This is a genomic window from Butyrivibrio sp. NC2002 (genome assembly GCF_000702265.1).
GTDB lineage: Bacteria > Bacillota > Clostridia > Lachnospirales > Lachnospiraceae > Butyrivibrio.
This window is the reverse complement of record NZ_KL370880.1, coordinates 674820-732490: the sequence shown is the minus strand read 5'-3', so window position 1 is coordinate 732490 and position 57671 is coordinate 674820. Positions and strand designations below refer to the sequence as shown.

The 57671-nt window shown below is 41.1% G+C and carries 42 protein-coding genes (2 of these 42 cut by a window edge); 2 read left to right on the top strand and 40 right to left on the bottom strand.

Features of this window, described 5'->3' with window-relative positions:
- Positions 1 to 747 carry the 3' portion of a carbohydrate ABC transporter permease gene (locus T543_RS10285; protein WP_035768097.1) on the top strand. Its footprint begins 309 nt before the window's first position, so the window shows 747 of its 1056 coding nt (coding positions 310-1056); its start codon lies beyond the left edge, outside the window; its stop codon occupies positions 745 to 747.
- Complete coding sequence (locus T543_RS10280; RefSeq protein ID WP_035768095.1) at positions 747 to 1616, top strand: carbohydrate ABC transporter permease; 870 nt, start codon at positions 747 to 749, stop codon at positions 1614 to 1616. Before T543_RS10285 ends, T543_RS10280 begins: the two co-directional genes overlap by 1 nt.
- A gap of 124 nt (positions 1617 to 1740) precedes the next feature.
- Here the strand turns inward: T543_RS10280 and T543_RS10275 are convergent, their stop codons facing one another.
- From T543_RS10275 to T543_RS10075, 40 genes are all read right to left on the bottom strand, one after another.
- Positions 1741 to 2685, bottom strand: a complete 945-nt coding sequence (locus T543_RS10275) for a hypothetical protein (protein WP_155843227.1) — start codon at positions 2683 to 2685, stop codon at positions 1741 to 1743.
- The gene (locus tag T543_RS10270) at positions 2682 to 3761 is read right to left on the bottom strand and encodes a hypothetical protein (RefSeq protein WP_035768091.1); all 1080 of its coding nucleotides are present in this window, start codon (positions 3759 to 3761) and stop codon (positions 2682 to 2684) included. Before T543_RS10270 ends, T543_RS10275 begins: the two co-directional genes overlap by 4 nt.
- A 139-nt stretch (positions 3762 to 3900) precedes the next feature.
- Positions 3901 to 4791 carry a carbohydrate ABC transporter permease gene (locus tag T543_RS10265; RefSeq protein WP_051638690.1) on the bottom strand — a complete coding sequence of 297 codons (891 nt, stop codon included), beginning with the start codon at positions 4789 to 4791 and terminating at the stop codon, positions 3901 to 3903.
- Between the two features lie 12 nt (positions 4792 to 4803).
- On the bottom strand, positions 4804 to 5721 hold the full coding sequence (locus tag T543_RS10260) for a carbohydrate ABC transporter permease (RefSeq protein ID WP_035768089.1): 918 nt from the start codon (positions 5719 to 5721) through the stop codon (positions 4804 to 4806).
- A gap of 101 nt (positions 5722 to 5822) precedes the next feature.
- On the bottom strand, positions 5823 to 7337 hold the full coding sequence (locus T543_RS10255; RefSeq protein ID WP_035768087.1) for an ABC transporter substrate-binding protein: 1515 nt from the start codon (positions 7335 to 7337) through the stop codon (positions 5823 to 5825).
- Positions 7338 to 7502: 165 nt separating this feature from the next.
- Positions 7503 to 9095, bottom strand: a complete 1593-nt coding sequence (locus T543_RS10250) for a glycoside hydrolase family 43 protein (protein WP_051638689.1) — start codon at positions 9093 to 9095, stop codon at positions 7503 to 7505.
- Between the two features lie 290 nt (positions 9096 to 9385).
- On the bottom strand, positions 9386 to 12184 hold the full coding sequence (locus T543_RS10245) for a glycoside hydrolase family 3 protein (protein ID WP_035768085.1): 2799 nt from the start codon (positions 12182 to 12184) through the stop codon (positions 9386 to 9388).
- A gap of 187 nt (positions 12185 to 12371) precedes the next feature.
- The gene (locus T543_RS10240) at positions 12372 to 13862 is read right to left on the bottom strand and encodes an Mbeg1-like protein (RefSeq protein WP_035768083.1); all 1491 of its coding nucleotides are present in this window, start codon (positions 13860 to 13862) and stop codon (positions 12372 to 12374) included.
- On the bottom strand, positions 13862 to 14533 hold the full coding sequence (locus T543_RS10235; RefSeq protein ID WP_035768081.1) for a hypothetical protein: 672 nt from the start codon (positions 14531 to 14533) through the stop codon (positions 13862 to 13864). Before T543_RS10235 ends, T543_RS10240 begins: the two co-directional genes overlap by 1 nt.
- Before the next feature lie 171 nt (positions 14534 to 14704).
- Positions 14705 to 15664, bottom strand: coding sequence for a family 43 glycosylhydrolase (locus T543_RS10230; RefSeq protein WP_035768079.1), 960 nt, complete (start codon positions 15662 to 15664; stop codon positions 14705 to 14707).
- A 167-nt stretch (positions 15665 to 15831) separates the two neighbouring features.
- Positions 15832 to 16677, bottom strand: coding sequence for an endo alpha-1,4 polygalactosaminidase (locus T543_RS10225; RefSeq protein ID WP_035768077.1), 846 nt, complete (start codon positions 16675 to 16677; stop codon positions 15832 to 15834).
- Positions 16670 to 18103, bottom strand: coding sequence for an adenylosuccinate lyase (gene purB, locus T543_RS10220; RefSeq protein WP_035768075.1), 1434 nt, complete (start codon positions 18101 to 18103; stop codon positions 16670 to 16672). Before purB ends, T543_RS10225 begins: the two co-directional genes overlap by 8 nt.
- A gap of 144 nt (positions 18104 to 18247) precedes the next feature.
- A complete protein-coding gene (locus T543_RS10215) occupies positions 18248 to 19444 on the bottom strand; it encodes a hypothetical protein (protein ID WP_035768067.1) in 1197 nt (398 codons plus the stop codon).
- Between the two features lie 42 nt (positions 19445 to 19486).
- Positions 19487 to 20317, bottom strand: a complete 831-nt coding sequence (locus tag T543_RS10210) for a hypothetical protein (protein ID WP_035768065.1) — start codon at positions 20315 to 20317, stop codon at positions 19487 to 19489.
- Positions 20314 to 21621, bottom strand: coding sequence for a DUF5716 family protein (locus T543_RS10205; protein ID WP_035768064.1), 1308 nt, complete (start codon positions 21619 to 21621; stop codon positions 20314 to 20316). The genes T543_RS10210 and T543_RS10205 overlap by 4 nt, the downstream gene beginning before the upstream one ends.
- Positions 21622 to 21634: 13 nt before the next feature.
- Positions 21635 to 25216: a DUF5717 family protein gene (locus T543_RS10200; protein ID WP_155843225.1), complete on the bottom strand. Its 3582-nt coding sequence runs from the start codon at positions 25214 to 25216 to the stop codon at positions 21635 to 21637.
- 99 nt (positions 25217 to 25315) lie between these two features.
- Entirely contained in the window at positions 25316 to 26530 is a 1215-nt protein-coding gene (locus T543_RS10195) for an ABC transporter permease (RefSeq protein WP_035768060.1), read from the bottom strand.
- Positions 26531 to 26533: 3 nt separating this feature from the next.
- The gene (locus T543_RS10190) at positions 26534 to 27745 is read right to left on the bottom strand and encodes an ABC transporter permease (RefSeq protein ID WP_035768057.1); all 1212 of its coding nucleotides are present in this window, start codon (positions 27743 to 27745) and stop codon (positions 26534 to 26536) included.
- Between the two features lie 6 nt (positions 27746 to 27751).
- Positions 27752 to 29224, bottom strand: coding sequence for an efflux RND transporter periplasmic adaptor subunit (locus T543_RS15300; protein WP_051638688.1), 1473 nt, complete (start codon positions 29222 to 29224; stop codon positions 27752 to 27754).
- Between the two features lie 37 nt (positions 29225 to 29261).
- Entirely contained in the window at positions 29262 to 29960 is a 699-nt protein-coding gene (locus T543_RS10180) for an ABC transporter ATP-binding protein (protein WP_035768054.1), read from the bottom strand.
- 181 nt (positions 29961 to 30141) lie between these two features.
- The gene (htpG, locus tag T543_RS10175) at positions 30142 to 32271 is read right to left on the bottom strand and encodes a molecular chaperone HtpG (protein WP_035768052.1); all 2130 of its coding nucleotides are present in this window, start codon (positions 32269 to 32271) and stop codon (positions 30142 to 30144) included.
- Positions 32272 to 32427: 156 nt separating this feature from the next.
- A complete protein-coding gene (locus T543_RS10170) occupies positions 32428 to 33495 on the bottom strand; it encodes a peptidylprolyl isomerase (RefSeq protein ID WP_035768050.1) in 1068 nt (355 codons plus the stop codon).
- Positions 33496 to 33501: 6 nt separating this feature from the next.
- The gene (locus tag T543_RS10165; RefSeq protein ID WP_035768047.1) at positions 33502 to 34911 is read right to left on the bottom strand and encodes an NAD(P)/FAD-dependent oxidoreductase; all 1410 of its coding nucleotides are present in this window, start codon (positions 34909 to 34911) and stop codon (positions 33502 to 33504) included.
- Positions 34912 to 35004: 93 nt separating this feature from the next.
- On the bottom strand, positions 35005 to 35445 hold the full coding sequence (locus T543_RS10160) for an SCP2 sterol-binding domain-containing protein (protein WP_035768045.1): 441 nt from the start codon (positions 35443 to 35445) through the stop codon (positions 35005 to 35007).
- Positions 35446 to 35502: 57 nt separating this feature from the next.
- The gene (locus tag T543_RS10155) at positions 35503 to 37497 is read right to left on the bottom strand and encodes a 2-isopropylmalate synthase (RefSeq protein ID WP_035768042.1); all 1995 of its coding nucleotides are present in this window, start codon (positions 37495 to 37497) and stop codon (positions 35503 to 35505) included.
- Between the two features lie 221 nt (positions 37498 to 37718).
- Entirely contained in the window at positions 37719 to 39521 is a 1803-nt protein-coding gene (locus T543_RS10150; RefSeq protein ID WP_035768038.1) for a hypothetical protein, read from the bottom strand.
- A 14-nt stretch (positions 39522 to 39535) separates the two neighbouring features.
- On the bottom strand, positions 39536 to 39910 hold the full coding sequence (locus tag T543_RS10145; protein ID WP_035768035.1) for a desulfoferrodoxin family protein: 375 nt from the start codon (positions 39908 to 39910) through the stop codon (positions 39536 to 39538).
- Positions 39911 to 39940: 30 nt separating this feature from the next.
- On the bottom strand, positions 39941 to 40507 hold the full coding sequence (rbr, locus tag T543_RS10140; protein ID WP_035768032.1) for a rubrerythrin: 567 nt from the start codon (positions 40505 to 40507) through the stop codon (positions 39941 to 39943).
- Between the two features lie 44 nt (positions 40508 to 40551).
- Positions 40552 to 43698 carry a cellulase family glycosylhydrolase gene (locus tag T543_RS10135; RefSeq protein ID WP_197023951.1) on the bottom strand — a complete coding sequence of 1049 codons (3147 nt, stop codon included), beginning with the start codon at positions 43696 to 43698 and terminating at the stop codon, positions 40552 to 40554.
- A gap of 105 nt (positions 43699 to 43803) precedes the next feature.
- Entirely contained in the window at positions 43804 to 44172 is a 369-nt protein-coding gene (locus tag T543_RS10130) for a response regulator (RefSeq protein WP_035768028.1), read from the bottom strand.
- A 153-nt stretch (positions 44173 to 44325) separates the two neighbouring features.
- Positions 44326 to 46707 carry a glycoside hydrolase family 31 protein gene (locus T543_RS10125; protein WP_051638687.1) on the bottom strand — a complete coding sequence of 794 codons (2382 nt, stop codon included), beginning with the start codon at positions 46705 to 46707 and terminating at the stop codon, positions 44326 to 44328.
- Between the two features lie 115 nt (positions 46708 to 46822).
- Complete coding sequence (locus tag T543_RS15295) at positions 46823 to 50662, bottom strand: starch-binding protein (RefSeq protein ID WP_051638686.1); 3840 nt, start codon at positions 50660 to 50662, stop codon at positions 46823 to 46825.
- A gap of 265 nt (positions 50663 to 50927) precedes the next feature.
- A complete protein-coding gene (locus T543_RS10110) occupies positions 50928 to 51395 on the bottom strand; it encodes a MarR family winged helix-turn-helix transcriptional regulator (RefSeq protein WP_035768026.1) in 468 nt (155 codons plus the stop codon).
- A 158-nt stretch (positions 51396 to 51553) separates the two neighbouring features.
- Positions 51554 to 52015, bottom strand: a complete 462-nt coding sequence (gene fabZ, locus T543_RS10105) for a 3-hydroxyacyl-ACP dehydratase FabZ (RefSeq protein ID WP_051638685.1) — start codon at positions 52013 to 52015, stop codon at positions 51554 to 51556.
- The gene (gene fabF / locus T543_RS10100) at positions 52016 to 53296 is read right to left on the bottom strand and encodes a beta-ketoacyl-ACP synthase II (protein ID WP_035768024.1); all 1281 of its coding nucleotides are present in this window, start codon (positions 53294 to 53296) and stop codon (positions 52016 to 52018) included. It lies immediately after the preceding gene.
- Between the two features lie 56 nt (positions 53297 to 53352).
- A complete protein-coding gene (fabG, locus tag T543_RS10095; RefSeq protein WP_035768022.1) occupies positions 53353 to 54102 on the bottom strand; it encodes a 3-oxoacyl-[acyl-carrier-protein] reductase in 750 nt (249 codons plus the stop codon).
- Positions 54092 to 55024, bottom strand: a complete 933-nt coding sequence (gene fabD, locus T543_RS10090; RefSeq protein ID WP_035768019.1) for an ACP S-malonyltransferase — start codon at positions 55022 to 55024, stop codon at positions 54092 to 54094. The genes fabG and fabD overlap by 11 nt, the downstream gene beginning before the upstream one ends.
- A complete protein-coding gene (locus tag T543_RS10085) occupies positions 55021 to 55920 on the bottom strand; it encodes a nitronate monooxygenase (RefSeq protein WP_334291519.1) in 900 nt (299 codons plus the stop codon). The genes fabD and T543_RS10085 overlap by 4 nt, the downstream gene beginning before the upstream one ends.
- Positions 55914 to 56864 (bottom strand): beta-ketoacyl-ACP synthase III, encoded by a 951-nt coding sequence (locus T543_RS10080; protein ID WP_035768015.1) that lies wholly within the window; start codon positions 56862 to 56864, stop codon positions 55914 to 55916. Before T543_RS10080 ends, T543_RS10085 begins: the two co-directional genes overlap by 7 nt.
- A 3-nt stretch (positions 56865 to 56867) precedes the next feature.
- A protein-coding gene (locus T543_RS10075) for an acetyl-CoA carboxylase carboxyltransferase subunit alpha (RefSeq protein ID WP_035768013.1) crosses the window boundary here: on the bottom strand, positions 56868 to 57671 show its 3' portion. The gene runs 201 nt beyond the window's last position; only the last 804 of its 1005 coding nucleotides appear in the window; its start codon lies beyond the right edge, outside the window — the gene reads right to left on this strand; the stop codon is at positions 56868 to 56870.

The window sequence follows — 57671 nt, the reverse complement described above, 5'->3', positions numbered from 1 at the left end:
AAAAACGTTGTTGGCTTTGCCAACTATATAAGAATGTTTAAGCAGCCAAGCTTTCTTTGGTCAATTCTTATCACATTCTTATTCGTAGTATTTAATATGATCCTCGTAAACCTTGTCGCTTTTCTTCTTGCACTTTTGTGCACATCAAGAATCAAGGGTCTTGGATTTTTCAGAGCAGCTTACTTTTTGCCGAACCTTATCGGCGGTATCGTACTTGGCTATATTTGGCAGTTCATTTTCAGTAATGTAATAACTAATCTTACAGGTGCCAAGTACTCTATGTTATCGGATACAAAGACAGCATTCATTGCTATCATTATCGTATATATCTGGCAGTATGCAGGTTACATAATGCTCATCTACATCACAGGTCTTAACACTATTCCCGGTGATGTCCTTGAAGCATCAGCAATTGACGGAGCTAATCCTCTACAGACTCTGTTTGAGATAAAGATCCCTATGATTGCTCCCACAATTACAATCTGCACATTCCTTACACTTACAAGTGCATTCAAGCAGTTTGATGTAAACCTTGCACTTACAAACGGTACCGGTTCTGTAGCAAGTTTCCTCGGTTCATACCTGACAAATGGTACAGAAATGCTTGCTCTTAACATCTACAGTACAGCAGTAGTTAACAACGAATATGCATTTGGTGAAGCAAAAGCCGTTCTGTTCTTTATCATTCTGGCTTGTGTTTCAATCCTGCAGGTTCGCATATCTAATAAGAAGGAGGTGGAATTATAATGCATACAAAAGAAAAAACATCCAATGTCGTTATAAGATTTATAATTGCAATTGTAATCGCCGCTTATGTATTATTCCCTTTCTTTATAGTACTTGTTAACTCATTTAAGGTTTCAAACGACATTACTTCCAATCCTATAGGTTTTAACGGAGCTTCATTCCCACAGCTCATCCAGAACCTTAAGGATGTTATCACAAATACACACTTCCTGTTCTGGCAGGCATTTGGCTATTCAGCACTTATAACCGTGCTTTCACTTGTACTTCTTGCACTGTTCGGATCCATGGCAGCATGGGTAATCTGCAGAAACAAGACAGTATGGTCAAATGTAATTTACTTTACATTCATCGCATCAATGATCATTCCTTTCCAGGTAGTTATGCTTCCTCTTATCTCTACCTTCAGAGATGTAGGAAAATTCATCGGAATACCGATGCTTCAGTCAGTACCCGGCATCGTATTTGCTTACCTCGGATTTGGTGGTGCTATGACAGTTTTCATTCTTGTTGGATTTATTAAGGGAATTCCTTATGACTTGGAAGAAGCAGCATCTATCGATGGTTGCACACCCGAGCAGGTATTCTTCAAGGTTATCTTCCCTCTCCTCACACCGGTTATCACAACTGTTACAATCCTTAATGGTATGTGGATTTGGAATGACTACCTTCTTCCTTCAATGATGCTTGGTCAGAATGGTGCAGTAAAGACACTTCCTGTCGCAGTTCAGGCTTTTGTAGGCTCTTATGTAAAGCAGTGGAACCTCATTCTTACAGCTGCACTGCTTGCTATAGTTCCTATGATCATCCTCTTCCTCATCGCTCAGAAGCAGATCATGGAAGGTATGATCGAGGGTGCTGTAAAGGGCTGATAAAAAGAAAATATTTAAAATGCCTTTCCATTAAACAGGCGCCGGATACAACAATCCGACGCCTGTTTTTTACTGTTCTATGAATTTAAATATTCAATCTTCACGCACATATTGTGAGAAGTAATTAATTAAGTTTCTGTACAAGTTCCTCATAAGTAAGATGCTCAGCACCGGGAGTTGAGTTCCAAGTAGTTTCTGATCTAAAGTCATACTCTCCATCTGCAAGCATGAGGTCATCTAAAAAGAAATTGTTGTAGTCATCTTCCCCGAGATATTCCTTGAATATATTTATGTATTCATCTCTGCTTATGTTTGCATCATTACTCTTGAACTTCTCATCTCCCAAAAGGCCTTTTGCTGTCCATGACAGGCTGTTTAAAAGTACCGGTTCTTTCGAATCAGTGTCAATGCTATAGAAATAACTCTCTGAGCTTTTGCCATCTTTTGCTATCTCATATCTTATAATCAGATTCTTATCCTTATATAATGCAGCATAAGAATTAATGTCCGTTGAATTATTGATATCATTTGAAGACTCGAATATAGTCTGTTTCTCTGTTACAGTGCCACCTGCAAAGCTTATGTAGTAAGCCGCTCTTCCGGCAATATCATGCATGATCAGTTCAGGTATCCCGTCCTTATCGACATCCATCATTGAAAATCTGGCAAGGTCTGAATTATATCCCGCAAAGATTTCAGCACACTCACTCTTATAGTTCTCTGCTGCTCCAAGCATTCCTTCCTTATAAGCTGAACTTGAAACAACCTCCTCGGGTGTCATATTCTGCACAGGTTCTGTAGGCTCTGCCTCAGAAGAATCATTGAGATTACTTGTATCATCCCCTCCAACCTCTGAATCAGATCCTACACTTGTTTCATCAGTTGCTTGTTCATAATTGCTTTCTAATGCTTCCCCTGTTTGTTCTACAGCTCCCTTTGTTTCACTCTCAGAAGGAGTCGCAGTCTTATTCTTTTTACTTGTCAAAAAGATTCCCACTGCCAGAAATAGTATGAGCAAACTCACAAAACATATTGTAATAAGCCTATTATTCTTTGATCTTTTCATCATCTATACTCCCAGCCTTCCTGCTCTACCATCGCTCTTATCTCTTCAACATGCGCATCCCATGACTCATAACCTGCCTGGCCTCTTCTGTCCGGAATAAGCTCATCACCATATCTGTTTTTCAGATCCTGTCCAAGATACGAGGCAAACTGAGTGCTGCCATAATAATTCAGGTGTGCACTTCCATCAGCAAAGTGAGTTCCTCCTTCAAAGTCGATTCCTGTATCTGCAAGATGCCTGAAAGTATAATCAAAAAAGACATTATTATTACCATTTGCATTTATTTGTGCTATGTACTGCTCAAGCCAGTTATATCTGACGTCTTCTTCCTGAGTAACACCGGGCTCTCTTACAGTATTCACTTTGTAGGGAATAACCGTAAGATACAGCTTTATGCCATGTTCACCGGTATAATCAATTATTTTATTTAGATACTCAACCGACTTATCAGAAGGCGGTACCGCCTCGGTCGAGCTTATTACCGGAGTTTCAAGGGCCGCTGCCTTAAAAGAGGGAGTATAGCCTTTATATGCACTGTAGTCTTTTTTCCAGCTTTCTTTAAGCTTTGTATTCAGATCATCATTAGAACCCGTAGCATAGGATGGCGCATATTTATTTATAAGATCTGCATTTCCATCAAATATCACGTTAACAAGCTCTCTCTTATTTAATGAAAACTTGAGTCCGCTTAATGCATCTTCTGCAAAATAATACTTATCGTTGTAATCATCGCCATAAGCTGCAGGCGCAAAAAAATCCAGAACCACAACCTTGGGATTCTGATATTTGCATATCTCCCTTAGATAATAATATGAAGTCCAGATTGCCTGTTCAGCAGTTGAGTAGTCATAAGCAGCAATGCCATAATCATTCCAAAGCTTTGCAGTATTTATTCCATAATTTACATGACTTGAGCCCAGCATAACAACATCAATAGTGTTTTCAGGCTGGCAGTACATATAAAGGCCCTGCCTTATTCCGCCATTTGGTCTGTCAAACATAAGGCTCGTATCAATGCTGACTGCATTAAATAAAGCAACAACAGACATTGTCATAGCAATAATATTTTTCAGAAACACGTTCATCTCCTCCTTAGAATATCTCCCTTTGTAATTATTAGATAAAAAAGTCAGACCGAATTTCCTATCAAACAAAAAACCACCCGGTGGATTCCTCCTGCCGGATGGTCACAGTTATATATTTTAGCAGATAAGCTTCTTATTTTATACCACTTATAGCAATAGACTCGATAATAACTCTCTGGAAAAGGAAGAACAAAACGAGAGTCGGGAGCATTGCAATTACAGATGCCGCCATGATAAGAGCATAATCGCTTTGGATTGCATAGTAGTGGTTGAAGGATCTGATGACAACCTGCAATGTCCAGAGCTTTTCACTTCTAAGGAAAATAGTGGGAGCAAGGTAATCATTCCAGATTCCCATAAACCACAGCATAAGCTGTGTTCCAAGTGCACCCTTCATAAGCGGAAGGAAGATCTTGTAATAAATTCTAAAGTAATTACATCCGTCTATTTTAGCAGCATCCATAAGGTCTGAAGGGATGCTGTAGAGGTTCTGTCTAAGGAAAAAGATCATGCCGACATTTCCAAAGCAGCCGGGGATAATAAGCGGCGCAAGTGAATTAGTCCATCCAAGCTTTGTGAAAAGAACATACTGAGGGATCATTACAACCGCGAAAGGAATCATGATCGTAGCAAGCAGCGCGAGGAAGAGAATATTCTTACCTCTGAAATTCATCTTTGCAAAAGCAAAGGCTGCAAGTGAAGATGTAAATCCACCTATTAATAGTACTGGTATTTCAACACATACAGTATTGATAACACCACTTATGAACTGGCCCTTTGCAAGCACCTGTGAGTACTTTCCTATAAGTATAGGATTGGGAAACAGTGTAAGTTTTCCTGAAAGGATCTGGTTTTTGGTCATGAATGAAGTAGCAACCATATAAACCAGCGGGAATACCATTGTTATAGCAAATAAGAAAAGAAGTATAAACACAATGACATTCATCACTTTCTCTTTTTGAGATGTGACACGGTCGTTTGTATAATCTTTACTATTTGATTTTGCCTTTATAGCAAGTTCCATTTTCACACCTCCTTAATCTATAGTTTTAACCCATTTATCCTGCCCCCAGAAATTGATAGCAGTGATAATGAATATAATGATCGCAAGAATTACAGCTACTGCACTACCATAGCCGAGCTGACCATTGGTAAATGCTTTTTCAAACAAGTAAAATACTACTGTTGCGGAGCTATAGTTTGGTCCGCCTGAAGGTGTCATAACCTGAACTTCTACAAACACCTGGAAACCGCCGATAAGCGACGTAATAAGTACATAGAATGTAACGGGTGAAAGAAGCGGCAATGTGATATTTCTGAATTTCTGCCATCCGTTTGCACCATCGATCATTGCAGCTTCATAATAATCTCTCGGGATATTCTGAAGACCTGCGAGATAGAGGATAACAGTTCCGCCAAGACCCTTCCATACCATAAATATGATCATGGATACTTTTACCATGGTCTCATCTCCCAGCCAGTTAGGACCGTGGAGACCTGTGATTGCTTTATAGATGCCGTTCAAAAGGCCGTAATCATAGTTGAAAACCCATGCCCACAAAATTGAAACAGCAACCAGCGAAGATACAACCGGAACATAGTACATGGTAGTCAAAACTCTTCTTCCCGGTATTTTACGATTAAGTCCCATTGCGATGAGCATTCCCAGGATCATTCCGATCGGAATACCTATCATATAGATAATTGTAGTTCCCATTGCCTTCCAGAACTTAGCATCTGCCAGAATCTTGGCATAGTTTCTAAGTCCAACAATGTTACCCCATAATGAATTGATTCCTGTCCATTTGCTTGTGCTGGCAATAAGAGCAAAAACTATAGGATATGCCATAAAAAGCATGAAACCTACAAATGGCGCTGCTATAAACAGCCATGCCCATCTCTCTTCTCTTTTTGCCATCGCAGACATACGAACCTTAACTTTTTTTGATGCCATAATACCTGCTCCCTGATTTATTGCGTATATAATAAGTAGCCTTTTTTAAAACAGGTCCCTCCGCGGGCGAAGGGACCTACGATAATAGTCTTTATTTCTGATTATTTTGTTGCAGAATTCTGAAGTTCTATAGCTTCATCAAGTGCTGCCTGCATCTCAGGCTCAACCTGCTGTAAGTACTCTTCTACAGTGATGTCGCCGTTCTTGATGTTGAATACACCAGACCAGAAAGGTGTGAACCACTCACCATTGTATGTGTAGTCTGTTTCCTGAAGAGCTGCCTCGTAATTGTCATTGCCATCGAAGTAACCAAAGATTACATCTACGTTTGAAGCATAAGGAACTGTGCCGTTATTTACTGCATCCTTAAATTCTCCATAAGCAAGGTCTACGATATTAGGAAGCTGTATAGACTCGCCTGTTGTGATACCTGAAACTGCTCTCTGACCATCTTCATCAGTTGAAAGCTTAGCAACAAGCTGTGCTGCAAGATCAGGATTCTCTGATGTAGCTGATACGCAGTAACCAACTGAACCCATCCATGTGTGTGATCTGCCGTCACCTGAAGGTCCTACAGGCCATCCACAAAGATCCCATTCATAAGGGAATGTAGCATCATCCATAAATGCTGCAACATCCCATGTACCGCAAGCATAGAATGCAACCTGGCCGTCAAGCCATCTCTGATATCCGCCAAGAGCTGTATCCTGCTCAACTGAAGGTGTAAGACCATTCTTTGTAAGGTCTGTGTAGAATGTAAGAGCTTCTTTAAGAGGCTCGTTGTTAGCAACATTAACCTTTGTCATATCATCGTTAAGGAATTTAACGCCATTGGAGTAAAGGAAAGGAGTCATACCAAACTGATCTGCATTTGCAACACCCCACTGATCGATCTCACCGTCGCCATCCTTATCGATTGTAAGCTTTTCGCATACTTCAACGAACTCATCGTATGTATAAGGCTTGTTAGGATCGGGATATTCAAGTCCTGCTGCATCAAAGAGATCCTTGTTGTATGCAAATGCGAAACATGAAAGATCCTTAGGCAGTGCGTAGATTGAACCTTCACCAACATTTGTTCCGTCATAGCGGTAGATTGTCTGTGTTGTTCCCCATACTTTGCTGATTGTGTCTGCATCAACATAATCATCAAGAGGAATGATATAACCGTTATCTACATAAGAACGAACTGCTGCAGGTCCTACATAAAATACATCAGGCATATCATTTGCAGTCATGTTAGCGATCATCTTCTGATTGTATTCATCCTGGGTTGTGATCTCGAATACAACCTCACCAACCTCAGACTTGTGCTCTTCTACGAATTCCTTAACGAGCTGTTCGTAGATTTTTTTCTCATGCTCCTGCATGTAAAGGAATACATGAAGGTTCTTATCGCCTTCTCCTGTAAGAGAAGTAGCTGAATTTCCGTCTGACTCTTCTGTAGCTTCAGCAGTCTCTTCTGTTGCAGCCTCGCCATCAGCTGTTTCCTCTGTAGCTACTTCTGTATCTGCAGTAGCCTCGCCTGCTTCTTCTACTGTAGTTGTTGCACAACCTGCTACAGTACTAAGACCCATTACGCTGGCCATTGCAATACCTAAAAATCTTTTTCTCATAGCAAATCCTCCTAAAAATTTGAATGAAATGATTGTTTATATAGCAATTTTAACAATGACATTTTAGTGCGTCAATAATTATTTTAGTTTTTTCTTAACTATTTTATATTTTTGTCATTTTTCATAAATTCTTAAATTACTTTTTGTTGAAGTGAACCAAAGGGATCAGTCAAGGTATCTTACAGCCCAAATTGTCTCATTATTTGAGCCTACAGTGGATATGCATCTTGTGTTATTGCCTGCTTCGTCCACCATGTCGACTATTACTCCGCTATAGGTATCACCATCGATTGTGATCGTTATATATGGTTTATCTGCAGAAAGTTCATAGGTTCCTTCCGCATCGCTTCCGGTAATCTTGCCGCCATCAAATGTAACTTCAGTATACTTTTGAACAACATTGCTCACATCACGTCCGTGGTTTAAAAGATAGTATGTGCCTGCAATCTCATCTTCAGTGTATGCACCATCCCTCAATTCCTCCCCGGACAGTTCAAATACAGAAGCTGTAAACCAGTCATCCTCAGTAAGGAAAAGCTTATGGACTCTGGGTTCGTGGAACTCAGCACCGTCATCAAATCTCTGATGGTAAGTAATATAGTATTCCCCGTTTTCGTCCTTAAACACAGACTGACCACCGGGAGCCATATATGTCACTGACAAGCTGGGAAGTGTATAATTCCCCATCATTTTAAGTCCGTAGCTCATATAGTCTTCCTCATCAGATAATGTCTGTCCTTTTGGATCAACGTAAGGACCTGTCGGATTCTTGCTCCTGTACTGTCTTATCTGATAACCTCCATCACTAGTAAGTCCGCCATAGGACACAAAGAGGTAGTAATATCCGTTTTCCTCACAATACTCGATAAAAGGGCCTTCAATTGCATGATGACCGCCTCCGATCAGCTTGTAGCCATAATACGGATCAACACCGTTTGCCTCGTCCGCCTCGGGGAAAATGGGAAGTCCTGTGGCAGGATCAAGCTCTAATAAAAATATTCCGCCTGACCATGATCCATATACCATCCACATTCTGTTGTCAGCAACTGTAAAAACAGCAGGATCAATGCAGTTAGGCCATTTTGTATTATCATAGCTTCCATATTTTAGATATCTTGAAATATCAGCATCCGCCCCAAGAACATCATAAATATTTGTCTCTTGAGCCGTGGTCTTGGTAAATCCCGAATATAAAATAGTATCCGTGTATGTATATTTGCCCTGCGGAGTGTCAGAAACAGCCATGCACAGATTTGACTTGATATAAGAGGATGTAGTGCAGAAATACATCACATACTTCTTCATTACCTCGTTGTAAAAAATATTTGAAGCCCATACAGAATAGCCGCCCTCTTCATTTTTTCCGACATAGGAAAAAGCAGGTAGATCCCCTGAAAACAAGTTGTCAAACATATTATTTCCGTTGGCAATATAGCTCCAATCAAGCAAATTGTCTGACTGCGCAAGCACCTGATGGCTGCCTGTCATGTAATATTTTCCATCTTCTGCCAAGATTATCTGCGGATCATGGCAGCAGACTTCATTCTTATACACACCTGTCTTTATATCCACTTTATCCTCCCCTGAAGCTGTTTTGTCAGCACTTTCATCCGACTCCTGAATGGTATCGGTTGTAATCTCCCCCTCATCTGCAATATTTCCTGCACTCTTGCCCTGTGCGCAGCCGGTCAGCAAGCATACCGCCACCGCAGTACAGAGCGCCTGTCCAAGCCGCCTCTCCAAATGTCTTTTTTTCATTGCTATACACCTTTCGTACCAATCTATTTTATTTATTGCTTAATTATTTTATTATCTTCTAAATTTTATATTATCCAAAAAGCCTTTGCAAGATTCTGCTAAGGGCAATTATTAACAAATTCAAGGCAATATTTTTGTGCAAACGTAAGAAAAGAATGTGTAAAGAATATCGCTATCAAAATAGCGGCTCAGCTCCCTATCACTTCTTGCTCTAAAAAAAGGAATATCTACAAAAAAAGGAGAACGTATCGGCAAATACGCTCTCCTTTAAATCCTGACTTATTCAATTATCATTCTCTTGCAAACATCTTTTCAAGGTCCTTGGTCTTTATAAGCTTTATTGACTTAAATACCATACCTGCCTGTCCAAAGTAGAACTTCACATAGAAGTTGAAGCTAAATGAAGGATTGAGTTCCACTTCTATGGTCTGATACTCGGTGTCCATACCTGTAAGAGTAACTGTGCGGATCAGGTTATTATCCTGGAAAATCGACATTGGTACCTGTGCCATTTTAGGCTGTCCCTCAGTCTTTACAACCATCTCAAGCTTGAGCTGGCATCTCTTTGGAGTAGTAAGTACAAAGTTAGTTGACTTACCCTTCTCACAGGAAAGAAGCGAAGGATCTATCTCGGTCACATCTTTTTCAACAACAAGTTCATTAAGATCAAGAAGATCTGCATCTTCAGAAGAAATTGCTTCCTTAAGCTCCTTATCAAGTTCTGACTCCTCGCCAAGCATATGCTTGTAAACAGGTGCTTTGAGCAGGAATCTGCAGATATTATCTGCACTTCTTACCAGTTCACCTCTGGTAAGATTCTTAAGTTTCAGCTGAGAATCCAGGTTATCGTTGTTGGAATTATCTGCAGCAGAGGCATTTACCATGTTAAGATCGTTCTGCGCACGTACCTGCGCTGCAACGTTGTGGTAGCTGCCCTTCTGGTCTGCAAAATCATTGCCCATTGCCCACCAGTCTGTCATTACAATTCCGTCGAATCCCCACTCGCCTCTAAGTATCGTGGTAAGAAGGTCATAACTGCTTGAAGTGTAAATGCCGTTTACAGGTCCATAGGTACTCATGATTGCACGGGCATTACCTTCTTTAACTGCAATTTCAAATCCTTTGAGATAGATTTCTCTAAGCGCTCTCTCTGATGCAACAGAGTTAACATGGTGACGGTTAAACTCCTGAGTATTTCCTGCAAAATGCTTGATAACACCGGTAACATCATATTTATGCATACCACGAAGCTGTGCGGAAACCATCTTACCTGTAAGGATGGGATCCTCAGAAAAGTACTCAAAATTTCTTCCGTTAAGAGGGCTTCTGTGAATGTTCATACCGGGTCCAAGAAGAGCATCTATGCGGTTTTTTCTGAGGTCAAGAGCTTCCCAGGTAAAGAGCTCTTCATTTATAGACTCATCAAAAGTACATGCAAGGCAGGTTCCGTTGGGAAGTGAAAAAGCATGTGTTCCACAGTCCATGCGAATTCCGCTAGGTCCGTCGGAGCAGCCGGCTACAGGAATTCCAAGTTTTACAAGATTATCTGTAACACCTCCAAATGCTCCTGCTACTCCGGGAGTAACCTTGGGAGAGCACATTCCCTCTCCTCGCATCATTGCACACAGATCAGCATCTGAAATCTGAGCAAGGAATTTGTCCATAGAAACCTTTTTATCGGCAACGTCCTTTAGCTTGTAGCCCTTATCTCCTGTGTATGCAAGCGCCTTGGGGAGATTCTTATCTCTCTTTTTATTCGGATCAAGAGTTCTTACAGGCACATCTTCATAAGTTGTTGCAAAAAGCCCGCAAGCTTCCTCAGGTCTTATTCTCTTAAACTTTCTGACAGGAGCAAGTGCTTCCTCGCACTTTGCGATAACTTCTGTTTTGGCAACTTCAAAAGTAAATACTTCCTTTGCCTCTCTAACATTTGCCCCTGCAAATACCTTGTATTCGCCCTTTTCAAGAACATAGGATGACTTATGTCCGGCAAGTCCGCTGTCATCATAAGATGAGAACCAGTACTTTGGAATATCAAAGTCAATTACCTGCTTTTCACCTGCCTTCAGAATATCTGTCTTGGCAAAACCTGCAAGAACTCTTAAGGGTTTACCAAGTTTTCCCTGCGGAGCCTGAACATAAACCTGTGCAACCTCTTTACCTGCTACAGATCCTGTGTTTTCAACCTCTATCTCAAGTTTAATTCCTGAGCTTTTGTCATAAGAAGCTGCGTTACAGGAAATATCAAAATCAGTATATGAAAGTCCAAATCCAAAGGGATAAAGAACCTTATCTTTAGCGAAGGTCTCGAAATATCTGTAGCCAACATAGATATCTTCGCACTGAAGATTTTCCTTGTCTGAGCCAAAATTCTCTGTTGAAGGATAGTCTTCAATTTTTTCAGCGATGGTATCTGAAAGTCTTCCAGACGGATTAACCTTTCCGGACAGCACATCAAGAACCGCATTTCCGCCTTCCTGTCCTCCCTGCCATACATATAGAACTGCAGAAGGATCAAGTTCCTTTACCCATCTCATATCTATGATATTTCCGACATTTAAAAGGACCACTGTTTTTTTGAACGCCCCCGTAAGCTTCTTTATCGCATCTTTCTCAGTGTCTGTAAGAAGGATACTGCCGGGCTCGTTCTTGCTGTCCTGATCCTCTCCGGCTGTTCTTCCGACTATAAAGATCGCAGTGTCGGATTCTTTTGCTGCATCCTTTACAAGCTTGTCAGTAAGGGGCATTTCCTTCTGGAACCAGGGTTCTGAAGCCCATCCCTCGCCCACATCAAAAGGATTCTCCTCTACAAACTTCTCATAAGCCTCTCTGACTTTTTTGTTTAGCTTATACTTTTTAGAATCAAGAAGTGCTTCATATATTCCTACTACATAATCAACGTTTACCATTCCGCCTGAACCGGTACCGCTCTTGTAGTAATTCATCTGACTTCTTCCGAAAACAGCAATAGATGACTTATCAGCAAGCGGAAGCGCATTGTTATCATTTTTCAGCATAACAATACCCTCTGCTGCAGCTCTTCTTGCCGTCTCCTTGAATTTCTCAATATTCCATACTTTAAAACCCATAAATAACCCTCCAGTTTTAAATACACGCACCTGTACATTTTTTTGCGTATTACTTATGAGTTTAGTATTAATACAAGTAATTATCAACTTAAAAACAGGGCGTTTTTTTAATCATAGAAAAACAATTTCTTAATATATAAAAATAAGCCTATGTTTTCACATAGACTTATCATTAAAAAATACATTATTATGCAGCTTTTATCTCACTGACAATGCGATCCTCAGTGTCAATATAATAATCAAGGATAGCATCAAGGGTTGTAGCCAAAGCCTTGGTCCTTCTTCTTTCGGAAATAAGATCCAGCCATATCTTATCAAGAACAAGCCTTATCAAAATATAAATAACCCCATCAAGATTGTCCTTTACCTGCTCAAGCTCTCTTATATTGGTATTTAGCTCTTTTGCAGCCTGCTCAAGCTGGCAGATACACTTTTTAAGGACGTCAGGATCAACCCAGAATCTGGTATGTCCTCCATCCGCAGAACCGTTTTCTTTTTTATTTCTATTCCTTTTCTTATTCCGCTCAGCCTTCTTTTTATCATAGTAATATACCGCAGCATTAAGAATAAGAAGTCCTATAAGCCTCTTCAGAGCATCCTTCTCCTCATCTGTAAGATTGCCATATCCCTCCATAGCCTTCTTTAAAATATCCTTTAATTCCTTGGAATCCATATTGGCTATATCGTCGGCAACGCCCATTTTAAGAAGAGCATTTACAGCATCTTCTCTTTCTTCAGGACTCATCCCTTCGAGGGTCTCATCGAGAATCGTATCAAAATCTGCTGAACCTTCAGACTGAGTTCCCGGCAAAAATGATTCTCCGTCTTCTCCTGTTTTCCATGAAAAAGGATCATGTTCTCCCAAAGGGCCCGCATTTTCAAAATCATGACCTGAAGGGTCTGCCTGTCCTATCTTGGTCTCTCCAGGATGCTCATCAAGAAGTTTACCTATGGCAGCATTTTCAGTCATATAATTTGTCTGCTTATCATCAAGTTCGGAATAACCTTCCGCGTAATTTTCCTTGAATTCATCATTATTACCCGGACCATCATAATTATCCACGCGATCAACCCTGTCTCTAACATCCTTATCAGACATGGCATAAGCAGATTCTGCATCATTTCCACCCTTTGAATGACCTGTCAGATATATATGGTCAGCATCTGTATTTTTTAGATAATCCCTTGCTGCCTCCTGTGCGGTTGTACCATCAGGGTCATAAGCAAGCTCAAGGTCTTCCTGCCAGCCAAGCTCTGTTCCATCAGTACCTCGAAAAGCGACAACCGATGTATCATCGCCTATATCTATAGTCATTCCGGCCCATTGTCCATCCTCAGACATCTTTGTTGTCTCATTTGCACTCCAGTAATCATTACCGTTTAACGCTTCCATATTGGTAATTGTAGCATCTGCATATCTATCGCTGCTCTGAAGTGCCTGGAAGAATTTTTCCTGATCAGTGCCTGCTTTCACCTGCCCTGATTCCAGCATCTTGGTAGCATATTCACTTACTGTTACACCATTTTTCAGTTCGTCTTCTGTCCATGTAACATTTTCAAATTTAGAATATGACAGCTCCGCAAAAACAAGACCGTCAACTTCATTATAGTTCCCGCTATCGATCGGAGTGTCGTTGTTTTCAATATATTTTGTTAAATCCCCGCCATCTCTTGCCATTATTCATCCCCCAACGCTGACAAAACTTTACTATGTATAGTATCCCTGTCTACTTTTTTATCTTTACCTACATTTATGATCCTTCTCTTTTTCCCTCCATCAATACATACCGAAAAGCTATACCCCATACTCTCCAGTTTCTGCATGTATGAATTTAATGAATCTGTAACAGCTTCAGGATCATTTCCGTCTAAATATACATCTATGTTTATGCTGACATTTCCCTGTTTAACATAGTCCTCGCAGCTTTTAGCAGCTTCATCTCCCGTGCCTTCATATAGAAAATGTATATCTTTCACCCTGACATCAGCACCATCAAAAGCTACAGAATTCACTTCGTTTTCTATCTGCTGGCTATACAGGGCTTTTTCGTGTGTATCAAAATAATCCTTACCTTTTAGCGAAACATATGCCTCAAAAGTGTCCCCATATTCCATAGATTTAACGGTTGCCTTAAATCTGTAATGCTTAAATTCCTGGCCTGTATTCTCTTTTTCAAGTGAAACAATTTCAAACTCTCCGCCGTACTTTGTTTCAAGAGCTGATACAATAAATTCCTTTATCACATCATCGGATAAAGCCTTCTCTCCACATCCGGTAGCCATGAACATAAGCGCAGAAAGCAGTAGTATTATTGACTTTTTTGTTCTCTTTTTCTTCCCCTGTGCCATACGTAACCCCAATCTCCTTTTTTCATATTTACGAAATCTTATCTGACTTTATTATCATACACCATGAATATAACTTTTTTATCATTTTGCGACGAAATGCATTAATTTAAGGACGAAATGCAATAATAAAAAACGCGCCGGATTGATCACATCATCGACGCGTTTTTTACATTAGTTATAATACGAAAATACAGGGTAGCCCTTTTCGTCATATTTAATTTTCATAAGCATTGCATGTCTGTTTGGATTGTACAGAGGATCTCCCTCGATCACTGACTCTTTTCTTGCATGATAAACCATGATATCATTGCCGTCTTCATCAACGGTGAAGGAATTGTGCCCGGGTCCATAGATTTCAAGCTTCTCATCAGTTTTAAGTACGGGATACCTCTCCTTATCCCAGGACTTGGGATCAAGAAGATCTGCATTCTCATCTGCTGTGAGCATTCCCACACAATAGCAGGCACCTGTCTCACTTGCAGAATATGTCATAAATATCTTGCCGTTTTTCTTAAGTATTCCGGGGCCCTCGTTTACCCAAAAGCCTACTCTTTCCCAGTCATAATCAGGAGTTGTCAGAAGTACCTGAACTGTCTTAAGTTCATAAGGCGACTTCATCTCTGCGATATAGAGGTTTGAAATCTGTCTTCCGACGCTCACCTTCTCAGCCCAGATATAGTACCACTTTCCCTTGTTCTCAAATACTGTAGCGTCAAGTGAAAATGCCCTGAAGGAAAACTCATCATCCTCAGCACAGTGCATTTTTCCCTTCTCAACCCACTCATCATTTATGGGATCGCTGCCCTGACATTCGATAACATAGGGTCTTATCATCCACTTATCTTCGGCTGATCCTGCTGCAAAATATATGTACCACTTTCCCATAACAAAGTGCAGCTCCGGTGCCCAGATGTGCTCTCCCATGATTCCGTGCTCATGCTTTAACCAAATTGTGTGTTCTGTAGCATCCGCCAGTTCTGCCAGACTCTTTGCTCTTCGTAAAACAATTCTGTCGTATGCCGGAACAGATGCAGTAAAATAATAAAAGCCGTCATCAGCCTTTACCACATAGGGATCGGCTCTCTGTAAAATCCACGGCTCATTGTACTTTAGTTGTTTTTCTGTATTCATTTGTCTGTCACCCCATATAAAATATTCAAACAATCATTTCTTCATTGGGTTTATATTGTATTGAACTAGTTTATTATTTTCTAAAGTATATTACATTTTACTAAACTTTTCAAGATGATTATAAACTAAAAAAACTGACACCCGCAAAGGATGTCAGTTCTTAAAAATCATGATAAATCCAGTTTTCCTGAAATATAGTAATTATATTTCTTCTTTTTACAGTATTTCCTTATTTTTTCCGCAAGTTTTTTGTCTTTTGTATATTCCAGAAGGTAACACTTTTTTCCTGCACTCTTAACCAGTTTCAGATATTTCTGAAAGAACTTTCTCTCTGACTTTCTGTTTTCCCCGAACTTATCATTATCATAATCAATGATCCTGGAAAAAACAGACTCCTGATTGACTGCATCAAGGACTTCATTCAGATTACCGTTCCTGTTGTAGTACTCAGTAACATAAGTATCACCGCCATTTATAATGACTTTTCCCCGGCTCTTTAGCCCCTTCAAAATGGTTGTAAGACCAAGGTATTTCTCTTCGCTCTGATACTTATAATACACATCGGTGTTATCTACGAAAAATCCATCAACGCCTGTATCACTTATCTTCTTGCCCAGTTCATTAACTATAAATTCCTGCCATTTGGAAGATGATACATCAACCCACTTTTCATCGGGCCAGTTCTCATAGGTATCAAGCATGATATCACTGAATCTGTTGTAGTAGTCTCTATAGTTCTCGATGGCTCCTACATTTATATAGCTGTATACCTTATGTCCCTGCTTCTTTAGCTTTTTTATGTCCTTGTAAGTAAAGCCGTTCTGGACATCCAGGATTATCGTTTTGTAATCTTTAAATTTCTTCATGTCCTTTTTGCCATTGTTTACGGATAGGAATACACCATAGCTATGCGTAAATTTATTTGCCTTGGCACTAGCATCAATCCCGGGTATGTTTCCCAAGATCAGGACAACAGCCATAAAGATTATAAGTTTTTTTATTATCTTATACATTTATTTCCGCCCTAAGGCCCAGATCTTCCTTATTTGCATCAAGGATAGGTTTAACAACTTCTGCAAGGAATTTCTCAACCTGGTGTGCACTGCATCCTGTGTATTTTTTTGGATCCATGCACTCTTTGATCTTCTCCTCAGTCATATGGAAAGCGGGATCTTTTACTATCATTTCAAGGAGGTCATTATCTTTGCCTTCCTTCTTAACGTGGTCACCTGCTATCATGGAAAGCTCTCTAATCTTCTCATGAAGTTCCTGTCGGTTACCGCCAAGCTTAACTGCATCCATCATGATATTCTCTGTAGCCATGAACGGAAGCTCTGACATAAGGCGCTTCTCGATAACCTTGGGATAAACTACAAGTCCGTCTGTAACATTCATGCACAGATCAAGGATACCGTCTATTGCAAGGAAGCCTTCAGGAATTGAAAGTCTCTTATTAGCTGAGTCATCAAGTGTTCTCTCAAACCACTGTGAAATCTCTGTGATTGCAGGATTAAGCGTATCAACGATCACATATCTTGAAAGAGAACAGATTCTCTCACTTCTCATGGGATTTCTCTTATAAGCCATAGCAGATGAACCGATTTGCTTTGCTTCATGAGGTTCCTCAACCTCTTTAAGATGCTGAAGAAGTCTGATATCCTGGGCCATCTTAGTTGCAGAAGAAGCTATGCCTGCAAGGACATTGACAACCTTCATATCAATCTTTCTGCTGTATGTCTGACCTGAAACCGCCATACATCCGGCAAATCCCATCTTCTTAGCAAGCATGGGATCAAGCTTATCAACCTTATCAAGGTCTCCGTCAAAGAGTTCAAGGAAGGAAGCCTGTGTTCCTGTTGTTCCCTTTGAGCCAAGAAGCTTCATATTATCAAGCACATAGTCAAGGTCCTCAAGATCGATCGTAAAGTCCTGAAGCCAGAGTGAAGCTCTTTTTCCTACTGTTGTAGGCTGAGCCGGCTGAAAATGAGTAAATCCAAGTGTGGGCAGATCCTTGTATTCGTCTGCAAAAGCAGCAAGTGATGCGATAACATTAATAAGCTTCTTTCTTACAAGCTTAAGAGCCTCAGTCATAATGATTATATCTGTGTTATCACCAACATAGCAGCTTGTGGCACCCAGATGGATGATTCCTGCTGCCTTGGGGCACTGCTGTCCATAAGCATAAACGTGACTCATAACATCATGACGAACTTCCTTTTCACGAGCCTTGGCAACATCATAATTGATATCTTCGCTGTGTGCCTTAAGCTCCTCAATCTGCTCATCAGTTATGTTTAGTCCCAGTTCCTTTTCAATCTCTGCAAGAGCGATCCACAGTTTTCTCCATGTTTTGAACTTCATGTCCTGTGAAAAGATATATTGCATCTCTTTGCTTGCATATCTCTCTGAAAGTGGGCTTGTGTAACGATCTGTACTCATTTTCTCCTCCTATGTTGCAACTAAACTAACTTAAGAGTTTTATTTTAAAACTCTATAAATGCCGCATAACATTATAACGTATGCGGCATATTATAACTATACATTATGAAAAAAAATTTTGTTTTTATGATGAAAACCGGGAATCTAAGCATCCGGATACCTGTTCTCATATCTTGAAACCATATCAAGGATTTCCTGTCTGTAAACAGGATACTGTTTTACAAGATCCTCCACTTCAGCCTTGGCATTGCCCGCAACCACTTCTCTGTTATAGTCCATCTGTTTTCTAAGTGACTGCCTCTGCGATACAAGTGCATGCCTTATCTCAACCTCTTCATTGTGATTGACCAGTGCTATTGCCTGATGGATCCATATTTCAGGATCCTTTATCCTGTATTTTCTTAATTCAAAAACAAGAGCTCTCTGATTTACATTAAGCTGTTTTGCAGCTTCTGCATATCTTTCTCTCTCTGCCTTTTCCTGCAGGTACTTGTTGTAGAGCTGAAAAAGCTGTTTTGAATTATCTACTCCGTATTTCAAGCACTCATAGTCTATAAGATTTCTATTGTTTACGTATCTTATCTTAACCGTATTCTGAAGCTGTATAATTCTTGCGATAGTATTAAGGACGACCTTCTTCTCCTTTCTTGACTCATGTATCTTCTGGTTGAGCGCCATAAAAGACAATGAAGCAACAAGGATTGCCACCATATATCCGTAGATAACATTAAGATCAAGCGCTATTGACAATGCAAGAAGTACTACTGTTATAACCCCAAGTGCCACAGCAACGACGATCATCAGCTTTTGCATATTGTCATTTGATATCTCTATTTCAGCCCTTCTGTATTCCTGAGCCTGCCTCTCTGAATCAAGACGCCTTAAGTCATTCTTTACCTTTTTCTGATATTCTTCCGCTTCCCTAAGACTCTCTACACCTTTTTTTACGCCACTTTCAAGGCGCTCCATCCTCTCGAACTCCGCATCTGACATTCTGCTTTTGCGCTTATTGAAATTCTTCTGCATGTCTTCGCTGTCAAGAATTCGCTCAGCACATCTGTTTACTTCAGCTCTCTGCTCCGGAGGAAGCGCATCTATCTCCTCCATATCTCTTAGATGTGAGGTTACGACACGATACTCAAACTGAAGAGATTCCAGGTCTTTGCTGGCCTCAGCCATCTGCTGAAGACAGTTTTCAACATACTCTCTTCTCTGAACCGGATCATCCATATCTATATCTTTTCTGGTATAGACGATGTCATTCCAGTTTTCTATCTCGTGTTGGTTAGATCTGTCTGCAACACGACTGTCTTTTTTTCTGAATAAATCAAAGAACCCCATCTAATCTCCCCAATTTTTTCATATAATCCGCTTAATGCGCATTTATTTCACAAGGTCTCTGTACTCTGCCTTCATGTCCTCGGTTATCTTATCTATTTCTTCATAATATTCGCTCATCTTGGAGCCGCTTCTGTATAGCTCTATGCTTCTGAGCTTGATATTTGCTCCGCTGGCATCATAGAGGTCACTTGCTTCATCCATTCTCTGCTCAAGCTTAAGAGACAGAGCATGTGCCTCTTTGTGCTCTGATACAAATGTCACATATTCACGTTCGTCAAGCGTCATCCTTTTACTTGCCAAAAATCCAAGATATGACTCATCATCCCCGCCATCTTCCCATGCTCTGTAGAAGAGTTCCCCGGCTCTCTCATACATAAAAAGATGTGCATACATGACCGCTTCATTGTGCTCAATCTTAGCCTTAACATTTTTATCCATCTCAGGCATGTGTCGCCACAGATATTCATACTCGTCAAAAGCCTGCTGGAGATGTCCTTCCTTCATAAGATACTCTGCTCTGGACATTCTCTTTTCATAGATGTCCATATCTGCATTTCCCCTAAGGACATCCTCAATCCTCTGTACTTCATCTTTGGGAAGATAACCGACATAATCCATTATCATGCCCACAAATGATGCTGCAGAGCAATTGTGAATAAGCATGGTCCTAAGCTCATCTGATAGCTTAACAAGCCCCAGCTCATTGCCGATCCAGTCAACCATATCCATCTCAAAAAAGTCTGTGTCTATCATGAAGGCGTTTTGGGCTATGCAATAGCACAGCTCCTCTATCGAGTAGATTCTTCGCCCTATTTTTTCAAGGTAGTAGGGTCTTTTCGCATACTGCCCTACGCACAGAATAATTCCGCTCATACCGATATTTCCTCTGTAAAGGTCTGACCTGATGATTCAAACAACTCACCAAATCCCATATCTTCAATGTGTAATACAACTGTCTTTGACGACTTCATAGTCAGATTCAGCCTAAGTCTTGTAGTTCTGGCAGGTCTCATCGGAAGAGAATCCATCTCTATCCTGTGAATTCTCTTTTCACCGCCTGTAAGAGGAGAAACGATTATCTCCAAAAAAGCTTCAAGTTCCAAAATTATATCAAGGCTCTTTTTGACGTCATACCAGTTTTCGCCTGCATCAAGAAGCGCATGATATACTTCTTTTCCCTGCTTTTTGACCATGAATCCCAGATTGGATTTAAGCTTATCCTCATCAAGAAGCACGTATTTATCCAGTCTTCCGGAAGGGCCGACCTTTTCTCTTGCAGCAATACTTGCACCTTTACTAAAGAGATTATTCCCCTGGAAAACACGTCTTGTTCTGCACAAAAACTCAAGAGACTGCTGCATCCACTGTTCCCTGAATCCCTCACCAAGGAGAAATACCGAGCTTACAATCCTGCCGTCCATATATCTTGAACAGAATTCAAGAAACTTTTCATCAAGCTTCTTTATCTGCTCTCCCTTTCTCTCTGGATTACTTGAAAAAGCTCCCTCGGGAAGTGCCATCCCGTCGTAAGATGTTTTCTCTATGGTAACAACTATGGGAGACGTTCTGTGATTTAGCTTCATGTCATATACAGTCATGCTGCCAAAATTAAAATCACAGGCGGTAGATGCATGAGTTATGAGATCCTCCGGCTGATAGAGCATATAGTTGTAAAGGCTGTCTTCATAGCTCTGATAAAAGATATTTTTAACCGGAAGCGCTAGTGCACCTGTCACCTCAGATAGAACCTCGATCATCCTTGCGTCCATGGTTCCTGTGGTAAACACTATTGCATCAACCATATCCATAGACATCTCCATGGATAAAAGAGACAGTGTTCTTTTTATGAAAAGAGTAAGCAGCGAAACAGGATCGTAGCCTGTTCCGTCAACATCCACTCTGTTTCCGGATCTGGCTCTTTCAATGAGATGGTCCACTCTGATTCCGGCTTCGTTTTCTATTTTGGAAAGCGCATCCTTTCCGTAGAACCACTGGTTAACCTCTGCTCTCTTGCATAAAACCGTAGGTATGTTATAGCTCTCAGCTCCTGCCAGAGTTGATAAAGTCTCCGGAAGGTCTGAATCCGAAGCAAGGAAACTGATCTGCGAAGTTTCCTCCCCCAGATCGTATCCAAGCACATATCTTCTTGCAGTTTTTCCCTCCCTAAGTAACGACATTACTTACACATCCTTATATCATTCTAAATAATTTGTTTGTAATAAATCTCTTCTTATAATACTCAGCCAGAAGCTTGTCTACTGTGTCATAATCCTGAAGAGTTTTTCCTATCATGATGTCATTGATAATAGAATATCTGCCTGTAATCATATCCTGAACGATATCGCTCTTTGATAGCATTCCACTCTCTGTCAGTTTCTCTCCGCGGCCGCCGTAGCTCTCCTCGGTAATGTAGTACTGAAGCTGCTCTCCAAAGAACAATACAAAAGAAACATCATAGATACCGGGGTACATCTCCTGCATCTGAACTGTATGATATTCTCCGTCGTCCTCTGCGCCGCCCAGGTAGTGGACGATACACTTGGTTCCAGGCATCGTGCGATATTCAATTATCGTCTTATCACAAAATCTCTGCATTTCCGGAAGTTCTCCAAGATAATGCATAAAAAATGAAAAGTACATATTCTGAGAAAGCAGCGACTTAAGGAATTTTGCTACTATTTCCTTGTCGGGTCCTGCGTTATCCCTGTGTGTTTCGGTAAAACTCATAAGGTATGCCATCTTGCATACATCAAGGAGTTCTTCGCCCTGCTTTTCAAGTGCAGCTATTCTCTCAAAGATATAGCTGTCAGTTATCATGTTATAGACAAAATAGTCGTGAGCTGCCTGGGTAATAAACGCTTTCTCCAGATCATCTCCACCGCCGCTTCTCATAACATATCCTCTGAAAAGCGAAATCTTGTCTCCTATATGTGCACCCGTATAAAGGATCTGTACCAGAATCCTCTTTGTAAGGTCAAAGGTATCTATTCCGAAGGAATTAGCTGCCTTCCACAGATCCCTCATTTCTCTTACAGTTCCGCTATAATTGGCGCACAGATAAGTAAGAAGCTGTTCATCATATTTGGACTGTTTGAACGAATACCATGCGATCCTCGAATTGTACTCGCTATTATCAAACATCTCCTTATCCATAAGTCTTCCGCACATACGCATTACTATTCTTGCATCCAGTTTATATGTGCCAAAGTTTTTTATAAGGTCATAGGCTTTGTCGTAATTCCCCGACATTACCATAAGTTCAAACATGCCTGCTCTGTCGGAAGTCGGCAGATCCATCAGCTGTATCTCATCCATATACTCTGAGAGCTGTCTCTCAAAATCATTATCGTAATAGAATCTGATAAGGCTCTCTCTGATCCTGCTCCTGCACGTTTTCCTGAGCATATCCGACTCAGCCAGTTCCCTGTATCTGCCTACATTTTCCATGGTGATAGTGTAGGTATTTTTCTCAAGCTCGCACAAAAACAGCTCCAGACTCTCAGGTCCTTTTTGAATATACGGTATCGCATATTGACCAAGGTGTCCTGCAAGCATCAGTTTTTCATTCTCAAAAGGAATGCCTTCCGCATATCTGTTGCCGTGATCATCCTCCAGGAAAACAGCATAGTCGGTGCCGTAGAGAGGCACATAAGCGACGCCATTAACCAGTGGATATTCAAGGCTCTCCTCAAGCTTGTCATATACTACAATAACTTTTTTCATGCGCTTGTCATCGGTTCTTATCATGTTGCTGTAAAGAACACGAAGCACTTTATCGCAGTTGCTGGCATCTACCATCTGCCTTGTCAGCATATTCCTGTAGAGATATCCCAGGTCTCTGTTTATCCTGCCTTTATCAAGCTGCTCCAAAAGGAATTTCTCGATCTGCAATCTGTATGAGTCAAATATGTCCGGATACTCATCCCTGTGCTCATGCAGGTATCTATACAGGATAGCATTCTTCTCATATTCAAGATCACTTTGATATGAGAAAAACATAAGGACCATCTTGGATATATCACATGGTAAAAGCCCATCCTCGTCCACATAGATGGATGCCATGTAATACTCATAAAGCCTTGTAATGTGGATCTCATTATCAACGCCCTTTGCATACCAGTCAAAAGCCTCAGGATCAGTACGATTGCCCTTTATAAGCAGCGAACACACCGCTTCAAGAGAATCCTTATCCTGCCTTAACTCGTTGCACTTCATCAAGATCCTGCAAAGTCTCTCGTTGTAATATCTTGCCCTTTGTCCGATATAAACAGCCTGGTCGATCACTACCGGCGCAAGCATATCCTTTTTAGCTCCATACTCCAAAGTATAGAGTTCAAAATCGCTTAGCTTGGAGAGCATTGTAGGTGTTTCCTGTATTGTATTTAACGCTTCCAGATACAGGATCGGGCTCCTGCAGCCGTGTTCAAACTGCTCCTCCAGCATAAGCCATTTGCTGGTCGGACTACTCAGATATCTCTCGGAGATAAAAAGAAGGAGCCAGGCTATTCGCCAGTTGTCGGGATTTCTTGAAAAAATTCCCTCCATCTGTCTTGTCACATCATTTATCACAGACTCTTCCCTGCTTATCAGCGTAGTCAGATATAGGTAGTAGCAATACAGAGTGTCATCACCCGTATGCTCATCCTCTAGAGAATCCCTCATCTGATCCAGAATCCACTTGCCCTCGCTCTCTCTCGATGCAGTTATAAGATACTGAGCTGTATATAGTCTGAATGCAGGATCTTTAGGATCTGTCGCATTCATTTTATTTACCAGTTTTCCGCTCTCAGACAGCCACTCTCTGGAGCCTATCTTCTTGCTCCTGAAATTCTCATAAAGATTAACAAGAGAAACAATAAGCTTCTTTTTCTCCATCTCAGCAGCGGACAGATGTGATATTCCAAGATTGACTCTTACTGTCACAGGAATCACAACTTCGTTATATGCGCTTCTGAAAATCACCCTGCCATAATTATTTCCGTCATGGAGTTTTGAAGAATCCACCCTAAACTTGTAATAACAGTTATTCCCAAGAAAATCATTATCCGTTAGAATGTATGTGTCAGAAGATAAAAAGTCTCCGTCGAATTCCACCTCCAGATGAGTATATCCCCAGCCGTTTCTCGCAAGCATTACTGTATGCTCTGATACAGCAGACGGATTGTCCACTTCAACAATGGTTCTGTCCGGAATATAAGTGATCGGCTGTTTCTTTTTTATGGAGATAAGGAACTCTTCCATGTTGGCATCTGACATATTAATAGCAGAAAGTCCCCTGTAGAGGCTCTCGTACTCAGAGTCATTATCAGAAAAAACTTCTATGAATTCATCAGAATAAAACAGCTTTCTGGCTTCATCCCAATCAGTCTTGGCCAGATTGACAAAGTGAAACATGTTTCTGATGGCACCCATGCTTGACATCACATGACTTATCTCTACATTAACGACAAAAGGAAGCTGATACTCTCCCTGGTTGGAGATCACGTTAAAGTCTCCTTTGAGCACATCTCCGGCACTTAAGCCCTTGCCGTTAAATCTGTATGCCACTTCAAATTCCGATCCTGAAAATTCAGCGGTTATTATCTCCATTCTGATTTCAGACGAAAAAATAGACCCCTGCACAACTCTGTCCCTGGGGCCATACAAAGTAAAGCTCCCCTCACAAACCTCCCCCGGTTTAATGTTTAATTCCAGGCGAGGCATAGAGAAGCTTAAATTTCTCTCATAATATTCAAACTGACCTTTAAGCAGACGCTCAACAATACTATTCACACACTCAAGTCCCCAAAAATCATAATATATATCATTATATCACAATTCTATCCCAAATAAAGGATTCAGAGCCTCTTAAGTTTGACCAATGATCACTCCTTATTCCTGTTTCAAAGCATCGATCGGACTCATTTTTGCAGCCCTTTTTGCAGGATAAATCCCGAAAAATATACCATCTGCCACAGATATAGCAACTACCAGCAGAACATTCATAGGATCGATCACAGGCGGAAAAGACATGAAATTACTTGCTATTTTAGTAAAGAGAGCTCCCATAGCCATCCCGATAAATCCGCCTATAAGTGTAATAAGTGCAGACTCTGTCAAGAACTGGATCATGATATATGCAGTCTTTGCTCCGAGAGACTTTTTGATTCCGATCTCTCTTGTTCTTTCCGTAACCGAAACCGTCATGATGTTCATGACTCCGATACCACCTACAAGCAGAGATATCGCTGCTATTAGTGCAACTACCATCGTAACAATATTCAGGATCTTGTTATAAGCACCCGCTATACTTGCAAAGGACTCAATAACGACCGCTCCTTCTCCTCGAAGATCCAGCATATTTTCCACAATACTCTTCACCTTCATGGCTGTATCATCGGCCTGTCCCTGCTGTGTGTAAATTGCAAAGCTTGTAAAGTTTTCACTTGCAATATTGAACTTCTGAGTCATTATCGTATAGGGCACAAAGAATTCAATTATATAGTAGTACTGTTCACCCTTCTTTCTCGCAGCTTTGGCCTGGGCAACATCTTCATCGGAGCTTTTCAGTACACCGATTATTGTCAGTTCAACGCTTTTACCCTCAACTTCGATAGAAATAGTCTTATCCAGAACATCATCTGTTCCAAACAGCAAGATCGCCGACTGCTGGGTTGTCACGCATACAAGTGAAGCTGATTCAACATCATCATCTCTAAAAAACCTTCCCTTGCATATGCCGTGAGAGGAATCCCTTGCTATAACAGGAGTTCCACCCTTAACACTACAATAGAAATCGGTATTATCCGTGAGATTTGCGTATGTTGAAAAAGAAGGAGTTATTCCATAAGCCTCAGGAGTAACCTCCTCAATCTGTTTTAACTGGCTTATCGTCAAAAACTTACTTGTCTTTTTCTGATCAATATTGATCGTAACGGCGCCGGATGTAAAATCATCCAGACTTCTGTTTACATAAGCCTTCATTCCATTACCGATAGCCAGTATGGTAATAACCGACGCTATTCCGATGATGATACCGAGCATGGTAAGGAATGATCTTCCTTTATTTTGTTTTATACTTAAAAATGCAGTTTTCAGATATTCCATTTATCAGTTCCTCGAAAGAGCATCTATAGGCTTAAGCTTTGCAGCCTTCCTTGCAGGATAAATACCAAAAAACAATCCTATAAAAATTGAGAACGCAGCAGCTCCAATTACCACCACCGGGTCAACTGCAATAGAAAATTCAAGTACCTTGCAGATGATCTGAGCTATAACAAGACCTAAAACCACTCCGATCACCCCTCCCATAAGAGAAATGATTGCAGACTCTGCAAGGAACTGAGCCATGATCGAACCTGTTCTTGCGCCGATGGATTTGCGTATTCCGATCTCCCTTGTTCTCTCAGTAACAGATACCAGCATGATATTCATTACACCGATTCCGCCAACAAGAAGCGATATCGCAGCCACCAAAGATACAAACATTGTTATGGCGCCCATTATCGAGTCCACCTCACCGGATACATCGGACATGCTTGTATAATAAATAGCATTCTGGCCTCTAAGTCCCTTTTTGTTTTCAAAAAATGATGCAATATTTTTCACTATGGAATCCGGTTCATTCTGTGGCCAGTATATTTCCATATTGTAAAATTTTGATATATCTGCGCCAAACACCTGGCTGTACGTCGTGATCGGCATCTCCAGCATTGCAGTATAGCCCTCGATCTCCATCATCTGCATGATGGCATCGCTCCAGTTTTCCTTGATACCTATTACTTCAAGTTCAACAGAAGATCCACCTATTGTCAGTTCAACCGTTCTGCCGATCGCATCCTTGGTTCCAAAGAGATGAGTAGCATCATTTTCCATCATGACACATACTCTGGCATTTTGCTCCACCTGCTCCTTGGTAAAATACTTTCCTTCTTTTATCTTTGTTCCAACAGTATTCTGATATGCTTCCCCTGCACCATAAACATAAGCATCATAGGTACCTCTTGTACCGCCTACATATCCCGAACCCGTAACATAGAATGTTCCACCTAAAAGAGTTGGAAACTGTTCAAGCATTGCATCTATATCTTCCTGCGTAAACAGATCGTCGGTTGCTGATTCGTCTATATAAATTGCAGCCACATTTCCGCCAAGCGAATTCATTTCATTGGACACATAGGATGCCATGCCTCTGCCCAGAGTTATTACAGCAATTACCGAAGCAATTCCGATAATGATGCCAAGCATTGTTAGTCCGGTGCGCATCTTATTTCCACGGACATTTTTTATGGCGCTTTCCAGATATTCCAGAAATTTATCCATATCCGTTTAATCCTTTACAGCAACTACTTTGGTTCCCGCTTCAAGAGTACTGATATCAGTGGTTACGATCTCGTCACCTTCACTTAGTCCCTCTTCAATCTGAGCATCAGTACTGTTAGTAAGTCCAAGTGTTACATTTTTTCTTACAAGAACTCCGTTTTCAATAACATAAACATAATCGCCTTCCGAATCTGTTCCTATGTATTCAAAAGGAAGTACAAGAACTCCTTCGGCTTTATCTGTGTGGATTTTATTACTTGCTTCCACGCCAAGGATTATCTTATCGTCAGGGTTTTTGATCTTTATCTGTGCATTGACAACAGGCACTCCGCTTGAATTGTTGGTTGCTGCACCTGAAATCTGAGCCACTTCGCCTTCATAAGTTGATCCGTTAACTGTTATGTCAACTTTCTGTCCAAGTGCGATCTTAGGTATATCTGATTTGGAAATCTGTATATCAACTCGTACGTCATCAGTGCTTTCGATCGTAAGAAGCTTGGTGCCCGGAGTGGTTGTCATACCTTTTTCTGCGGCAACTTCTGTAACTACTCCGCCAAAGTCAGCTTTTACTCCGCCTTCAACTTCTTCAATGTCTTTTATGCTGCTACTGCTCTCAAGTTCACTGATCTCTCTCTGAGCCTCCATGGCGCTCTTTTCACCTGAAGTAAGTCTTGACTGTTCTACAGAAGCCTGTTCAGAAAGCTTAGCCTTTTCCTCATTAAGAGCTGTTATCTGTCTGTTCCACTCCTGGATCTCAGGATCATTCTGAAGCGCATACTGAACTTCTGCTATAGCATTCTGAATCTCAAGTGACATCTGGTTACCGTTTTCAGCAGTTCTTTCATTGGGAGCATTATTTTTATCGGTAACATCATAGCTGTCTGATATTCCGTTCTCATCAACATCTCCGCTTACCTTCTGCAGATCGGTAAGTGTCCTGTTCATCCTGGTTGTTTTCTCTGTTATCTTGTTATTAATGTCATCTATTTCAGCTGTTATCTCGTCAAGCCTTGTATTGATATCGTGAATGCTGTTTCCCACAAGGACATCTGTAGCCTTATTATTCTTTTCAATGCTTCCGCTGTAGTTGCCGTTAGCCTGTGTAAGATTAAGCTCCGCCTTCTTTTTTTCATTTTCAAGGTCCTCTGCATCATAGGCATATAAAACATCGCCTTTTTCGACCCTGTCGCCCTTCTTAAACTCAAAGGTATCAAGAGGCGCAGAAACTGTTGCATAATAAGTCTTTGTCTCATCAGAAGCAATATTGCCGCTGATGGAAACGACAACTTCGATATCACCTTTCATTACCGTATCAGTAGTAACCGGTATCGGTGCGTTTTTGGAAGTGATATTTCTAACTATGAGCAGGGCTACGATAACACCTGCTGCACCTATTATCAGATATTTCTTTATCCCCTTCTTTTTTGCCCCGTTACTTGCATTTTCACCCTGTTCTTTTTTCTTGAAAAAAGGACTCATAACTTCTCCCTTCATAAATAGATGTTGTCAAAAAAGTTTATTCTTCATATTTATCATTAATTACATCGCTTAAGATCTTTCCATCACCGATAGTAATAATTCTCTTTGCTCTGCTGGCAATCCCCGGGTCATGTGTTATAAGGATGACCGTTCTGCCTTCTCCATGCAATTTCTTTATTATGTCTATAATTTCCCTGCTGGAGCCGCTGTCCAGATTGCCGGTGGGCTCATCCGCAAGAAGAATAGGCGGTGCCTGGGCTATCGCTCTTGCTATTGCCACTCTCTGCTGCTGACCTCCTGACAATTCGGAGGGTTTGTGAGTCATTCTGTTGGCAAGTCCTACTCTTTCAAGAGCAGTCTTTGACAATTCCATGCGAGTCTTTTTGGATACTCCTCTGTACATAAGAGGCAATTCCACATTTTCTATCGCAGTAAGTGATGGTATTAAATTAAATCCCTGAAAGATAAATCCTATCTCACGGTTTCTGACATCAGATTGTTCGTCATCCGTCATATGAGAAACATCTGTCCCGTGAAGCATATATTTGCCACTTGTAGGGGTATCAAGACACCCCAGCATGTTCATAAGGGTGGATTTTCCGGATCCGGATTGACCGATTATTGCTACGAATTCCCCTTCATCAATCGTCAGGCTAACGTGATCAAGAGCTCTGACTTCATTTTCGCCGGGATCATATATTTTACAAACGTCCTGTACTTCTACCAGTGCCGGCATCGTTACCTCCTCATTTTCAAAATACACTCTGGATTTCTGTTTTTCTTCAGAAAAACAAAAAAACTATAAACTGAAAAAATCATACCTAAAAAATATAACGAAATCAATCTGTAAAAGTCTTCATTAATTATTTTCAGGCCGAAACCAACAGTGATTTCGGCCTGATTAAATTTACTAATTATTACTTTGCAAGAAGCATCATGATATCATTGCTTCTCTGAACGAACTTAGTCATAGACTCAGCATCAAGAGGAGCATTCTGGATTCTCGCAAGATCATAGAGCTGCTCGCAGATAGTATTTACATTCTCGCCCTCTTTGTTTTCCATTACATACTTAACAAGAGGATGGTTTGCATTAAGAACAAGTGTAGCTCCACCCATTCCAAGATCGCCCATCATCATTCCGTTAGCAGCATACATCTTCATCATATCCTGCATACGACGTGTTTCCTCAGAAACTGTAAGCATTGAAGAAATCTTCTTGTCCTTGAGCTTTTCTACCTTCACAACAAGCTGCTCATTGTGAAGAGCCTTCTTCATCTTTTCTCCGAGATCCTTCTCAATCTCCTCGAACTCAGCTGCTGCCTTTTTAGAAGTCTTTGACTTAAAAGTATCTGTAAGATCAGCATCGATTCTCTGGAATCTGATATCCTGATTCTTAGCTTCAAGTTGCTGGATAAAAGGAACATCTATGTTGTGGTTCAAAATGAAAGCATCCATCTTCTGAGCCTTGAACATGTTGATGTACTGGCTCTGCTGCTGTTCATCTGTTACATAGTAAATAGTGCGAGGCTCTTTTTCTTTTTCTTCTTCCTTTTTATCTTCAGTAGCCTTATTCTCATCAGCATTTACAGGCTTGCCTTCTGCATCGACAACATCAGCTTCTACCTTATTGCCATTCTCGTCAGTTGCCTCATCCTTTGCTGCAGCTTCTTCAGCTTCCTTGTTGATCTGAAGTGCTTCGGGAAGTGTTAGATATTTTCCATCCAGATTCTTAAAGAGGATGTAGTCATTCATCTTCTCGCAGAACTTATCGTCTTTCAAGCAGCCGTACTTGATGAAAGGAGATATATCTTCCCAGTATTTGTCGTAGTTCTCCTTATCTGTCTTGCAAAGTCCTGCAAGCTTTTCAGCAACCTTCTTTGAAATATAATCAGAAATCTTCTTAACAAATCCGTCATTCTGAAGAGCACTTCTTGAAACGTTAAGCGGAAGGTCAGGACAATCAATAACACCCTTAAGGAGCATAAGGTATTCAGGAATAACTTCTTTAATGTTATCAGCAATAAATACCTGGTTGTTGTAGAGCTTTATCGTACCTTCTGCAGATTCAAATTCCATATTGATCTTAGGGAAGTAAAGGATTCCCTTTAAGTTGAAAGGATAGTCCATGTTGAGGTGGATCCAGAACAGTGGCTCCTTGTAGTCACGGAATACTTTTCTGTAGAATTCTTTGTACTCGTCATCAGTACAATCCTTGGGTGTCTTAGCCCAAAGAGGATGTGTATCGTTAACAAGCTGAGGTCTTCTGCGGATCTTGAGCTTCTTCTCTTCTTCCTTGTTTTCCTCTGAAGCTTTGTCGGAATCAGCTGCATTTTCTTTCTCCTTGGGCTCGATAACTTCGATCACAACATCATCATCGCGCTTCTCAGATTCCTTGATCGTCTCAGTACCTTCTTCGTTTTCTCTTGAAATATAGATTTCATAAGGCATGAATGAGCAGTACTTCTCAACTACTTCTCTTGCCTTATACTCGTTGCAGAATTCAAGGCAGTCATCAGACAGGTGAAGAGTGATCGTTGTACCGATCTCCTTCTTCTCTCCGTCCTTCATCTCGAAATCAGAACCGCCATCGCAGGTCCAGTGAACAGACTCTGCATCGGATTTATAAGAAAGTGTATCAATCTCTACATAGTCAGATACCATGAATGTTGAATAAAAGCCAAGACCAAAGTGACCTATGATCTGGTCTGCGTTTGCTTTATCTTTATATTTGTTAAGGAAGTCGGTAGCTCCTGAAAATGCCACCTGGTTGATGTATTCCTCAACTTCTTCTGCAGTCATACCAATACCGTTATCTACGATCTTGATAGTCTTGTCCTTATCGTTAAGAATGATGTCTACGCGAGGTTTATAACCATCGGGAAGAGTGTACTCTCCCATCATATCCATCTTCTTTATCTTTGTGATAGCATCACATGCGTTTGAAATTACCTCACGGTAAAATATGTCATGGTCTGAATATAACCACTTCTTTATAATCGGGAACATGTTCTCGGAATTGATTGAAAGATTACCTTTTTTGTCCATTTGTGTTGCCTCCGTATATAGTGAATATTGTTCTGTTCTATTTTAAATAGAATACCCACAAATATGAGTTTAAAACCACAGGACCTAAAAGTCAATAAAAAATTAGCACTCATCAAAAATGAGTGCTAACAAATGTATTTCTTGCCAGTTCATGCTCTAGAAGTAATTGTGATATACATCAAAAAATGAGGTGGTTGTTACATTTTCGGATTCTTCTGATTTTATGTTGTTCCACAGATCCGTATTAAGTGTTTTGGAGAGTGAAGCCGTGAACGCATCATATTGCTCGCCAAAAACTTCTCTTTTTCTCTCCTCTACTATCCTTACCTTGTTGGCCTCAGTCTCCTCTCTGTTAAAGGTACTGATGCACTTAAGGATCACATAGGAATCATTTGTCTCAATTATTCCGCTGACTTCTCCCGAATCCAGGTCAAATGCGGCGTCTTCTATGATCTTATCAACTTCACCCTTGCCGAATGATACAGTGCCCTCATCAGCCTCATTATACTGCTCCATAAGTACGTCAAAATCAGCACCTTCATTTATCTGATCAAGAATGCTCCTTGCATTATTTAAAATGATTGATTTTTCCGAGTCGCTGACAGATACTTTCTCACCCTGCGAATCAAGTGTGTAAGTCTTAAAAACTATCTGTTCTACCGTAATGGTTCTTGCTTCATCATCGCTTATTTCAGGATTAATGTCCTTGATAATATATTCATAGAGCTTATCGGCAAGTGCATATTCTTTGTACAGATTCTCTATCTGGTCCTTTGTGACATTCTTCATTGCACTTATCTCTTCACTTGTAAGAGAACCATAATACTCCTCTGCCGCACTCTTTGCCTGGGAAATCTCCTGGTCGGAAAGTTCTATTTCATTTTCCCTTGCGAGCAGATTCATTGCCTTTACCTGGGCAAGTGTCGAAAGACAGTTCTTCTTTACTTTTTCATCGAAGCTTTCGCCATCAGTTGTTGTATCCCATATACCCTCTCCAAAGCTGTTTTGATATGCATCTTTGGAATTCACATAATAAACCATGAACTCTGGGAGGGTACATGACAGATCCTCTATCCTGAATAGCTCATCTCCGGTAAAACCTGTTGTCAGTACTATCTTTGTATTGTCCAGTTCTCCGCAGCCTGCGGATGTAAAAGCAAAAACACCTGCCATCATGATAAGCGCTGTATTTTTTATGAAATAGCGAAAGATCTTAATCCCCATTATGTTTTATGCGTTACTCCTCTTTTCCAAAATGCTGCGTGCAACCTTAAGGCCGTTTGCACTTGCCTGCTGAAGTCCTCTTGTTATTCCGGCTCCATCACCAATTGCTCTAAGATGAGCTATACTGGTCTCAAAATCCTTATTTACAATGACCTTGTTGGAATAGAATTTTACTTCCACACCGTAAAGAAGTGTCTCCTCAGAAGCAATTCCGGGAGTTACTTTATCAAGGGCCTGGATCATCTCATCAAGATCAACCATTATTCTGTGAGGAAATACAAGCGATAAGTCACCGGGTACAGCATCCTTAAGTGTAGGAATGAGATTGTTTCTTGCAAGTCTCTCATCCGTAGTTCTTCTGCCCCTCTTAAAATCGCCGTATGTCTGAACAAGGATTTTGCCATCGCAGAGCATATTTGCAAGCTCAGCTATTTTTTTACCATATTCTATAGGCGTTTTAAAGGGCTTGGTGAAATTCTTGGATACAAGCAGCGCAAAATTGGTGTTATTGGTCTTGTATTCCTTGCTCTTATATGCATGGCCGTTAACAACAGCAAGTCCGCCCTCATAGTATTCGGTAGCTACTTCACCTGAAGGATTTGTGCAGAAAGTACGCACCTTGTCGTCAAATGTTGGAGTATGATATATAAGCTTGGCCTCATAGAGATTTTCATTAAGGCTCTGCATGATCTCATCTCTTACTTCAACTCTTACTCCGACATCAACGGTTCCCGGTTTTGTTTCAATTCCGATCTCCTCGCACTGTGCTCTGAACCAGTCAGCACCTTCACGACCCACAGCAGAAACTATCTCATCAGCTTTTATTACATCTCCGTTATCAATTATAGCTCCGACAGCCGTGCCGTCCTCTACAATGATCTTCTCAACCATTGTATTAAACATCAGCTCGACTCCGCTTTCCTTGAGATGTTCCTGGAGCTTACTGTATATCTTGTAGCCTTCCTCTGTACCAAGATGTCTTATCGGACACTCGACAAGCTTGAGGTTTGCATTTATTGCCTTGCGCCTTATTTCCCTTATCTGTTCTGCTTTGTCAATGCCGTATACATTGGTATCTGCGCCGAATTTAAGGTAAATATCATCGGATTCTTTTATCAGTTTGGTAGCTTCGTCATAGCCTAAGATGTCCGGAAGAGTTCCTCCAACATCCGGAGAAAGCGACAGCTTACCATCCGAAAAAGCACCGGCTCCCGCAAAACCTGTTGTTATAGAACAGGGCTTGCATCCCATGCACTTTCCGGTTGTACGTTTTGGACACTGTCTCTTCTCAATTGAACGTCCCTTTTCAATTATCATTATCTTAAGATCAGGCTCTTTTCTTGCAAGTTCATATGCACAAAAAATGCCTCCCGGTCCTGCACCGATAATAAGTACATCAACCTTTCTTTCTGCCATTTTATCCCACCTTTCTTTTTAACAGGGCAAAAAGGGCTGCCACAATAAATTGTAGCAGCCGCCCCGCAAATTACTTCTTTTTTAAGTCCTTGATCATTTTTTTGCTGCCGGTTTCTTTGCCGGTGCTTTCTTGGCTGTAGTCTTTTTAGCTGCAGGCTTCTTTGCAGAAGCTGCCTTTTTAGCCGGAGCCTTCTTCTGTGCGGGTTCCTTTGCCTTTGCGCCAAGTCCCTTTAAGAGGTCAGCTTTTCTAAGATCACCTTCAGCACTTATCTTTCCTGTAAGATATGCATTTACAAAATCTGTCTTGCCCTCAAGGATCTCCACAAGATCAGCTGCAGATGTATATACAAGAATGTCTCTGTCGAAGTACTCATAAGGCTCAACATTAATCTTACCATCATCAATCTCAACATAAAAAGCGCCTTCGCCCTCTCCTGTGATATTGAACTGGAAAGCAGCGTGCTCCTTTACTCCGCTAACATCAACATCCTTTGCTGCTTCTTTGACTTTTGCAACGATTTCTTCGTAGGTCATTTTGTCCTCCCCTAATAAAAAATTAAAAATTTTCCCATTCCGGGAATCTATCAGTTATCAGCGGCTACTGCTGCGATACTGCACCGGTGTCATGCCGTATTTTTTCTTAAAGAGTCTGTTGAAATGCTCAACATTCTGGTATCCTGCTGCTTCCGCAACGCGTTCTACCTTCATGTTTCCGTTCTTAAGAAGGATGCTGGCTTTCTTAAGTCTGATCTTCTTGACGTTCTCGCCAAAAGTCATGCCCGATTTCTCTTTAATATATTTTGACAAATACGGCTTAGAGAGATAAAACTCTCTCGAAAGATCATCAAGAGTAACTGTAAGATAGTTCTCCTGAATATAATTAAGTATAGCACTAATTCGTTCATCTTTGGCATCTGTACTTGATTTTACCTGATCAAGCTGATTCACAGCAACTGTAAGCGCATTTATTGAGGATCTGATGATATCCTCGTCTATGCCAACTCCCCAGAACTTACTGCCGCCACAGGTTATGCCAACGTAGGTACATGCCTTGGAGGATGAACCTCTGCTAAGCGCATGTTCCTCATAAACAGAGAGCTCATAGCTGATATTGAAGTAAAGCTTAAAAGCATTACTTACCGCATCGAGACGACCGTTTCCGTTAGCCTCAATAACATGCTCTTTTCCTGCATGAGAGATCGTAACCTGGGCAAGTATTCCGTTTACCTGCTTAAAATGAACATCCAGTACCTTGAATACTGATTCGTTGTGAACATATTTATCTTCGAATATCTGATAAATACGTCCGGGTGCAAGCTCGGCATGTTCTCTGTCGGATACGTCCTTGATAGTGTAGCTGACATCCGCCTGCATTTCCCTAGGCACCATCATACCATAATTTGTCTTAAGAATATAGCTTACGCCACCTTTTCCTGACTGAGAATTAATTCTGATAACGTCGCCGTCATATTCTCTTCCAAGATCCTTGGGATCGATCGGCAGATACGGAACTGTCCATATACCATTATCTTTTCCTGCTTCATGCCATGAAAAGCCCTTACTGATAGCATCCTGATGAGATCCGGAAAATGCTGTAAACACAAGCTGTCCTGCGTAGGGCTGGCGCTCAAATATGCGCATTCTTGTAAGTCTCTCATAGGTTTCGCCTATCTTATTAATATTGCTAAAATCAAGTCCCGGATCTACGCCGTGAGAATACATGTTGATTGCAAGTGTCACTATATCAACATTACCGGTTCTTTCTCCGTTTCCAAAAAGAGTACCCTCTATTCTGTCAGCTCCCGCAAGGCATCCAAGCTCCGCATCACTGATGCCTGTTCCTCTGTCATTGTGAGGATGAAGTGAAAGAGTTACAGCATCTCTGTATTTCAGATTTTTATGTATATATTCAACCTGAGTTGCAAAAACGTGAGGCATCGCAATCTCAACCGTTGTGGGAATATTGATTATAACCTTGTTCTCTTTTGTAGGCTTCCATACATCAAGAACCGCATTGCAGACTTCTACTGCATAATCAACCTCTGTTCCCGGGAAACTCTCTGGTGAGTATTCAAACGAAAAGTTTCCGCTTGTCTCGCTTGCAAGCTTGGCAAGAAGCTTTGCTCCATCAACAGCGATCTGTTTGATATCCTCTTTATTCTTTTTAAATACCTGCTCTCTTTGAGCAACCGAAGTGGAATTGTACAAATGAATGATCGCCTTAGGCGCACCTTTAACCGCTTCAAAGGTTCTCTTTATGATATGCTCTCTTGCCTGTGTAAGAACCTGAACGGTTACATCATCGGGAATCATGTTCTTCTCGATAAGAGTACGCGCAAATTCAAACTCTGTCTCAGATGCAGCAGGAAATCCAATCTCAATTTCCTTAAATCCGAGTTCAACGAGCATGGTAAAAAACTCAAGCTTTTCATCAAGACTCATAGGCTCGATAAGTGCCTGGTTACCATCTCTTAAATCCACACTACACCAGATAGGCGGATGATCTAAATAATCTTTTTTTACCCAGTCATAGGAAATCCGGGGTGGCATGAAATACTGTCTCTGATACTTTTCGAAATTTTTCATAACGTCCTCCTCAAATATTGTGGCAAGATAAAAATCATATGTACTTTTTGATATTTTTTATTTTAACACCACAAAAAATAAATAATAGTGGTAAATTTAATCATTTTTATTGATTTATTTTAATGTAGTGAACCTGGGGGACGGGGTTAGGGGACCATTTTCTGAAAACGCAATACAATACAATTTGCCAGAAAATGATCCCCTAACCCCGTCCCCTAGTATCATATATTATTCTCTATCAGCTTTTCTTTTCCGTCTTTCTTAATCTGTCCTTTCTCCTTTTGGAGCTTGTTATCATGATGGTCAGCTTTCTCGTTACCTTTATTCTCCCGCTTTTTCAGATCATCTATAGAGATAACCTTGGTACCTTCCTTATGCGCATCCGGATTATTATTCTCTTCTTCAAAAGAATCCGCCTCCACAAACTCCTCACCATTCACATTGATCACTTCTTTTTCATTCTTGTTTATGTTTACTTTCTTACTTTGTGAGTTGTCATTTTGCGGCTCATCTTCCGGCATAAGAGCACTGTTTTCTTCGATGATATTATTTTGCTTAGGTTCTTCATTTTCGGAAGCATTATCCGCGCCTCCTTTAAAATAATTGTAGACCTTATTGGTGACTCTTTTGATCATTCCTCCTGCGATCTTTGCACCTGTTATCGCAATATTAGTAACAGGAGCAACTGCATCATCAACGATTTTTCTTATAACCTTAAAAGTGTAAGAACCAACTACATCTCCGACATGTTGACTCCACATATCTCTTGGACTTGCATCAGCAAGATTATACAGATTCTTAGCGTTATAGCTTTCATTTGAAACATATTCCTGATCCCGCAATACTCTGTCTACAGCATCCTTAGAATACCTTTCATTAAGCACTCCTCTCATTCTGTTTAATGCATCGCGCTCTTTTTTTGCATCAAAAGGATGAAAGAGATACTTGTTAAAAAATCCTCTCTTGTTATAACGTTTTCTTAATTCTCTAACCTCTAAAACCGCCTTTACGACTTCTTTATCATCAAGTCCCTTTCCGGCAGTCAGACCGCTGTTCATCTTTTCATTAAAGTCATGCTCTATTTCAGCGGGTTTCTTATTTTTGAAAACCGCAAGTGCTCTTTCTCTATAAAGTCTTAGTTCCGACTCATGCAAAATGAAAGAAGATCCGTTTTTATCAAAGCTCTTTTTGGCACGATCATAGCGCTTCTCTTCTTTTGCAGTCATGTCTTCAGGTTTTAGCGCACTGCTCATAGGATCCGGCTCATGCGACGATAATCGCATCGGAACAGCCAGAACATCCGCATCATTAGCAAGCTTTGTCGTATATTCGGAAATAATATCTTTCATCATCCCCGTAGCTTTTGTAAGAGTATTATCCAAAAGTTCAGTGGATAGCACTCCGTTTTCATTAGCATTTGTGGAGATGAACATATACATTTGTTCAATTTCTTCCTTGAATGCAGTCTTTAATATATACGGCATGATCATCTCGCGCCATTCAAAGTCGTTAAACCTGTCACCCGCACTGCGAATAGCCCTTTTTACTTTTTCCATAAAGTATTGGCTGTTAAAATCGTACCCTGTCTGTGATTTGAGTTCTGCAATTTTCTCTTCATTAAGATAAACGCCGCTAGTGACAATGTCATGCTCTACATCATATGCAGTCATGTTGAATTTAGTATCTACAAGCTCTGCATTTTGTATCACCTCGGCGCCTTTGTTAAACGCAGCCGCAGTTGCCTTTTTAGCACCTGCAGCCGCATAAACTTTCATTTTGTCTCTTATAAAGCCTGTCTTGATTCCCGGATAGAAATTCTTGCCCATAACTTTGACAGGAGCCGCAAAAAAATTCGAATCAGAAGTTGCATTTTCCACTATTTCCGGTATCACTTCCCCTGCTGATGAAATAGCTGCTTCTCCAACTCCCATATATGAGTTGTAAAAAAGTTCATACAATTTTGTCCATCTATGCTCTCTCCCAATAAGCTTTTGTTTCCACCTCGGAACTTCATTAATAGGCATATCTTAACTCCTTATTAAATCTCTTTAACCCACAATCCATGCAGATTACAGAATTCATACGCAGCTTTAGCTTTTTCGCCGTCAGCTAAAACAAATTCTGCCACCGGCTTATCACCGGGTTTCAGATCCTTCTGCATGAAGCCTTTATCTGTTTCAAGCCAGATATATTGGATATAATGAGCATCCATCATGGGATGTTCAACTTCTCCTACCTGAACTGTTATCTTATTTCCGTCAACAGTTACAACAGGCACATGCTTCTCATGCGCGCCGTCTGTAGCACCGGGAACAAGCTCAGTCATTGGAGCCCCGCAGCAGACAGGATTGCAAGCTGCATCATTTATCTTAATAACAAAACTACCGCATTTTTCGCACTTATAGAATTTCATTGTTTTCCTCCTTTTTTTATGAAAAATTGATCAGTAATTCTCTGCCTTGATCTGGAAGTATGACTGAGGGTGATTGCAAACCGGGCAAACCTCAGGAGCATCAGGTCCTATAACAATATGACCGCAATTTCCGCACTGCCAGATACAGTCGCCGTCTCTTGAAAATACAATCTTGTCCTCGATGTTTTTAAGGAGCTTTTTATATCTCTCCTCATGCTCCTTTTCAATTGCAGCTACACCTTCAAAAAGTTCTGCTATTTCATCAAATCCCTCTTCTCTGGCTGTCTTTGCAAATGAAGGATACATCTCCTTCCACTCATAGCTTTCTCCTTCGGCAGCTGTTTTCAGGTTCTCAATAGTTGACCCGATTCCGGTAAGTATCTTGTACCATATTTCGGCATGCTCTTTTTCATTTGCAGCCGTCTCAGCAAAGATATTGGATATCTGGACAAATCCATCCTTCTTTGCCTTCGAAGCAAAGAAAGTATACTTATTTCTCGCTTCTGATTCTCCCGCAAAAGCAGCCTGAAGGTTCTTTTCTGTCTGAGTCCCCTTCAAATCCTCTGCCCTGCATCTCCATTTGTTGTTGTCTGCCATTAAAAATCTCCTCCTTTCGCACTATAAGTAATTTTTTAAAGCCCTTAACTTTGTCTTGCTCTCGCTACTCTGTGTACAATGTTCTGCCACAGGTGCGAAACTATTCCAAAATCTCTCTGAAGAGATTGCGGAAGCGATGGTATTCTGTCAAACAATATCTGTAAGTACTCTTCTTTGTAATTTCCAAGATCAAGTATCTCGATGCTGTAATTTGCCTTACTTCCATCCTTTGACAAATGAACATGTGTAACCGTTCCGTCAAATACAACTCTGTACTCTCCGTTGTCTATCGTAACCTCCACAGATGCACCTCTGTATACGCCTTCCCCTTCATCGAGAAAAACTCGTATGCTATGCTCTGTAAGCCTTGTTGTAACTCCGTATGATATCTCTCCCTTTCCTTTTCCGTGAAGGATCTTAACCTCAACCGGTTCTGCATCTATAACCTCAACCGGCTCTGCATCGGACTCCCTGCCGTCTATAAGGAACATTGCCATGATCAGGAAGTACAGATTTCTTATCATCCAGAATAAAAGAATGAGAAGGCTCACGATCTGCAAGGACTCAAATATAGTGATAACCCTGATTATTCCCGCTACAGACAAAACAGTCAGAATAATAAACGGAAGCATTTCCTTAATATCCAATGACTGTTTTACCGGTTTTGCTGATTTATCCGTAACCTTGAAGGTTGACATTGTTATTCCAAGGCTTTCCTTCAATATCGGCATAAAAAGCCCCGGCATGGTGCTTGTTTCATAGATTCCCGACCACTTGGTGGATATTGTATTTTTACTTATTACTCTAAGTGTAATATCCTGAATCATATACATCTGGAACCAGAACACCAGCAGTTCCAGCCAGTTGCATTTAAGAACAGGTATCCCAAAGGTTGCAAAAACAATCGGAGAGAGCATATATATCATATTTTTCATCGGTGAATACCAATATATGACTGAGCTAAGATAGCTGAGCTTCTGCGCCAGATTGATATCCTTTCTGCGGATAAGTTTAAGCTTTCTGGCTGTAACAATAACTCCTCTGCCCCATCTGCTTCTTTGTTTGATATGCTCCTTAAACGTATGGGGTGTCTGTCCGCTGGCAAGCGGTTCAGCTATAGCCATGCTCACGTAGCCTTTTGCCTCAATAAGCATTCCCGTAGCAAAATCTTCCGTTATGGACTCTGTATAAAATCCGCCTATGTCCTCAAGCGCCTGCCTTGAAATCACAGTATTGGAACCGCCGTAGATGACACTGTTGGTTGTTGTCTTTGCAACCTCAATAGTCCTGTAAAAGAAATCCTGCTCATTGGGCGCTCTTCTTTCAGAGTAAAGCGCATGCTGGAAAACATCACGATCATAGAAGCACTGTGGTGACTGCAAAAGGCCCAAATGTATCTTGTCTTCCTCTTTCTTACCCTGATTTCTTTTCTCCACATCAATAAAATACGGGATGGTCTTAAGCAAAAAGTCACTCTTAACTATCATATCGCTGTCGAGTGTAACAACGTATGGCGAAGATGTTTTTGCAAGAGCATTGTTAAGATTACCTGCCTTTGCACCCTTGTTGTCCGGCCTGTCAAAATATCCGACCCCCATATTCTGTGCAAGTTCTCTCATGCTGCTTCTTCTGTTGTCATCGCAAACCCAGATATGGACTTTATTTTTATCAGGATATTTCAGGTGTTTACAACCATTTATGGTCTTCAGCAGAATATCCTCACCTTCGTTATAGGTCGCAATAAAAATATCCACATCAGGGTACTCATCATCAGCAATTTCGGGAAGCGGATGATTCTTAAGTCCCAGGAGATTTACATATAAAGCTACCGATTCAATAAATCCGATGATTTCTACGATGAGCAGGAGTACGCTTGCTGTTACCGCCAGGGGTCCACTTTCAAAAGGAATCGAACCTGTAATTCTCCATATCAGATATATCAACGTATAAAATACACTTACAAGCAACAGCATTTTCGCATAAATTATGTCGTTCTTATTGTTCTTACTCCATCCTGCAAGTTCTTCTTTTGTATAAGCATCATAAAATGTCGTCCACTTGTTTCTGAAAAATGTACGATATACATCCTTAGTCAACAGCGCAGCTGCCATAATAAGCAGAGAAATCAGTGCATAAATGCCCCACCTGTCGATCTGGATAAACCCATCTTCAGTAACAGACCTGCTTATGAAAGTATTTATGGCATTTGGCTTATCTCTTTCAAACTCCTCATCAAATGCAGGAATCTCAGAGGGCTTTGTTCCTCTTATCAGTTCCCTGATCCACTTGCCTGTACCTGTCAGGATCTCATCCTTTATAGGGATCGTTATTTTGGAGCGAGCTCTGAAAAATGAACTGGTCTCCTGTTTATCTGACAGATTCCAAACAGTAAATCCAATATTATTTTCAAGAAGATACTCAAACCACCTTATTGCATTTTCCTTATCAACTGTTCCATCACCGCTTTCCGAGGATATTCCACACTCCGTTACAAAAACAGGCAGTCCACTCTCTCTGGCATTTACCAGTTCATCAAACAGATCGTCATAGTGGCTTGCAGCATAGAAATGCAGTGAATACATCACATTGTCATATTTAAGTGGTCTTTGTATTGCAGGCACAAGATTTCTGTCATAGTTTGGAGTTCCGATTATGATGACCGAATCCTCCATGTTTTTTCTGATAACAGGTATTAACTCATTACTGTACCTGGTAATATCATCCCAGGTTGTATCGCCATTTGGCTCATTACAGATTTCAAATATTAAGTTAGGATATTGTGAATATTTTGAAGAAATATGATCAAAGAACTCTAAGGCCTCGTCTTTATTGATGTTAGGATCCTTGTCATTTAGAACGTGCCAGTCTACAAGCACATACATATCAGCAGCGATTGCCGCTTCTATGCCTTTTTCCACCAGCCTTAGGCTTTCTTTTTTTTCACCGTTACAATAAACTTCGGAGTACATGGCAAGTCTTATGAGATTACAGTTCCAATCATCTGCAAGCTCACAAAATACATCCTTGTCGATATACTCCGGATACCATGTAAGACCATGTGTGCTGATACCGCGAAGCTGCACAGCTTCTCCATTCTCACCACACAGATTTACACCATCAACATGAAGTTTTCCCGAATTTGAAGGGCGCGCTACACTAACCTCTTCCCCGGCAGCACTACTTTTAAGCACATAGCTGCCCTGATAAAGGAAGACGCAAGCAAAAGCAAGAACTACAACTAAAATCAGCGTAATCCTATAAAATAAGCTTACCCTCGCACGCATAATCTATCATTCTCAATCTTTCCCGAAAACCTTATCAATAGCATGATATACATCAGTTGAGAGGAAGGGTTTGATAACAAAATCCTTCGCTCCACGTTTAAGCGCAATAACAATCATCGGTTCCTGTTTCTGGTCGGAACACATGATAACATTGGCATCAGGATGTGCAGTCATGATTTCAGTCAGCGCATCTATTCCATTCATAACAGGCATATTGATGTCGAGAATAACAAGGTCAGGTTTTTTCTCTTCATACATCTTAACAGCCTGTTCTCCGGTAGTTGCTTCACCAACAATCTCGTAATCACTTTGTTTTAAAATATTCCTGAGCATCTCTCTAAAAAAAGCTGTATCATCGGCTATAAGAATTCTTTTTCTCATATTTGCCCCCTGTAAAAAGAGTAATAAAGTTGCGAGATAGGTCATTAAATATTATACAACCTTGAATACTTATCTAAAAGTGATTACGAAGATTATTTATCAATTGTTTATTAAATTTTCATTCGCTTTTTCGTTGCATTTTGCTAAAGCTTTTCACAAAGAATAGATCTCATTTATTGCATCTTTTAAATTCTCGGACACATCTGCTTCGGAAAGCCATTTAATAAATTCATCATCAGATAACTGTCTAAGAGCATTGTAAACCGCATCCTTGGTCATGATGCCTGTCCACGCATATTCAAGAATATCAAATACTCTCTTCTTTTTATCATTTTCAGCAAGACTTAGTCCGGATACTGTAATGCTTGCTCCGCTTTCTGTTCTGACTTTAGCTGTTTTAATTACAAGGACCTTCTTATCCTCAATATACTTTGCCTCTGCATCAAGCCCATTGGATGATGAATCAGATGCAGTTACCCTGCCATTTACCTCATCAAAATCCACACCGTAAATATGAAGTTCATATCCTCTTTCCTTGGGGATAAGGTCTGTATTGCCTTCAGCTTTATTTATTGTAAATTCAAGGCAATCTAAACCGTTTGCTCCCTTCTTATAAGTCTGAGAATAGGTTGTTGTCACAAAATCACCCTCTACATAATTCATGGTGATTCCGTCGTCTTCATATAAAGTGTATTCGCCTTCTTTTCCGGCACCGATGCATAGCTTAAGTTCTTTGGGATTAGGCGCACCGTTTTCTCTGTCATTTAAATTCATGGGCACGATACCGCCCTCTCTTAAGAGAACCGGAGTCTCCTCAAGTTTTCTGTATAATCTTCCTGCTCTTCTGCCTTCATAGATAAGTCCGTTTAGAAGGTCATACCATCTGCCCTTGGGAATTATCATATTTACAGGGGCCATTTTTAGTTCAGCATCAAGTTTTCCTGTGATCGCGCCTACTATAAGCTGCTCACCAAAGCCGTATTCACAATGAACATTGTATGCAGTATCATCATCCGGAAGTTCATAATACATAGGCCTTATAAGCGGCTTGTCATCTTTGTAAGCCCTGTAGGTCTCAGTATAAAGATAAGGAATAAGCGATGCCCTGAGCCTCATAAAATCTGCAATTATCTTGTGATAGGGTTCTTCGAGCACCCACGGCTCCTTATTCAGGAAAGGACTGTTACTGCTGTGAAGTCTCATGATCGGAGAAAATACACCCTGCTCAACCCAGCGAACAAGCCTCTCCAGATCCTTTGAGCCCATCATATGTCCGCCTATGTCATGGCTCCACCATCCATAGCCTATGTTACTTGCCGTGGATGTGAAATAAGGCTGGAAGCTAAGGCTCTTCCATGTCATCTTGGTATCTCCCGAAAAACCTATAGGATATCTGTGGCTTCCGGGACCTGCATACCTTGAAAAGATCATAGGACGTACGTTTCTGCCCTCCTGATCCTTGTAGTGATAGTGGTTAAGCAAAAATAGCGGATCTACATCATCTGCATGTTTTCCCGTTCCCTGCTGCCAGTCTATCCACCAGAAATCAACACCCATCTTCTCATAGGGGTGCATCAGTTCCTCAAAATATGTATCTCTGAAATCAGAATTTCCAAAGTCAAATTCTACAGGTTCTTCTTTCGAAGCATCAACTCCCATTCGATCTGCAACCTGCTTATACATATCCTCAAAAGCTCTGACTCCGTCTGCAGGATGAAGATTAAGCGTTGTATGAAGACCTCTCTTGTGAAGGTTTTTAAGGAACCTCTCAGGATCAGGGAAAAACTCCCTGTTCCATGAAAAGCCCGTCCAGCCGCTTCCGTATTTCGGATTGACCTTGGTAATATGCCAGTCCATATCTATGACCGCAACACTCAGAGGAATCTCTTCTTTTTCAAAATTATCCATTACCTCGTTGTAGGACTCTTCTGTGTATTCGTAATATCTGCTCCACCAGTTTCCAAGAGCATATCTTGGGATCATGGGAGTTTTTCCGCACAGTCTGTAGAAATCCTTAAGTCCGCCAAAAAAGTCTGTGCCATAACCAAAGAAGTATATATCAACACATTCTCTTTCTCTGTTGATAAAAGATTCTGCTCCATCTGCCAAAGCTTCGCATACAGGACTATGACTGTCATCAATTACCGCAAAGCCTTTTCGTCCGAAAATACCGCCTTCAAGGTCGATCTCACCATCTGCTCCGTCAAGAGTTCTGGCCGTACCCATCAGGTTGCCGTCCGCATTTCCAACACCCATTCCGTAGTTCCATAAACTGTTACTATCCTTAAGCGTGATAGAAAGACCAAGCGGTGAGAATTCTCTCTTGTCATACTTTAAAACAAGTGATTTTGTCTCAATAACAAGACTGTCCTCACCATCATTTATGTCAGCCCATACTTCCGGAAAATCCCTGGATACTACCATCTTGGTAGCCCTATCCTCGAAAAAGCCCTCTTTTTGATACTCAAGTCTTATAAGTCTGTCTGTGAGAACTGTGATCCTGTAGTTCTCTCCTTTAGCAATGTTTTTGGTCATAGATTATTGTCCTCGTATATTATGTATTGGCACGATTGCTCCGCAATCCAGCCCTATCGGTCGGAACCATTCCAAATCATGACTTCGTCATGATGGTTCCTCCCTTACTTTACCTTTACTTTACCTTGATTTTACATGTTGCCTTGTAAGCTCCATCCTTAGTCTTAACAGTTATTACTGCTGTTCCCTTGGATATTGCTGTTACATTTCCTTCGCTGTCAACTGTTGCAACTTTTTTGTTGCCACTTGACCACTTAACATCCTTTATTGTTGCATTCTTCGGCTTTACTGTTGCCTTTAACTTGTATGTCTTTCCGACCTTAAGTGTCTTATTCTTTTTATTTAATTTAACGCCTGTGACCTTAACCGCTTTCTTTACAGTAACCTTGCAGTTTGCAGTAAAGTTTCCATCCTTAGTTGTTACGGTGATCACACATTTACCCTTTTTATTTGCCTTGATAAGTCCTGCCGCAGAAACTGTTGCGATCTTGGTGTTGCTGCTTGTCCATACAAGTTCTTTATCAGTAGCATTTTCGGGAGTTACAGTTGCTATCAGCTGGAAGGTTCCGCCTTTTCCAATCTTAACACTATTCTTGTTTAATGTAACTCCTGCTACAGCGATTGTTTGCTCTGTTTTCTCAGCTTCTTCTACAGTTTTGGATGATTCATCAGGAGCGGTAGTTTCACCGGGGTTTTCTTCACCGGGATCTTCATTTCCATTATTTTCCGGATGAGCTTCCTGCTTGGATGCGTAGCCTACAGAATCCTTTGTGTTAAAGTAAACATTTGTTGTATCAACGATTTCTTTATCCTCAAGCTGTTTGCCATTATAATTTGCTATGAATTTTAGCTCGCCATGCTCTATAGCGTCAGTAGGAACATAGGTGTAATACCATCCGTTTCCTTCAGAGTACATGCGAAGTCCCGGCCATCCGCCGAGCGTATTATTGTACTCACTGTTATGTGACCATACATAAGCATAGACTTTCCCCCAGTTATTATCATCATAATAATAAATTGTTGTAGTATCCGTATCCTCAGGGAAAGGAAGCACTATTTCTTCTTCGGGAGCTCCTAGAGCTTCTTTCTTTGACGCAAATATTCTGTCATCGCATACATATCTGTCTCTTATGTTGCTGATCGTAAGATCACCTGTCTGTCTTCCGTTGTTTCCGTTATTGAATATTATTTTTAAATTAGCTCCTGCTCCAGCGGGAACTGTGATCTTGTACCATCCCTCACCATCTGCTTCTGCAGGTACTCCGGGCCATTCTCCGAAACTACATGCCTCCCATGTGTAGGCATAAACCTGTTCCCAGTTATCTTTGTTATAAAAATATACTGTAGTGCTGTTTTGGGAAGCTCCAAATGCAGTCTCCGCATCCTCTTTTGAAGAGAATGTATCTACCTTGATATTTCCACCATCCTGCTCTGCACTAGGCATGAAGAATATTTTTTCACTTCCTGGAGCTATTCCTTCGATGTTCTGAGTCTGAGGACTTCCGTTCTGATTGAAAATAACATTATAAGTTCCTTCCAGATCCTTTGGAACTTTGAAATCTGCCCTGTACCAGTTTCCGCCTTCATCATACACTTTGTTTCCGGGCCATGTTGTCAGCGAATCTCCGCCTGTGATCCATGCATGAGCACAGATATTTTCCCATAAGAGTGTATTATAGAAATATGCTGAAACAGTCTTAACTCCAAGAGCATCATCTGTCTGCTCTTTGCTTTTATATATTTCAGATTTCTCAGGTGTTATGAATGCTTCGTTTACATTTTTTACATTATAAGAGAGTGTTGTATTTGTGCCGTCTGTAAATGAAATAGTAAAATCACTTGACTGAACATAGAACAAGTACCAGCCATCGTTTTCGCTGACACCCTTTATAGCCTCGTCCATTCCTTCTACATTTGCAGTTACATTCTCCCATTTACCTGTATTGTTAAAGTGTACTGTTGTAATATCTGCATCGGATGCCTCAGTAAGAACAACTACATCCTCAGGCTCAAGTAGACCTTTGATCACTCCATCCTTAACGATAAAGAGTCCGTTGTCGCCTTCTACATCATTTATATAAGCTCCGTCAGCAAGACTTGTTTCTCCGCTTATTGAAACAGGATAATTGCATGCATTTACAATAACAGCACCTGCAGCATTTTCTTCACCCTGGTCCATACGCTCTATCATAAGCGTATGAGTATCTCCGCCGGGATTTGACAGATATTCGTCTTTTCCTGCCATAAGTGTGCGGAACTTATTTACAGCTGCAACATCTTTTGATTTATATAAGTCGTTGCCTGCAGCTCCGAGAACATTGTCTCCAAAAGGAGCATCCTTTGAGCTGTTATTTGGTCTTGAGAAAAACAGCGGTGTTCCGTCTTTTCTTGCTGCGATGATAGCCCAGCCAAGAATGGTATCTGCATCATTTACAGTATTGTAGGACTTATCATTAATGTAGTTATCATGAGATTCAACCCATGTTACAAGCTTATCTGTATCAGCTTTATTTTCGCCATCATCATAAATCTTATAATCCATGATGTTTCCTACAGAAAAGTTATTATCTGAAAGAGCACTTCTTATAGATGAGCCATAGTTACTTGCTGTGGTTCCTCCAATATAGTTCTGATAGCCTGCAAGTCTGTCGCAATCGCCCTGAAGTACTTCGCCATATACAAACAGATTGTCATATCCTTTTCTGCTTGTCTCTTCAGAATAATCATTAAGAGCTTTTGACATATTCGGATAGAAAGTATTTCTCTTAGGCTCATCCTCATAAACTTCCGGGACCGGGTCATCCGGAAGTGCAATATGCTTGGCAGTATCTATTCTGAAGCCGTCAGCACCGCAGTTGATACAGTCTTCAAGATATGAATAGAAATAATCCTGAAAATCAGTATTTTCCGTATCGACGTCGGAAAGACCACCCATATCATTATAGGTAACCTCTACACGGTTGCTGTAGTTCATTGATGATCTCTCATTTTTATGATAGAGGTTATCAATACCTCCAACCGCATCAATGAGATTCTGCGATACCTCTGCAAACTCAGGTGTTGTGTGATTCGGAAGAATGTCAACAATTATTCCGATCCCGTACTCGTCTGCAACATTACACAGATTTATAAAATCGTCTCTTGTTCCAAGCTGATAATTACCAATCGTCCAGTCAGTTGGCTGATAGTGGTAATACCACATTCCATCAGTGCCATTAAGAGTTCCGTCAAGTGACAATGCATCATGAGTTGAAAGACATGCATTTATAGGAGATGTCTGGATTGCTGTAAATCCGGCATCAGCAATATCCTTCATATGCTCTGCTATGGTATTGAAATTCCAGCAAAATGCATGAAGTATTGCTCCGTCATGAATTGATTGTCTATTGACATCACTGCTATCGTTTATGTTCTCGAGTTCATGTACATTTGGATAGTTTTCCTTGTCAAGAGTGACAGTAAGCTCTTCTTCCTCAAGAGCTGTTGCCATTTCTTCTTTGGTATCATCCAAAGTTTCTTCGTTGTCTTCATCTTCAGAAACAACTTCTTCAGCATCAGAACTCTGATCAGATGTTTCTGTTATAGGATCATCTGCATTTTCCTGCTGAAGTTCTTCCTGTTTTTCTTCTTCATTCTCAGAAGAATCATTACTGTCACCAGCAGTTTCCTCTGCTTCAGAGACGGCTTCTACGCTTCCTGCAGCCTCTTCCTGTTTGGAACTACCTTCTTCCTTTGATTCGGTACCTTCTGAAGCTGCATTTTCTTTTTCCGCATCTTCTAAGACGCCATCACCTGCTTCGTCTACAAATGCTTCGCTTATATCTTCATTTGCTTCCGTTTCTGCACTTGCATGCAAAGTAAGCTGCGGTACATTACTGCCAAGTGATCCTGCGATCATTGATGCACTGATTCCTGCAGTGATAAACCGTTTAACTAAATGTTTACCTTTTTTCATCTCTTCCTCCCTAATACACACACTTTCTATGAATTAATCGATTAACCCCAATAAATCAAATTATAGACGTCAAATCCAGTGTGCGTCAATTGTTGAAGTTATTCGTATTTGGAAAACGTTTTTTGTTAAAATTGTACAAGAGTCCCATAAAAAAGACCTTCGAACCAGATCTCCTTAACCTGGTCCAAAGGCCTATCATTCTTTTTCCAATCTTTATTACATTTGCAAACTTCCCGCATCCCGAGAGGTCATGCAGGAAGTTTCATTATTTTATTTTTTCAAAAAATTTGTAGTCCTTTATGTCTATCTCGGGCATGAGCTCTTTGTTTATAATATCAAGCATCTCGCAGAGCTTATCAAAATCCTCCGGAGAAAAGCGCTCTTTACACCTTTCCATGATAATATTTAAGTAATCCTCGTTGATCTTTCTGTAGAGCAGATACTTTCTTGTGGGCTTTAAGTGATATTCCCTCGCATCTTCCTCTGACCTTATTTTTTCAACATATCCCTTCTGGATAAGGCATTTTATTCTGTGAGCCGCATTTGGAGATGATATATTTACGGCATTTGCAAACTCTGCTACCGTCGGCTCATCCAGAGCCATGATAACCTCCATACTGAAGGATTCAACTGTAGTCAGTGTCGCCTCCCTGTTTTCAAATCTGGAGTAAACCTTCATGTAAAAATGAAGCTTTAATTTGTCATAAATCTGGCTGATAGCAGTACTTAACATTATCAAAAATTCCTTTATATCCTATGATGTGTAGGAAACTTAGACCATAAATGCAACCATGATCACTGTCCCTATCAACATATTATAATATATCTTTTGACTTCGTAGTCATAAAAAATATTATGTAAAGCGTAAAAGTAATTTTTGCCTGTTTATGATCAGATAATAGAAAAAGTAATCTCCGCTCTTGCTGCTACTTTCCCGTCAACAAGTGCCTCAGCCTCCGCAACTCCTACAGGTCCTTTGCTCCTTACCATCATGCAACGCAGCTCGAGAACATCCCCGGGGACCACCGGCTTTTTAAATCTGCAGTTTTTTATTCCTCCAAAGAGAGCTATTTTCCCCTTATGCTCGGGAAGGCTAAGTGCAGCTACCGCGCCAGTCTGCGCAAGTGCTTCAACTATGAGAACACCCGGCATTATAGGATTCCCCGGAAAATGCCCTTGAAAAAAGGGCTCATCCATACTTACGCATTTTCTTCCAACTGCCCAGACTCCCGGCTCGTAATCAAGTATCCTGTCTACAAGAGCAAACGGATATCTGTGCGGAAGTATCTGCGCTATCTCTTCTGCTGAGAGAATATTTTTTTCTTCTCTGTTTTCCAATATTTCTTCAAGCATTTACAACTCCCTCATTTTTTTAAATATAAGACATGCATTGTGTCCGCCAAATCCAAGGCTGTTGCTAAGGACATAGGTAATATCTTTGTCTATTCCTTTTCCCGGAACATAGTTGAGGTCCATTTCAGGATCTGTCTCCTTGAGAGTAGCTGTCGGAGGAATGAATGAATCCTCCAGCGCTTTTACTGAAAAGATTGCTTCCACGCCGCCTGCACCTCCGAGGAGATGACCTGTCATGGATTTGGTACTTGATACAAACAGTTTTTTGGCATGATCTCCGAAGACCTTCTTAATAGCCGCGGTTTCAAACTTATCATTTAGATTCGTACTTGTTCCGTGAGCATTAATATAATCAATGTCCTCTTTTTTAATTCCTGCATCCTTTATCGCAAGTTCCATGCAAGCTGCTCCGCCTTCGCCATCAGGAGAAGGAGAAGTGATATGAAATGCATCACAGTTTGCACCGTATCCAACTATCTCCGCATAGATATGCGCGCCTCTTTTTACTGCATGTTCATACTCTTCAAGAACGATTATTCCGCTGCCCTCTCCCATAACAAAGCCGTTTCTGTCCTTGTCAAAAGGAATGCTGGCTCTCATTGGATCAGCTGTTTCGGACAGTGCCTTCATGTTCTGGAATCCTGCAATTCCAAGAGGAGTTATGCTGCTCTCGCAGCCTCCGCATACATAGGCATCCTCATAGCCATCGCGTATTCTTAAAAAGGCATCGCCTATAGCATTACTTCCACCTGCACAGGCTGTTACAGGGCAGGTACACATACCCTTAAGTCCGTGATAAATAGCAACTCTTGCAGCTGCCATATTGGAAATAGCCATTGGTACAAAAAATGGATTTACCTTGTCATTTCCCATATCTGTCATGCGCTGATGCTGCTCTTCTATATTGCCAAGTCCACCTATTCCGCTGGAAATAATTACACCTATCCTGTCCGCAGCAATCTTTGTAACCTTGGAATTAATGGTATAATCCTCATCCGCCTCACAAAGCCCAGAGTCCTCTATGGCCTCTTCAGCGGCATATAGAGCAAGCTGGGTAAATCTTGCCATATGACGCAGTTCTCTTTTTTCAAGGCGAGATGCGGGATCAAAATCCTTAACCTGCGCTGCCACCGTTACCTTATAACCTGTGGTGTCAAAAGCAGTGATCTTATCTACACCGCAAACTCCTTTTTTTATATTATCCCAGCTTTCCAAAACCGAATTACCCGTGGGATTGATTGTGCCAAGTCCCGTTACCACAACCCTTCTCTTATTACTCATAGTTTATCTCCTCTATATATGCCGTATTATATCTGCCTAAACGTGAGCGGATATTATTACATTCCCATTCCTCCGTCAACAGCAAGAACCTGACCTGTTATGTAACCGCTGTTTTCATCCGCAAGGAAAAGAACTGCATTTGCAACATCCTTTGAACTTCCCATTCTCTTTGCAGGAATCTGTGCATTTATTTTTTCTTTTACATCATCAGACAAAACTCCGGTCATATCCGTTTCAATCATCCCCGGTGCTATTGCATTGGCTGTTATATTTCTTGCAGCAAGCTCCTTGGCGATACTCTTGGTCATTCCGATAAGTCCGGCTTTACTCGCAGAATAGTTGACCTGTCCTGCATTTCCGTGAACACCGACAACGCTTGAAATACTTATGATCCTTCCAAACCTCTGCTTCATCATAGGCCTTATCGCCATCTGAGACAGTAGAAATGCACCTCTTAAATTGGTATCAATTACGCTGTCAAAATCGGAAGGCGTCATTCTTGCCAGAAGATTATCCCTTGTTATACCTGCATTATTGACAAGAACTTCCAGTTTACCTGTAAAAGAAAGTGCTGTTTCAATCAGCTTTTTTGCAGTTTCTTCTTTGGAGACATCGCCTTTTACCAAAGAAATCCCTCCAAGTACTCCTTCGCTTTCGCATAGCTTCTTTGTTTCATTTGCAGCTTCATCATTTCCCGCATAGCCGATAACAACGTTGTATCCTTTTTTGTAAAAAGCAATTGCAATCTCTCTGCCGATGCCTCTTCCCGCACCTGTCACAAGAGCTGTTTTTCTGTTATTTTCCATAATTTTCCACATCCTCAAAAGTCTCAAGGCTTACGCACTTAATATCGTCTATACCTTTTTCCTTTGCACACCTTTTTACAAATCCTGAAAGAGCCTTGCCCGGACCAATCTCTACAAATTCCTTAACGCCCTTATCAAGCATGTAATTTATAGACTGAGTCATAAGGACGCCGTTTTGTACCTGCCCTTTTAAGAGTTCCTGTACCGATTCATCCTCATGCTTTTCTCTTCCGACGAGATTAAATACAACGGGAATTCTTGCTTTTTCAAAACTGATATCCTCAAAATATTTTTCAAGTTCATCTCCTGCGCTCTTCATAAAGCTCGTATGGAAAGGACCGCTTACATTTAGGGGAACACATCTTTTTGCGCCGCTCTCCTTTGCAAGTTCAGCAGCCTTGTCGACTGCCTTTTTCTCACCTCCAAGAACAAGCTGCCCCGGGCAGTTATCATTGCAGATAGAAACAACTCCCAGCTCTTTTGCCTTATCAACGCATACATTTAGTTTTTCTCTGTCAAGCCCCATAACAGCAGTCATTCCTGCTTCAACGTCTTTAGCTGCTTTGGTCATCGCATTTCCTCTAAATGCAGCAAGCTTTACAGTCTCTTTATAGTCCCAGACACCGGCTGCGCAAAGGGCAGAATATTCACCAAGAGAGAGACCTGCCACGACATCCGGCTTAATGCCCTTATTTTCAAGGATCTTTGTCATACCGCAGGCAAAAGCGACCATGCAGGGCTGAGTATATCTGGTCCTATTTATCTCTCCCTCGGGATCTTCAAAACACATCTTCTTTAAATCAAAATCAAGTGAAACATTGTCAAATATCTCTCTGAATTCTGGATAATTTCTGTATAAGTCTTCTCCCATTCCCTTATGCTGGCTTCCCTGACCTGCATACAAAAATGCTCTTTTCATCATTTCATAAGCTCCTCAAATATCTCTCGAAGTGGTCTGATCTCATTTACCTGTCCGCAGGTCTGTCCCGCCATCAGACTGCCTGTATCAACATCTCCTTCAAAAACAGCTCTCCGTAAACTTCCAAGTGTGTACTTCTCCAGTTCCTCAAGAGATGCTCCTGTCTTTTCTTTTTTCAGATACTCACGGCTCATCTTGTTTTTAAGGATACGTACGGGAGTACCTCCTATTCTTCCGGTAACTATCGCATCTGTTCCCTTTGCCTTGATAACTGCTTTTTTATAATTTTCATGGATCGGACACTCTATGCTTGCAAGAAGGCATGTTCCGACCTGAACTCCGCAGGCACCAAGTGCATAAGCAGCTCTAACCTGCCTGCTATCTGCAATTCCTCCTGCAGCAATTACAGGAATATCAACCGCATCCACCGTCTGCGGAACAAGTGTCATCGTGGTCATCTCTCCCACATGTCCTCCGCTTTCACAGCCCTCTGCTATTACCGCATCTGCTCCTGCTTTTTCAAGGAGCCTGGCAAGGATAGGAGCTGCAACTACAGGGATAACCTTGATCCCCGCTGCCTTCCATTTATCCATGTACTTAGCAGGATTTCCTGCTCCTGTTGTCACTACCTTTATTTTTTCCTCTACGACTATGTCCGCAAACTCATCTGCATCCGGGTGCATGAGCATTATGTTTACGCCAAAAGGCTTGTCTGTTTTTTCGCGGCATATTCTTATTTCATCCCTAAGCATTTGGGGATTCATTCCGCCAACACCTATAAGGCCCAGAGCTCCTGCATTTGAGCAGGCCGCAGCAAAGCTTCCTGTTGCGATATTGGCCATACCGCCCTGAATTATAGGAAATTCAGTACCTAATATTTCGTTTAATTTTTTCATGATCTATCTCCCAAACGCAGTAGTACTCCTGCCCAGGTAAGGCCACCGCCAAACCCGACAAGCATGACCTTACTTCCTGCCTGCACTTTTCCCATCTGCTTTAGTTCACACAGTGCCATCGGAACCGAAGCTGCGCTTGTGTTTCCGTATTTGTCCATGTTCTTGTAAAACTTTGATGGATCAGCCTTCATCTTTCTTACGCAGTGATCAATGATCCTCTCGTTAGCCTGATGACACACTATCTGATCCACATCCTCTATGGTTAGCTTTGATTTTTCAAACAGCGCATTTACGCATTTGGGAATTGCGAAGGTGGCAAACTTAAATACCTCCTGCCCTTCCATGCTGATCTTGCTTCTCACAGGACCTGCGCCTTCAACTGTTATCTCGTAGCCTCCGCGTGCGCCAAGAAAAGACTCATAAAGTCCGCCTTCAGTCAGTTTGACTATTGCAGCGCCTGCCCCGTCTCCAAAGAGCACGCAGGTACTTCTGTCTGTCATATCAAGAAGCTTTGAGAGCTGCTCGCAGCCTATGACAAGTCCGTACTTTTCTCCGTTTCCGTTTAGCAAACCTCTTGCAACTTCAATTGCATATATAAATCCACTGCAGGCTGCATTAACATCAAGTACCGGAATGTCTTCTCTTAGGCCGAGCCTTTTTTGTATCACGCATGCCATACTGGGTGTAATGTACTCACCTGATATGGTTGCACATATCAGGCAGCCTATGTCAGCTTTATCGATACCTGCATCTTCTATAGCATTATCTGCAGCATCAAAAGCCAGTGTGTATGCGTCTTCATCTTCTGTGCAAAATCGTCTGTTTCGTATTCCGGTTCTGGTGCTTATCCACTCATCATTTGTTTCTACAATTTTCGAGAGATCATCATTGGATACCACTTTCCCCGCTTTTGCCATTCCACATCCGATGATTTCAATATTTTTCATAGCTTATCCAATCTTTCTGTATTTCATCTGTCTGTCAGTCTTTACTTCCTGAGGAGACATAGCCTCTAATTCCTTGAGGTGCTTGTAGAGAACTGCATCTATGTTTTTCATCACAAGTCTGTAATCTCTTTGCGCACCGCCAAGTGGCTCTCTTATCACCTCATCGCACACTCCTGCTTCCTTAAGGTCGTCCGCAGTAAGTTTCATTAGCTTACATGCTTCTTTATGTCTTGCAGAATCTTTCCACAAAATACTTGCGAATCCTTCAGGACTTAAGATTGAATAAACTGCATTTTCCAGCATCAAAACTCTGTTTGCAACGCCTATTGCAAGAGCACCTCCGGAATTTCCCTCTCCCGTAACTACTGATATAACAGGAACATGGAACTGGCTCATTTTTGCAAGATTTACTGCTATAGCCTCACCCTGACCGTGTTCCTCGGCTTCCATTCCGGGATATGCTCCCGGTGTATCAATAAAAGTAATTATGGGTCTTCCGAATTTCTCTGCCTGATTCATCAGACGAAGCGCTTTTCTGTAACCTTCAGGACACGGCATACCAAAGTTGTATTCCATATTTTCCTGAACCGTATGACCTTTTCTGTGTCCAATGACAGTTACAGGTATTCCATGAAATCTAGCTATGCCGCCATATATGCTCTTATCTTCATCAAAAAGATGGTCACCTTTTTGTTCAAAAAAATCAGTAAAAAGTCCGTCAATAAAGTCCTCAATATGAGGTCTGTCGCTATGTCTTGCAAGAAACACCTTTTCATCCGGTGAAAGCTTTTCACAGCTTCTAAGGAA

Excerpts from the sequence above, each read along its gene's own strand:
- T543_RS10155 (WP_035768042.1), bottom strand. The coding sequence starts at position 37,497 with ATGAAAAATTTCGAAAAGTATCAGAGACAGTATTTCATGCCACCCCGG.
- T543_RS15295 (WP_051638686.1), bottom strand. The coding sequence starts at position 50,662 with ATGAAAAAAGGTAAACATTTAGTTAAACGGTTTATCACTGCAGGAATC.
- T543_RS10225 (WP_035768077.1), bottom strand. The coding sequence starts at position 16,677 with ATGTATAAGATAATAAAAAAACTTATAATCTTTATGGCTGTTGTCCTG.
- fabZ (WP_051638685.1), bottom strand. The coding sequence starts at position 52,015 with ATGCTTGAAGAAATATTGGAAAACAGAGAAGAAAAAAATATTCTCTCA.
- T543_RS10130 (WP_035768028.1), bottom strand. The coding sequence starts at position 44,172 with ATGAGAAAAAGAATTCTTATAGCCGATGATACAGCTTTTTTTAGAGAG.
- htpG (WP_035768052.1), bottom strand. The coding sequence starts at position 32,271 with ATGGACAAAAAAGGTAATCTTTCAATCAATTCCGAGAACATGTTCCCG.
- T543_RS10205 (WP_035768064.1), bottom strand. The coding sequence starts at position 21,621 with ATGTCGTTACTTAGGGAGGGAAAAACTGCAAGAAGATATGTGCTTGGA.
- T543_RS15300 (WP_051638688.1), bottom strand. The coding sequence starts at position 29,224 with ATGAGTCCTTTTTTCAAGAAAAAAGAACAGGGTGAAAATGCAAGTAAC.
- T543_RS10255 (WP_035768087.1), bottom strand. The coding sequence starts at position 7,337 with ATGAGAAAAAGATTTTTAGGTATTGCAATGGCCAGCGTAATGGGTCTT.
- T543_RS10275 (WP_155843227.1), bottom strand. The coding sequence starts at position 2,685 with ATGATGAAAAGATCAAAGAATAATAGGCTTATTACAATATGTTTTGTG.
- T543_RS10165 (WP_035768047.1), bottom strand. The coding sequence starts at position 34,911 with ATGGCAGAAAGAAAGGTTGATGTACTTATTATCGGTGCAGGACCGGGA.
- T543_RS10180 (WP_035768054.1), bottom strand. The coding sequence starts at position 29,960 with ATGCCGGCACTGGTAGAAGTACAGGACGTTTGTAAAATATATGATCCC.
- T543_RS10215 (WP_035768067.1), bottom strand. The coding sequence starts at position 19,444 with ATGGGGTTCTTTGATTTATTCAGAAAAAAAGACAGTCGTGTTGCAGAC.
- T543_RS10195 (WP_035768060.1), bottom strand. The coding sequence starts at position 26,530 with ATGGAATATCTGAAAACTGCATTTTTAAGTATAAAACAAAATAAAGGA.
- T543_RS10150 (WP_035768038.1), bottom strand. The coding sequence starts at position 39,521 with ATGCCTATTAATGAAGTTCCGAGGTGGAAACAAAAGCTTATTGGGAGA.
- T543_RS10080 (WP_035768015.1), bottom strand. The coding sequence starts at position 56,864 with ATGAAAAATATTGAAATCATCGGATGTGGAATGGCAAAAGCGGGGAAA.
- T543_RS10250 (WP_051638689.1), bottom strand. The coding sequence starts at position 9,095 with ATGAAAAAAAGACATTTGGAGAGGCGGCTTGGACAGGCGCTCTGTACT.
- T543_RS10280 (WP_035768095.1), top strand. The coding sequence starts at position 747 with ATGCATACAAAAGAAAAAACATCCAATGTCGTTATAAGATTTATAATT.
- T543_RS10260 (WP_035768089.1), bottom strand. The coding sequence starts at position 5,721 with ATGGCATCAAAAAAAGTTAAGGTTCGTATGTCTGCGATGGCAAAAAGA.
- fabD (WP_035768019.1), bottom strand. The coding sequence starts at position 55,024 with ATGATGAAAAGAGCATTTTTGTATGCAGGTCAGGGAAGCCAGCATAAG.
- T543_RS10190 (WP_035768057.1), bottom strand. The coding sequence starts at position 27,745 with ATGGATAAATTTCTGGAATATCTGGAAAGCGCCATAAAAAATGTCCGT.
- T543_RS10230 (WP_035768079.1), bottom strand. The coding sequence starts at position 15,664 with ATGAATACAGAAAAACAACTAAAGTACAATGAGCCGTGGATTTTACAG.
- T543_RS10245 (WP_035768085.1), bottom strand. The coding sequence starts at position 12,184 with ATGGGTTTTAAAGTATGGAATATTGAGAAATTCAAGGAGACGGCAAGA.
- T543_RS10235 (WP_035768081.1), bottom strand. The coding sequence starts at position 14,533 with ATGGCACAGGGGAAGAAAAAGAGAACAAAAAAGTCAATAATACTACTG.
- T543_RS10125 (WP_051638687.1), bottom strand. The coding sequence starts at position 46,707 with ATGACCAAAAACATTGCTAAAGGAGAGAACTACAGGATCACAGTTCTC.
- fabF (WP_035768024.1), bottom strand. The coding sequence starts at position 53,296 with ATGAGTAATAAGAGAAGGGTTGTGGTAACGGGACTTGGCACAATCAAT.
- T543_RS10265 (WP_051638690.1), bottom strand. The coding sequence starts at position 4,791 with ATGGAACTTGCTATAAAGGCAAAATCAAATAGTAAAGATTATACAAAC.
- rbr (WP_035768032.1), bottom strand. The coding sequence starts at position 40,507 with ATGGCAGACAACAACAAATGGAGATGCAGGGCAGAGGATTTGAAGGGG.
- T543_RS10240 (WP_035768083.1), bottom strand. The coding sequence starts at position 13,862 with ATGGCAAGAGATGGCGGGGATTTAACAAAATATATTGAAAACAACGAC.
- T543_RS10210 (WP_035768065.1), bottom strand. The coding sequence starts at position 20,317 with ATGAGCGGAATTATTCTGTGCGTAGGGCAGTATGCGAAAAGACCCTAC.
- T543_RS10170 (WP_035768050.1), bottom strand. The coding sequence starts at position 33,495 with ATGGGGATTAAGATCTTTCGCTATTTCATAAAAAATACAGCGCTTATC.
- T543_RS10145 (WP_035768035.1), bottom strand. The coding sequence starts at position 39,910 with ATGAAATTCTATAAGTGCGAAAAATGCGGTAGTTTTGTTATTAAGATA.
- T543_RS10160 (WP_035768045.1), bottom strand. The coding sequence starts at position 35,445 with ATGACCTACGAAGAAATCGTTGCAAAAGTCAAAGAAGCAGCAAAGGAT.
- fabG (WP_035768022.1), bottom strand. The coding sequence starts at position 54,102 with ATGGAAAATAACAGAAAAACAGCTCTTGTGACAGGTGCGGGAAGAGGC.
- T543_RS10110 (WP_035768026.1), bottom strand. The coding sequence starts at position 51,395 with ATGTTAAGTACTGCTATCAGCCAGATTTATGACAAATTAAAGCTTCAT.
- purB (WP_035768075.1), bottom strand. The coding sequence starts at position 18,103 with ATGAGTACAGATCGTTACACAAGCCCACTTTCAGAGAGATATGCAAGC.